Here is a 57,671-nt window from a genome sequence, read left to right as displayed (position 1 = left end):
CATCCCAACCCGCTGAATCTGCACCTCCGAACAAATCCAGGAAACCTTGCGGCCGCTCCAGGATGTCCAGCCGTCCGGTTATGCCCGCCCGTGCAAGAAACGCCGCCTCGACGGCATTGCGGGCTGCAAGACCGGCATGAAGCGGTTTCACGGACGTACCAAACTGAGCTTTCGGACCGGAGGCAAGGCTGACCGCGATACTCATCGCTTGCGAAACACGCACGTTATCAAGCCCAAGGAGGATGGCCACCCCTGCCGCCGTACCAATGCAACCCACTGTAGAGGTACCATGCCAACCGCGGTTGTAGTGGGATGGATTTACGCCAAAACCAACGGCGGCCTGCGCTTCGAGACCGGCAAGGTAAGCGCAAAGAAGCTGATCACCGGAAACCGAACCGTTTGCCGACGCGATTGCCAGCAGAGCAGGCACCAGGACGGCAGAAGCATGCGCGCGGGCCGGATGGAAATTGTCATCGAAATCCAGACAATGCGCGGCGGTGCCGTTGATCAAGGCTGCAATAGAAGGTGAAGACCGCCCGCCGGCGAACACCATCGAGACGCCCATTACGCCGATCTCGCCAGAAAATGCAGCCGAAACCGAACGGGTTGCCGGGTCACCAGTACCAGCAATCATGCAGCCGATCGTGTCAACGAACGCCTGTTGTGCCCGCGCTTTGGCGAGGGATGAGTATCTGGCTCTCGATGCGACATGCGTTGCGATCTGTTCCAATACTGTTGCCATTACCGTGCACCCTTCCAAGTCATAGCTCCAGGTTACACATTGGAAGGCCTCGCCAAACTGTGCAATCTTATGCCATTTACGGGTGGTGCTATCCGCTTTCAGGAGAGAGAATGTCGCAGCAAGCCAGCGAGATCACAATCAGCATCAAGCACATCCATGCCTATGATGCGATTGCCGCAACCGGCTCCACGATAGCCGCCGCTGCCGATCTGGGTATTTCCCAGTCGAACGCCAGCCGACTGCTGCACCAGCTTGAGCTTTATCTTGGCGTGAGGCTGTTCGAACGGGACAAGAACAGGCTCTCCATGACGCGTGAAGGCTTGGCGCTTGGCCCGGAAATCAGGGCGATTTCCGATCGGCTGACCGCATTGAAAGTAACGGCACAAGAGCTTGAAAACGGCCGCTCGGTGGAAATTCCATTGCGTCTTGCGTTCCCGGCCAGCCTTTCGGTCACGTTGGTGCCGCGTTTAATCAAACGGTTTCTGACGGAAAACGGGTCGGTTCGGATAGAAGTCGCATCAGATAACTATCTGGCAATCGAACGCATGATTGCCGATGGCCAGGCAGACATCGGCTTCACCCGTCTGCCGTCACCAACGCCGGGGCTGCGCGAGGAATATGTGCTGCCCTCCCGCAATATCTGCGTCATGCATCCGGACCATGTGCTTGCGACGTACAAAACACTGAGTGTCCCCGACCTCAAATCGCATGACCTGATCCTGTTGAACCGGGAGCGGCCGGTACGCCATGAACTGGAAGCGCTTCTCTATAAACAGGGGCTGCGGCAGCGCCCGGCCATAGAGGCGCACTCCGTCGGTTGCGCCTGCGCGCTCGCTGGGGAAGGACTGGGCATCGCAATTGTCAGCGAGCTGCTGGCGCGTGAATATAGCAGAATGCCGCTTGTTTTTGTGCCGTTTGAACCCGCGCTTGTCGTCGAATATGCAATCGTCAGTTCCGGTCGGACGCCGCTGCCGAAATCGGCTGCACCATTCCTGGGATATCTCCGGGAATGGTATGAGACGCAGGATTTTGCTGCACGACAGAACGGATGACAGGGCCATCACAGATGATTAATTTCAGACAGCTGGAAGTTCTGAAAACTCTTCTCGCAACGGGATCAACGATTGCAACTGCCAAAAGCATGGGTCTCAGCCAGTCCGGCGTCAGTCGTCTTTTGCAGCAACTCGAGTCCGGCCTTTCGTTGAGGCTTTTCGACCGCGACAAAGGCCGCCTCATTCCAACGCCGGAAGCCACTATTCTCGCGCGTGATGCGGAAACCATTCTCCTTGGGCTGAATCGTTTCTCCGGTCTGGCGGAGGATTTGCGCAGCGGTGCCGCCGGGCCGGAACTGGTGCGCATCGGTCTTCCCAGCTCCATGTGGGAAAATTTTGCACCCGCCATGCTGCTCGAATATTCAAATGAATATCCAACCGTGCGTATCGAAACTTTTTTTGAGACCACATCCAGCATAGCAAGGCTGGTGGAGCAGAAGGTGATCGATTTCGGATTCCTTCGTTATGAGGATCAGATCGGACCGGGTATCGAAATGGAACGGGTGGCGACCGGATCGAGCGTTTGCGTTATTCCCGAAAACCATCCGCTTGCAGCGTTGAGCGAAATCACGCCAAGGGAACTGCGCGGCGTACCTCTCGTTTTGATCGGTCGCCAGAGGCCTAACCGTATGTTGCTTGATCAGGCTTTCAAGCGTGCGGGCGTAAAACAGAACGTCAAGATCGAAACTCACACCAACAGCTCTGCATGCTCCTACGCTGCGCATGGGCTCGGCATTGCTATCCTGAGTAGCTTTTTTGCCAATCTTTATCGGCATCTGCCAATCGTTCAACGCCCTTTCATTCCCATGTCACGGCAAGAGTTCGGATTGGCGACACCGTCTGGCACATCGTCTTCCCTTGCTGCCAGAGCGCTGATGGACGCACTCAAACGGCAGATCGTCATTTCTCAAAAAGACGAAATCTAACAACGTGTTAAAGAAGATTTTTTGTGCCGGAGCGCCTGGCATCGTCCGCAGTATATGCATAAACCTATGACAGAAACGCATAATATTGCGCAAAAACATCTCATCGCTCATAGTCCTTTCATAAACAGCCGGTGACTTTGCAGATCCGGCCCCGCCAATCGTGTTCAGGGGAACCGATGATCAGATTTATATTCAACCGCCTGCTCATGGCGCTGCCAACCATGGTTATTGTCGCCGTGACGGTGTTCGCGCTCATCCGTTTTATTCCGGGAGATCCTGCCGCGCTGATGCTGGGCGACATGGCCACTCCCGATCAGATCGCCACGATGCATACCGAACTGGGTCTCGATCGCTCAATGCCGGAACAATTTTTTGTCTGGAGCGGCAATGTGCTGACCGGGGACTTCGGGCGTTCCATCGTCAACGACGAGGCCGTCCTGCCGCTCGTCGTATCGCGTTTCATGGTCTCTGCGGAAATCGTCATCATTGCCGTCATTCTTGCCAGCCTTATTGCGGTTCCCGCAGGCGTGATTGCCGCATGGCGCCAGAACAGCATCACCGATCTGGCGCTGGTCGGCGCTGCAACGATCCTCCTGTCCATACCGACCTTCTGGCTCGGTCTGCTGCTGCTTTTGTTCTTTGGTCTGAAGCTCGGCTGGCTGCCGGTACTCGGATACATATCGATCAGCGACAATCTGGCCGGAGGCCTGCTCTATCTGGTTCTGCCGATCATGACACTGGTGATCCATGAGGCGGGTGTTCTGATCCGCATGGCACGCGCTTCGACACTTGAGGTCCTCAGACTGGATTACATTACCCATGCCCGCGCAAAAGGCCTGTCCGAAAGCGCCGTTCTCTGGAAGCACGCCTTCAAGAACGCATTTGGTCCGACCTGGACGATGATTGGCCTTATCCTGGGTAATCTTCTGGGTGGTATCGCTGTCATCGAAACGGTTTTCACCATTCCTGGTCTCGGACGGTTGATGGTCGACAGCATCTTTCAGCGCGACTATCCGGTCATTCAGGGATGCCTGCTGTTCGTCGCCTTCTCCTACGTCGTAGTCAATCTGATCGTCGATCTCCTCTATCCTCTGTTTGATCCGCGCGTGGTGGCAGAATGAAACATTTTACTCTCAATGGCCTGATCGGCGGATTGCTTGTTGCCATTCTTCTCATTGTCGCAGCTGTCAGTCTGTTATGGACACCATTCGATCCGATGAAGCTCAGCTTTACCGCCCGTCTCGCGGCACCAGGGGCACAACATCTGCTCGGTACCGACGAATTCGGCCGGGACGTTGTCAGCCGGCTTATGATCGGTGCACGGGCCAGCGTCTGGATCGGATGCCTGACTGTCGGCTTTGCGACGATCGCCGGTACGGTGATCGGGCTGATCAGCGGTTATTCCCGCGGCTGGATCGACGGCGTCATCATGGCGGTCAACAACGCACTGCTCGCTTTTCCCGGTATCCTGCTTGCACTCGGTCTGCTCGCAGTGTTCGGGGCCAATCAGTATGGCATCATCTTCGCGCTCGGTATTGCCTACACGCCATCCATGGCGCGTGTGGTGCGCGGTGCCGTTCTGTCGCTGCGTGAGCGTGAATTTATCGAAGCCTCCAAGGTGATGGGCAACAGCGAGATTTTTACCATGCTACGGCACATTCTTCCCAATTGTCTGGCGCCGATCACCGTCCTCGCCACATCCATGTTCGGCTGGGCCATCCTGTCTGAAAGTGCCCTGAGTTTCCTTGGGCTCGGCGTTCCGCCACCGGCGCCCACCTGGGGCAATATGCTCGCGGCTGGTCGTCCCTTCATCGAACAAGCCGTCTGGCTGGGTCTTTTCCCCGGTCTCTGCATCGCATTGACGCTGCTCGGCATCAATCTGCTCGGAGATGCTCTGCGCGACAAACTCGATCCCCGCATGAGAGGTTTGAAATGACACAGGAAAAACTTCTCAGCGTGCGTAATCTCTCGCTGGAGATTACCAGCCGCGGCGTCGAAGTCGTGAAGAGGGTCAGCTTCGATCTCGAGCCTGGCGAAATTTTCGGCATCGTCGGCGAAAGCGGCTCGGGCAAATCGCTGGCAACGCGTGCTCTGATTTCATTGCTGCCACCTGCCATTCATAAAACCGGCGGGCAGGTAATTTACAAAGGGCGTGATGTCACATCGATGAGCGAAGCGGATCTGCGCAGGTTACGCGGCGCAGAAATCGGGCTGGTTTTCCAGGAGCCAATGACCTCCCTCAATCCGTCCATGACCATCGGTCGCCAGCTGGAAGAAGGCCTCACCCTTCACACCAGATACACGCCGGCAGAACGTCGTGTCAAAATACTCGCCATGCTCCAGCAAGTCGGCATCCGTGACCCTGAAGCAGCGCTCACATCTTATCCTCATGAGTTTTCCGGCGGCATGCGCCAGAGGATCATGCTGGCCTCGGTCATGCTCCTCAAACCCGCTTTGCTGATTGCCGACGAACCGACCACTGCGCTCGATGCTGTCATCCAGCGCGATGTCATGGAGCTGATGGTGGAGCTGACAAAGGCTGAAGGAACAGCCGTTCTTCTGATCAGTCACGATTTGCCGATGGTGGCCCGCTATACCAGCCGCATCGTGGTGATGGAAAAAGGGTCGATCGTCGAGGCTGGAACCACAGAACAGATCCTCGAGGCACCACAGCATCCCTATACCCGCAAGCTTTTGTCGTCTTTGCCTGTCCGCGGCGCAGTTCGCACAATCAATACCGCAGCTGCACCGATGGTGTCCGCCAGGAACGTAGTGGTCGATTATCCAGGCCGCAGATCGCTGTTGAAGAAAGGTACTGCCAAGCGTGCTTTGCACGGCGTCTCCGTCGATATCCATGAGGGCGAGGTGGTAGCGCTGGTGGGTGGGTCCGGGTCGGGGAAAACCACGCTTGGCCGGACCATCGCCGGGCTGGTCAGCGAAACGGAAGGAGACATCCTGTTTCAAGGCCGCAAGCGCGATGCTGACTGGCGGGATTACCGCCTCAATTGCCAGATGGTGTTTCAGGATCCCTATTCTTCGCTCGATCCGCGCATGACAATTCTCGCGCTTGTAGAGGAAGCATTACGGCTCGTGCCGGGTATCGATCGCACCGCCAAGAAAAAGCGCGCCTATGAAACGCTGGAGGAAGTTGGTCTCGGTGCGGAATATGCCCTGCGTTATCCTCACGAACTTTCTGGCGGTCAGCGCCAGCGCGTGGCGATTGCCCGTGCCATTGCGCGCAGACCGCGTTTCCTGATCGCCGACGAACCTGTGTCCGCACTCGACGTGACCGTGCGTGCGCAGGTGCTGACGCTCTTTTCAGATCTGCAAAAGCGCTACGGCTTTTCCTGCCTGTTCATCAGCCATGATCTCGGTGTGGTCGAACAGGTGGCGGACCGCGTCGTCGTAATGCAGGACGGACGCATCATCGAAGAAGGTGATCGCGACACAATCTTTGACATGCCCAAAGAGGCCTACACGCGACGCCTGCTTTCGGCCATTCCCGCACTCGATCTGAACGAGACCGGCGGCGTCCAGCTAAAATGGCGTCTGGAGAACTGAACATGACAAACACCAATGCGATTCAAAAGACTTCCGGCAATGTGCAGGAACGCCTCAACGCCATCTGTGACGCGCAGAATTTTGTCACTCGCTTCAGCATCCGCAACCTGCTGACAGGCGAGAGTTTCGACAGACGCGCAGATGAGGAAACACCTTCAGCCAGCACCCGCAAGACATCGATCATGATGGCGGCGCTGAAAGCCGTCCATGAGGGCAGACTCGATCTCGATGAGCCGATCACCTACGAGGCACGCTTTGCCGAAGAGGTGGCCAGCGGCATGCTTCGCCACATGACGCCCGGCCTGGTTATCTCCCTGCGCGACGCCATCACCGGCATGATGGTGTTGAGCGACAATGTCTGCACCAAAATGGTGTTCGAACGGCTGACTCTGGAAGAGGTCGACAGCTATTGCAAGTCTATTGGCATGAGCGGCACGCATCACCGCTTTCTCATTCCGCCACTGGCTTTGTCGCCCGATCATGCGCTGAAGTCCGTTACGACGACGACAGCGCGTGACCAGCTGTTTCTGCTCCAGACCATCCTCGATGCGCAGACATCGCCGCAAGCCGCCGCCAAACTGGGCTCTTCGCAGGAGCTATGCGCCTACGCGCTCCAGACGCTGAAGAACCAGATCCTGCGTTACGCCATTCCGTCACGGCTTCCATTCGGCACCGTGGTCGCCCACAAGGGCGGCACCGGAAAACGCGGGCGCATGAATGCGGGCATCGTCTATCGCGATGGTTCGCCGTTCTACATCATCACAGCTTTTACCGATCAGGTGCCGCAGGAAATGCCGGATGGCACGCCGGGCTACACCCTGTCGCTCGAAACCATCGGCAGGCTGTCCCGCGTCTGCTGGGACGCATTTTAAGCCTGAGAACAACCATAGACGCCAACAAAAAGAGGGTAACATGAAAAGCATTCTTCTCGCCGGTACGATCCTGATGTCGCTGACCGGCGTTTCAGCCGCACGTGACATCGTCATTGCCCAAAGCTCCGATCTGCGCAGCAACAATCCCGGCGTAAACCGCGACGGCAATACTGATGGCGTCATTCTGCACATCGTCGAAGGCCTTGTCGGCTATGCCAACAACGGCGAGGTCAAACCTCTGCTGGCGCAGTCGGTCAACATGTCCGGCGATGGCCTGACCTATACGTTCAAGCTGCGCCCGGACGTAAAATTCCACAATGGCAAGATACTGACAGCCGAAGACGTGGTGTGGAATTGGAACCGTTATATGGATCCGGTGACAAAATGGACCTGCATCAAGGACTTTGACGGTAGCGGCACCGTGAAGGTCACGGGCATTGAGGCAGTCGATGCACAGACCATGACGATGACGCTTGAAAAGCCGTCAGCCGTTTTCCTCGGTCTGATGTCGCGGCCGGAATGCGGCTACACAGGCATCATTTCACCAGACTCGGTTGGTGCCGACGGCTCGTTCGACAAACCGATCGGCACCGGCCCGTTCAAGTGGGACCAGTGGAAAAAGGGCGAATATATTCACCTTACGAAATTCGACGGCTACGTTTCACCCCCCAATAGCGGCGAGCCGGACGGCATGGTCGGTTCGAAGCGGCCATTGGTCGATGGCATCAAGTTCATGGTCATTCCGGACGCCTCGACGGTGAAGGCCGGGCTGCAGTCCGGTGTGCTGGATACGGCGGAAATTTCTCCCGACCTGATCCCCGAATTCGAAAAGAGCGAGAGAGCCAAGGTCATCGTCTCCCAGAACAACGGCAAGAACCTGTTCTACATTCAGACGCGCGATCCGATCATGAGCAAGCCCGGCGTTCGCCGCGCCATTGCCATGGCACTTGATCTGGATGAACTGGTTGCCGCTGCATCCAACGGCACCGGCAAGGCAAACGGTTCCATGGTCGCCTCCGATTCCGTCTACTTCAGCGAAACGCAGAAGACGCGCCTGCCCTATGATCTTGAAGCAGCCAAGAAAGAACTGGCGGATTCGGGCTACAAGGGTGAGCCAATCAGCATCATCGCCAATAAGCGCGGCAACGTCCCCAGTTTCCCGGCAGCCGTTATCGCGCAGGCCATGCTTCAGCAGATCGGTCTCAACGTGCAGATCGAAGTGCTGGACTACGCCACACAGGTGGATCGTCGCCGTTCAGGCAACTACCAGATAATCTCGCAATCTGTCGCACCACGTCTCGATCCGGCTTTGATGTACAGCTTCTATGTCGGCGACAAGGACAAGAATGCATCGCTGATGTGGGACAACCCCAAGGCAATCGCATTGATGAAGGCGGCCTACGCCGAAATCGACACGGCGAAACGCCAGGCCATCTTTGACGAGTTCCACACGCTGATGCTCGATGAGATGCCAGGGATTTTCCTCTATGACATGATCGATGTCTGGGGTGCGACGAAAGCCCTGAAGGGCCAACCCGTCTGGCAGTCAAACGCCCGTCTTTGGGAAGTTTCCCTCGATAAGTAAGACGTGATGATCGCCCGGTGCCGCGATGAACCGCGGCGCCGGCTGAACCTGCAGCATGGCTGCTCCGCTCTGCAAACCTGATGCAGAACTTCCCAGCATTTCCCCGAGGATAAAAAATGCCCGACACTGCCGCCCTCCGCTCGCTTATTGAGATCATTGACGCGATGGCGCCCGATTTCACCGATCTCAGTGACAGGATCTGGGAGTTCGCGGAACTGAAATTTCAGGAAGTTCGATCATCGGATCTGCTCGTTGAAACGCTGAAACAGAATGGATTTTCCGTTCGACGAGATATTGCGGGGATGAAGACGGCATTCATCGGCGAGTATGGTCGCGGCAAACCGGTCATCGCATTTCTTGGCGAATACGACGCGCTGGCGGGCATGAGCCAGCGCTCGGGCGTGGATCGGCCAATGGCCATGGAGCCGGACGGAAGCGGCCACGGCTGCGGCCATAATCTTCTCGGCAGCGGTTCACTGCTGGCGGCAATTTCGCTGGCAAAACACCTGGAAGCCAATGACCTCCCCGGAACCGTGCGTTACTACGGCTGCCCCGGCGAGGAAGGCGGCTCCGGCAAGACATTCATGGTGCGCGCCGGCGTGTTTGCCGATGTGGATGCGGCACTGACCTGGCATCCTGCACCGTTTAACGGTGTCCGTTCGACCAACAATCTCGCCGTTCTGGAATATTATTACCGCTTCAAGGGCGTTGCGGCCCATGCAGCAAATGCCGCACATCTCGGCCGCTCAGCGCTGGACGCGGTCGAGCTGATGAATGTAGGCGTCAATTTTCTGCGCGAGCACATGCCGCAGGACTGCCGTGTCCACTACGCCATTACCGATGCCGGTGGACGTGCGGCCAATGTCGTACAGGCAAAGGCCGAAGTCCTCTATCTCGTGCGGGCACCGGAAATGTCCCAGGCATTGGCACTGGCAGAGCGTGTCGATCAGGTTGCGCGAGGCGCGGCCATGATGACCGGAACGGACGTCGAGATCATTTTTGACACGGCGGCCACCAATCTGCTGCCCAATCTGACGCTGGAAAATGCAATTCACAACAATCTGGTCTCAATTGGCCCCGTGCCATTTGATGACGCTGATATGGACTTCGCCCGCAAGATACAGGCGACCTTTACCGACGAAGCGATCAAAAGCAGCGTCCGCCTTTATCAAATCAAGAAGGACGTTTTCTCAAACGAGAAGATTGATGGCTCGACACCACTGCATCTCGGCCTACGCGACTTCGAAGGACAGTCGCATTTCCGTGCAGGCTCAACCGACGTCGGCGACGTAAGCCGGGTCACCCCAACGGCACAATGCTGGGCGCCGGCTTGGGCGATAGGTACCAATCCCCATACATGGCAGGTGGTGGCACAAGGACGCAGCACCGGCGCTCACAAGGCGATGATCCACGCGGCAAAAGCGCTGGCAGCAACCGGACTTGACCTTGTAACCTCCCCCCAATTGTTAGCGCATGCTAAAGCGGAATGGGTGGAAAAAATACAGGAAGAGCCATATGTCTGCCCGATACCGGATCATATCTCACCCGCTGCCCAATAATTATCGATGTCGGAGAACATCAGCTGGATTTCGGGATGCGTGCTCAGAATATCAACACCAGGGTCGTGGTTCCGGCCTCCTGACCGCCGCCGAACATTTCATCGAGTTCGGCGACGCCGGACTTGCTCCTCAATTGCCGCTTCGATGGCTTTTCGGGCTGCATGCAATTGCGGGCGCTGCTGGGTCGTAGATAGGCCTGAGACAAGAACGCTCCAGATTAGCGATGTCACCGACATAATCGACACGCTCTTTTCCGACATAAACGGGGCTGACGCCGCCTTGCCACTTTCGCGATTGCACCCGTGCGCATGAACCGGACTGCGGTTTCCGCATCAACTCACAATTTATTGTGGTTGCCCTTCGCAGCAATATGGCCTTGTCTGTAGACTCACACTCTTCACGGGAGGGAAAACGATGTCGATAAAAACAACAACTCGCGCCACTCTGCTGGTAGGATCGCTTCTGATTGGCGCCAGTTCTGCACTTGCAGAAACAGTTCTTCACCGCGGCAATTCCGGAGAGCCGCAGACGCTCGATCAGGCACAGACCTCGATCAACATCGAAGCCTTTATCCTGAAAGACCTTTATGAAGGTCTCACCATTTACGATGCTGCCGGCAAGATCGTTCCCGGTACGGCGGAAAGCTGGACCCTGTCTGAGGATGGCACCGTCTACACGTTCAAGCTGCGTGCAGACGCGAAGTGGTCGGACGGCACTCCGGTAGTGGCTGGAGATTTTGTTTTCTCCTACCAGCGCGTCGAAGACCCAAAGACCGCAGCAAAATATGCGAATATTCTTTACCCGATCAAGAATGCCGAAAAGATAAACAAGGGCGAAACTTCGGTTGAGCAGCTTGGCGTGAAGGCGGTGGACGACAAAACCCTTGAGATCACGCTTGAGCGCCCGACACCTTTCTTCCTTGAGCTCCTTGCACATCAGACGGCTCTGCCAGTCTCGAAGGCAAGCTTTGAGAAGAACGGCACCAACTTCGTAAAGCCGGGTGTCATGGTCTCGAACGGAGCTTACAAGCTCGAAGCGCATGTTCCCAATGACAGCCTGACGGTCGTCAAGAACACCAGTTTCTGGGACGCGCCGAACACCAAAATCGACAAGGTCATCTTCTACCCGATCGACGACCAGGCCGCATCCGTTCGTCGTTTCGAAGCAAAGGAAATGGATCTCGCCTACAACTTTTCTGCGGATCAGATCGACCGTCTGCGCAAGACCTATGGCGAACAGGTTCACGTATCGCCGACGCTCGCAACCTACTACTATACTTTCGACACGCGCGAAGCGCCGTATAACGACGTCCGCGTTCGTCAAGCCCTGTCCATGGCAGTCGACCGCGATTTCCTCGCCAAGGAAATCTACAGCGGTTCACAGGTTCCCGCCTACTCCATGGTTCCTCCGGGCATGGACTCCTACGGCGAGCCTGCAAAAGCCGATTTTGCGACGCTGTCGCAACTCGATCGTGAAGACGAAGCCGTCAAACTCATGAAGGAGGCCGGTTACGGCGAGGGCGGCAAGCCGCTTTCCGTCGAGATTCGCTACAACACAAACCCGAACCATGAGCGCGTTGCCACCGCCATTGCGGATATGTGGAAGAATACCTTTGGCGCCAATGTGTCGCTGGTGAACCTGGACGTCGCCTCGCATTATGGCTACCTCCAGGAAGGCGGCAAATTCAACGTGGCGCGTGCCGGGTGGGTTGCCGATTATGCGGATGCGGAAAACTTCCTCGCCCTTTCGGTATCCTCCAACAAGACCTTCAACTACTCGAAATTCAATAACGCCGAATATGATGCGCTGATGCAGAAATCCTATGCCGAACAGGATCCTGCCTCTCGCTCCAAGCTGCTGCATGAGGCAGAAACCATCCTCATGAAAGAACAGCCGGTTGCGCCGCTTCTGACGCAGGCAGACCTGTGGCTGGTTTCCAACCGCGTGAAAGGTTGGGAAGACAATGCTGCTAACGAACACCTCAGCCGCTTCCTGAGCGTTTCCGAATAAGCAGTGCTGGCACGGTGGCCGAAACCACCGTGCCATGCCGGAGCCCGAAAAACCATGATTTCATTTATCCTGCGCCGTCTGGCGAGCGCCGTACCGACATTGTTTATCGTCGTCACGATTTCTTTTTTCCTGATGCGTTTCGCACCGGGCGGTCCGTTCAACCTCGAACGCCCCTTGCCTCCCCAGACCATGGAAAACCTGATGAGAACCTATCATCTGGATGAGCCATTGTGGCGCCAGTATCTCATCTATCTCGGCAATGCCGTCACCGGCGATTTCGGCCCGAGCTACATTTACAAGGACAACACCGTCGCCCAGTTGATCGGCAAGGGTCTGCCTTATTCGCTGGAGCTTGGTTGTTACGCTCTTTTGCTGGCGCTGGTCGGCGGCATTCTTGCCGGCACCTTTGCCGCGCTGAGGCAGAACAGCGCCTTCGATTTCTCAATCATGTCCATCTCGACCATCGGTATTACCGTGCCGAACTTCGTTGTCGCACCTGTCCTCACGCTTATCTTCGCTGTGTTGCTTGGACTTCTGCCCGCAGGTAGCTGGGGTGATGGATCGCTACGATATCTCATTCTTCCGATGATCGCGCTCGCTCTGCCGCAGCTTGCGGTCATCGCACGTCTGACGCGTGGTGCGATGATCGAGGCTCTGCGCATGGATCATATCCGCACCGCCAGGGCCTACGGCCTCCCGGCTCGCAGCGTCGTGGTGTTTCACGCGATGCGGGCGGCGATGCTGCCCGTCGTTTCCTATCTGGCGCCTTGCGCCGCAGCGCTGCTGACGGGGTCTGCGGTCATCGAGACGATCTTTACCATTCCGGGGGTCGGCCGCTACTTCGTTCTTGGCGCCATCAACCGTGACTACACGCTGGTCATGGGAACCGTCGTTCTCATCGCCATTTTCGTCATCCTGTTCAATCTCGTGGTCGATATTCTCTACGGCCTGCTCGATCCGAGGGTCAGACATGACTGATATCTCCGGCAATATCGCCCCTCAACCGTCGGTGAAAAGCCGAAGCCTGTTCCAGCTTGCCGCCCTGCGTTTCAGACGAAACAAGGCCGCCATGGCTGGCTCCATCATGCTCGTGCTGATCACACTTTTCTCGTTTATCGGCCCGCATTTCCTTCCACACACCTATGATCAGGTGTTTTCGTCCTATGTCTCCGTCGCGCCAAGCCTCGAGCCACGCCCGGACGTAAACAACCTTCAGGACGTCATGGAAGGTGTGGCAGGCCGTGCACGCGTCGAACTGAAGGAATTTTCCGTCGAAGGGCAGACCTTCACGGCAACGGTTACCTCCAGCGGCCCGATTGACCCGCGTACGACACGCTATTTCGACCGCGCCAACGAATTCGAAAACACGAAGGTCGTTGCAACGGAAGATGATGGACGAACGCTGAAGCTGGAAGGCGATGTAAATCGCGAGTACTTCTTCTTCGGCACGGATTCCAACGGTCGCGATATGCTGGCTCGTGTAATGCTGGGCGGTCAGATCTCCATTGCCGTCGGCGTTCTCGCCAGTCTCGTTTCGCTCGGCATCGGCGTTCTTTACGGCGCAACCGCAGGATACATCGGGGGGCGTGTCGACAATATGATGATGCGTTTCGTCGAAATCCTCTATTCGCTGCCCTTCGTCTTCCTGGTCGTGGTTCTGGTGGTTTTCTTCGGGCGTAGCTTCATCCTGATCTTCCTCGTCATTGGCGCGGTGGAATGGCTGGATATGGCGCGTATCGTGCGTGGCCAGACGCTTGCCCTGAAACGGCGGGAATTTGTGGGGGCAGCCCAGGCTTTGGGTTTGAGCGACTGGCAGATCATCCGCCGTCACATCATCCCCAACACCATCGGTCCTGTGGTCGTCTTCGTGACGGTCGTCGTACCGAAGGTCATTCTTCTGGAAAGCTTTCTCTCCTTCCTGGGTCTCGGCGTTCAGGCGCCACTCACCAGCTGGGGTGCGCTCATTTCCGAAGGCGCCAACAATATTCAGTCGGCCCCTTGGCTGCTGATATTCCCGGCAATCTTCTTCGTGCTGACGCTTTTTTCGCTGAATTTCGTAGGCGATGGGTTGCGCGACGCACTCGATCCCAAGGATCGTTGACATGAACACGACATCTGAAAACATTCTCACCGTCCGCAGTCTCAAGGTCGATTTCACCACGCCAGACGGCACGGTCAGCGCCGTCAAAGGCATCGATCTCCACGTCAGGCAGGGAGAAACACTTGCTGTCGTTGGAGAATCCGGCTCCGGCAAAAGCCAGACCATGATGGGCATCATGGGCCTCTTGGCTTCCAACGGTGTCATCCAGGGTTCGGCTCAATATCGTGGACGCGAATTGATAGGCCTGCCGGTCAAAGAGCTGAACAATATCCGGGGCGCGAAAATCACCATGATTTTCCAGGAGCCGATGACCTCGCTCGATCCTCTCTACAGGATCGGCGCGCAGATCGCCGAACCAATCCTCCATCACCGGGGAGGAAGCAGGAAGCAAGCGAGGGCACGCGTTCTCGAACTTCTGAAGCTTGTCGGTATACCCGACCCGGAACGGCGGATCGACAGCTACCCACATGAGCTTTCCGGCGGCCAGCGCCAGCGCGTCATGATCGCCATGGCGCTGGCAAACGAGCCGGATATTCTGATCGCGGATGAGCCAACCACCGCGCTCGATGTGACAATCCAGGCGCAGATCCTCGATCTTCTGAAGTCGTTGCAGCAGCGCTTCGGCATGGCCGTGGTGCTGATCACGCACGATCTCGGTGTGGTCAGGCATTTTGCTGATCGTGTTGCGGTTATGCGCCGCGGCGAAATCGTTGAATCCGGTGCGACGGAAGACATCTTCGAGCGCCCGCAGGCGGACTATACGAGGATGCTTCTCGATGCCGAACCCAGCGGGCGCAAGCTGCCTGTCGGTGAAGAGGCACCGGTTGTTCTCTCCGGCCAGGACGTGACGATTGATTATGTGATACCGGGCGGCTTCCTGTCGAAGTCGCGGGAGTTCCGGGCCGTGGACAGCGTAAGTGTCAATCTTCATCAAGGGCAGACCATCGGCATCGTGGGTGAATCCGGATCGGGCAAGTCCACGCTTGGCCGCGCGCTTCTGCGTCTTATCTCTGCGAAGGGCCGCATTTTCTTCGGCAAGACGGAAATCAGCGGACTTGGCAGGAAGGCAATGAGGCCATTGCGACGACAGTTGCAGCTTGTCTTCCAGGATCCCTATGGTTCGCTTTCGCCAAGACAGACTGTCGGGGAGATTATCACTGAGGGTCTCTTTGTACACGAGCCACAGCTCAGCCGCGCGGAGAGAGACAAGCGGGCAATCGAAGCACTGAAAGAAGTCGGTCTCGATCCCGCCGCCCGCAACCGTTACCCGCACGAGTTTTCAGGCGGGCAACGCCAGCGTATCGCAATCGCCCGCGCGATCATCCTCAAGCCGGACGTCGTCATTCTCGACGAACCTACATCTGCGCTGGACCGATCCATTCAAGGACAGGTTATCGACCTGCTGCGTAATCTGCAGAAAACGCACGGCCTTTCCTACATTTTCATCAGCCATGATCTCTCTGTCATCAAGGCCATTTCGGATTACGTCATCGTAATGAGAAACGGGAAGATTGAAGAGGAAGGAGAAACGGATGCGATATTCAACCGGCCGGCGGCTGAATATACGAAAACACTGATCAAATCTGCGTTTTCGGCGGAGGTAGTACCGTAGAGTATAGCCGGGCCGTGCCAGGCGAATCCGGGCCAGAATTTCCTCAGCCCACCAGTATTTCTACCATGCTATCGATGCAGATTGGGTCTGCCAGCCAGGACCGAGCCCTCGCATGCAGGCTCTCCGAGTTTGCTGACCAGCGCACCCGTTTCTAAAGCGACCAGTTTTCCTGCTGCGAGATCGTAGTAGCTCAAGCCGTCCTCAAAGTGTGCACCGGCAGTGGCGCTGGCGATACGGCTCGGACATTATTTGTAGACATAAATTCCAATGTCGCAGCGTAGAGCCATCGACCTGAAATCGTTAAGCGCCACCAACGAAATCTTTCATGTATTTTTGGTCAGACGCTTTAATCCGATGCCTGTCTCTCCGCCCATCTGGAATTACCTCCATGTTGTCTCCTCCCCTTCGGCACGACCATGGGCGTGCCGCAGACCGGATCGGGAATGACGATGCAAGGTAAATCAAAGACGTCCTGCACCAGCTGCGCCGTGACAATGGTGTTCGGTGGACCTTCGGCGATAACCGCCCCATCCTTCATGACGATCAGCCGGGTCGCATAACGACAGGCATGGTTGATATCATGCAGTACGGCAACGACGGTGCGACCTTGTGCATTGAGATCGGCCACCAGATCGAGAAGCTCGATCTGGTGACCAATGTCGAGGAAGGTTGTTGGTTCGTCAAGCAACAGGATCGGTGTTTCCTGTGCCAACGCCATCGCGATCCAGACGCGCTGGCGTTGGCCGCCCGACAGTTCATCCACGTTGCGGCCGGAGAGGTTCGTGACATGGGTGGCCTGCATGGCCGCGACCACCGCGTCTTCGTCTGCCTTCGACCATTGCCTCAGGAACGACTGGTACGGGTAACGGCCTCGCGCCACAAGGTCCGCGACCGTAATGCCCTCAGGGGCGACGGCACTTTGCGATAAAAGCCCTATCTGCCGTGCCACACCTTTAGCTGAAAGATCACCAATATTACGGCCGTCAAGGATGACCTTTCCCGCAGCTGGGGTGAGCAATCGCGACAGGGCTCGCAGAAGTGTGGACTTCCCGCAGGCATTCGGGCCGACGATGACAGTAAAGGAGCCATCGGCAATTGACACAGACAGGCCTTGCGACACCGTTCGCTCATCGTAACGCAGTGTGACGCTGTCGGCATGCAGGCGGTTCGGAATGGTCTGGGACATGAGCTGCCGGTTCCCTTTCTCCTGGCTGGTTGGATGGGTAGCGTCGGCGATCATTTGCGTCCCTCCCTGACGAGCAGCCATATAAAGTAAAACCCACCGATGCTCACCGTCATGACGCCGACAGGAAGCTGGACACCCAGCGCATGCTGAGCTGCCCAGTCGGCAGCGATCAGCAATACCCCGCCAGTAAGGCCCGCAGGCACCAGTGCAACGCCGCCTGAACGGGTCAGTCGCCGTGCGATCTGGGGTGCGGCCAATGCAATGAAAGAGATTGGTCCGGCAGCAGCCGTGACGGTAGCCGTCAGCGCCACACCCAGTACCATTAGTGCAAGCCGCATGGCATTGGCCTTGATGCCCGACGCGCGTGCCGTATCATCACCCAATTCCAGCTGCCGCATCGGCCGTGACAGGAAAATGGCCATTGGAACGAGACAACATAGCACGATTGTCACGGGAACCAGCTGATCGAAACCGAGCCCGTTCAGGGAACCGGCTCCCCAGATGGAAGCCGACATCGCCACCTGCAAATCAGCCTGGCGTATCATCCAGCTATTGAAGGCACCGAGCATGGCAGCGACGCCAATGCCGATGATGATCAACCGGAACCCCTGCACGCCCCGACGCCATGCCAGCAGATAGACGGTCGCAGCCGACATGATGCCACCGGTAAGGGCACCGGCAGCCGTCTCGTAGTAACCGCCCGACATCATCAGGATCACCACCAGCGCACCCGTATAGGATCCGGCCGAGAAGCCGATGACATCTGGAGAACCGAGGGGATTGCGCGTCAGGGACTGGAAGATCGCCCCGCTCATGCCAAGCGCGCTGCCCAGAAGCAAAGCAAGCGCGACCCGTGGCAGCCGCCATTCGAAGACGATCATCCGCGCCATGTCATCGGCTCCACCTGACGATCCAGCATCTGCCACTCCGGCAAGAGCTCCGATCACCTCCATGACGGCCATGGGGTATTTACCGCTGTTCAGCGACAGGATCGCCATGAGGACTGCAAGCCCGCACAGAATGGCAATGATAATCATGCCTCTGGCGTCCAGGCGCCATGACAGGCGATCCCGAAAGGCTCTCAGCACCACAGTGCAACGACCGAAGTCGATGCTGGTTTGCCGTGAAACGATCATAAACTCTTGGCCTTTCTTCCACGGGCCAGAAGGATCAGCACAGGTGCGCCAAGAAAAGCCGTGACGATACCCGCCTCAAGTTCATTGGGGTAAAGGATCAGGCGACCCGTAATATCGGCAATCAGCAACAGGACCGGTGCAACGATCATGGTGAGAAGTACAATCCATCTCTGGTCAGTTCCGGTGAACCAGCGCACCATATGCGGTACCATCAGGCCCACAAAACCGATTGGGCCGACCGCGGCCGTAGCCGCACCGGCGAGCAGCGTGACGGCGATCACCACAAGAATGCGGGCACGCAGGATGCTGGCGCCCAGCGACCGCGCCAGATCATCTCCAAGTACCATGACATTGAGAGCATGCGATGCGGCCAGCGAGACGGCCAGTCCAACGAGGATGAACGGTGCGACCGTTTCCACCACGTACATGTCGCGACCCGCCACCGAACCGATCGACCACATGCGAATGGTGTCAAAGGCCTGCGGGTTCAGCAGCGTGATCGAGGAACCGATACCGCCCAGCACGGCCGACACGGCAACGCCCGACAGCACCAGCCGGACCGGTGTCGCGCCGTCGCGACCCGCTGCACCCAAAGCATAGACGAGGAGCGCCACAACCACCGCGCCGACAAAGGCGGCATAGACATATGAACCGATCGACTGCCATCCGAATAGACCCACGGTGATCGTCACGAAGAAGGCCGCACCTGCATTGACGCCAAGAATGCCCGGATCCGCCAAGGGATTGCGTGTTGTCGCCTGGATCAATGCCCCGGATACGCCAAAGGCTGCTCCAGACATAATACAGAGCAGAGTGCGGGGTAGGCGATAATCACGGATGATGATGTGGTCGGTAAGGCCTGCATCATAGGCACGCAGGGCATCCCATGCCATCGATGGTGATATTGAGCGCGCGCCGATCAGCAGGCTGAGGACACAAGTCGCAAAAAGCACAAGCAGGCTTGCCACGAGAACGGCAATGGAAAGACCTGAATATCGCTGCTGGATCGCGATCACACCCGTGCCTGCCCCTCGATCCAGTAACCGATGGCGTCGATACGGTTTTTGTCGAAACCAAGTGTGTCGCGGAAATGTTTGCGGCAAGCAGAAACAGCCTTCGCTTCGCCAGCGATGTAGATGTAGCCCGGTCCATCAGGCAACGCATGAATCGCGCCAGCGATGCGCGGTAGTTCGGTATAACCTTCCCGGTCAGGTCGCTGCCCGTGACACACGTGCCAGGACATCGACACATCCGCACGAGTTTCGATCTCCTGCCGATCCTCCTCGCAGGTTATTTCGACATGTACGACAGTCTTGAACCCGGGTGGAAGTTCCTCCAGCACGCGTCCCACGGCTGGAAGCCCGGTGATATCGGTCAACATGAAAAGCCACACACTGCGCTTTGGGATCCAGAAGCGACCTTCCGGATTGCAGACGCCGACCACATCGCCGACCCGCGCATGCATTGCCCATTCTGCCGCGACACCACCCTCATGCGCGACCAGGTCGATCGTCATCTCGCAGGTGTCGGAATCCCAGCGTCGGACCGTGTATGGACGATTGGGGCAATGCTGCGATCCATCCGGTCTACCCCACTTGCCGTTCTCCATAAGCACCGGCAGGGTTACGGGCGTCTCGCCGTCAGGCTTCAGCGCAAGCCTCACCCACTCGTCCGGATGCCCACTTGCCACAAGCCGCTCGCCACCATCTACCTTCAGAATTATCCGCACCATAGACGGTGTCAGTTGCTCCACGGACATGGTAGTCGCCAGAAAATAGTCCTCGATATAGGGATCGTGGTCATGATCATCATCCGCGTCGCGTTCATGCCCGCGATAGGCATCGGCCTGGCCGTCAGCGGTGCCCGAGACAGTCGGGTTCTGATTATTGTGCATCACGCTACTCCTGCGAGCGTCTTGCCGCCTCGGCGAGACGCGGTACGAATCTTGGAAAACCATACGGAATGGAAAGCACGCTAAGTGCGGATGTCGACCACACATCGACGGGGAGTTCGAGCGCAACATAGGATCCGCGTTTTACCGCTCCAAGCGCGCCGAACAACGGTTGCGCCTCGGCTGCATTGCGCGCTCCCTCGCCGTACCACATGATCAGGACGTCGGCATCGATTGAAGAAATTTCTTCGAGACTTAACGAGACGGAAGTTTCGCCGGGATGCTTTTTTTCAAGTTCAGCCACACCAGCGGATGAAACAAGTCCCATTTCCGTCAACGCCTTCACGCGCGGGTCAGAAGGGAGATAGATGACGACATTGTTGCCACCTGCAAAATACGTCCCGAAAGTGAAGCTTTTTCCGGCCATAACAGGGTAAGTGTTTCCGAGACTAGAAAACGCCGCTGTTGTCTCAAAAATCAGTGCCCTTGCTTGACCCAACTTTCCAACTGCGTCACCGACCAATTCAAGTTGCTCTTTCCAGTCAGCCTTCCATGGCCCCGATCGATATGCCACGGTCGGAGCTATCGCTGAAAGCCGTTGAAAGCTTAGTTGATCCATACCGGAATAGACGCCCAGAATGAGATCCGGGCGCAGCGCGGCGATTTCCTCGTAGTCCAGTTCACCGGACAAAAGGATGGGTGCAGATTTTCCGATTCGCGCCTCTGCCCAGGGAAACATCCCGCTTTCAAAAAAGCGGTAGCGGGTCATCGCCACAGGCTGGATACCAAGCGCAAGCAGCGCGTCTTCGCCGCTCCAGCCGAGTGTAACGACACGGACAGGTTCTTTCTCGACAATGGTCTCGCCAAACACATGTGAAACAGTGCGGGGAAAACTGTTTTCGCTCCAAGCCGGCGCCCAGCTCACGAGAACACTGATCGTCACAATGAGAATTCGTACTGCGCCACGAATATGTAGTGAAGTTGCAGAGCGCATGGACTTTGTTGCCGATCAAGTTCAGGGTTTTGCAGATGAACGTGTGGCTCCGCCATAATATGGCGGAGCCAGCCATTAAAACTTATAGCTTAGATTTGCAGCGATCGTTCTCGCCTGACCATAGAAGCAGGCGTTGAGGTAGCTGCATCCAGAAACATACGACTTGTCGAAAATGTTTGAGGCGGTCACATTCAGACTGAGCCCTTTGAGGTCCTCGTTTTTTACGCCAAAGTCATACGAGATCGCAGCGTCAAAAACTGTATAAGCCGGGTATTTGAACGAATTCGCGGCGTTGCCGTAACCGCTGCCCGAATACCTTACGCCGCCCCCTATACCCAGTCCCTCCAACGGACCGTCGGAGACGTTATATTTTACCCAAAGTGACGCGGCCACAGGCGGCATGAAGCGCACCTTGTTACCTTGGGTGCCATCGTTGGCCTTGGAGTAAACCGAGTCGGTGTAAGAGGCTGCCGCGATGACATCCAGACTGTCGAAAAATGTGGCCTTGGCTTCAAACTCCAAACCCTGAACGTGGATCTCACCCGTTTGAGACTCGACATTGGTGAACATGTCGTAGGTGGGCACATTCTGTTGCTTCAGGTCATAGGCAGAGAGAGTGAACATCGCATCGTAGCCAACCGGCTGATATTTGACGCCTGCCTCGTACTGTTGACCCGTTGTCGGCTTGAAGGGATTGGAATTACCGTCGAAACCGGAATAGGGCATGAAAGATGTCGCGTAGCCCACATACGGAGCAATACCGTTGTCGAAAAGATAGGTGAGGCCTGCCCGGCCCGTAAAGTCGTGGTCCGTCTTCTTTGATCGATGGGAACCAAGAATATCGTTATCGTCCTGCCACGCTGTGTCGTAACGCCCGCCTAACGTGAGAACCCAGTTGTCCCACTTTATCTGATCTTGCGCGTAAACGCCGAGCTGGCTGATCCTGTTATCCCACCGCGCTCCGAGTGTCGGCCTTCTGTAGTTGCCATAGATCGGATCAACGATGTCAATCGGCGTATTGCCGAATCCGTAATAGCCGGAATAATCATTCTTGAACCATTTGTAGTCCACGCCGACAATGGCGTTGTGCTCAATGGGTCCTGTTTCGAAGCTCGCCTGAAGGTTGGTGTCGGTGGCAAAAACAGAGTTTTTGCTGGCGTAATCATACGCATTTCGGTTGAGCTTCGTATAATCGGTTACGCCGCCGGTTGTGACGTAACCGTTGCTGAAGAACGTCCTGTAAGAATCGTCAACGTAAATATACCTTGCGTTATGATGGACGGAAAACACATCATTGAACTCATGGTCGAATTGGTAACCGACAACGGCCTGGGTGCGTTCATAGCGGTTATAGTCCGGCTCACCTGTGAAAAGGTCCCGATCAATCTTGCCAAGTGGGCTGGAAACAACAGTTCCCTCGTAAGGAAGCGGACGGTAGTCCGGGCGACCTTTGTCTTTTTGGAAATGTGTGATGATCGACAGTTCGGTACCGCCCTGCGGCTTCCAGGTGAATGACGGCGCGATCATCAGGCGCTTTTCATTTGTATAGTCTATATTTGTGTCCGTGCGGGTGGCGACGCCCGTCAATCGGTAGAAGTACTGATCACTGTCGGCGACAGGGCCGGAAACATCAAATGCACTATATGCTCTACCGTCGGTGCCCGTTCCTACTACGACTTCTCCAAGAGGTGCGCTTGTTGGCCGCTTGCTGACCATATTGACAATGCCACCCGGATAGTTCTGGCCATAGAGCACTGAAGAAGGCCCCCTCATTACCTCTACACGTTCAAGAAGATAGGGATCTATCTGTGGAGAGCCGCCACTATCACCCGTATAGGGAAGATAGGTTCCATCAAGATAGAGCGGTGCTGGCGCAAAGCCGCGGATTGACATGTTGTCGAATGAACGAATTGAGCTGTCCGAGCCACCGACGCCAACACCTGCGCTGTACTTGACTGCGTCCTTTACAGATTCAGTGCCGCGTTCGCGTATTTCGGTCGCAGAGATGACACTGATGGACTGCGGAACTTCGATGAGAGGGGTATCTGTTTTAGTACCTGTCGCAGACCGGGCGGCAACAATGCCGTCAACCGGACCGAAGGCACTCTCGCCCGCGACGGTGATTGTCTGCAGGACTGTAGAGCCATTTACCGAAACCGCCGCTCCGCTTGTGCCCAACGCTGCTGGATCAAACACCTGAACCGTCGTTGCATTGCTGAAACGATAGCTAAGACCTGTCCCCGACAGCAGCATCGTAAGCGCCTGCTCAGCAGTCAGCGAACCTTGCACGGGATTGGCGGACGCGATGATCGGGCGATTTTCACGAAAAACGACAGAAAGCCCGGTGACGCGACCAATCTCGTTGACGGCCTGGGGAACAGATTTCCGTGAAATGTTGAAGCTGAACTGGCGTTGTGTTGTTTGCTGCTGCGCCTGCGCGGCTCCAACCAGGCCTGCGCCTGTCGCAGCCATCAGCGCGGCAGCCACTGTATGGCGGACCCTGTGTTTTCTCTGCCCCGTCATGATCTTATGCCCTTCTCGCTTCGAATATGGGGCACGGCTGAAACGCAAAGCGGGGTTCTCCGTGCTCCCTACTACGTTCACGGATGAAGAGGCCGATCACTGAACCCGGAAATGGAATTTCTCTGAAAAAAATACGCAAGTCATTGATATCGTGTCTAAAAAATTCACGGTCCGATCACCGTCATGCGGCCGAACAGCGTATTCATACGGAAACCGACGCTGGCTTGCAGAGACGAAAGTGCGGCATCTGTGTCCGCCAGTGAAAAGCTTCCCGTCACCCGCTCCTCGCCAAGCGTCGACGTCGCGATCACGATGCGGCCCTTGCGATATCGTTGAATCTCGCGGACGACATCCCCAAGGCGGGCGCGGTAGAAGGTATAGCGTCCCCCTCGCCAGGCGAGCGCATCTTCAAGGTCAACATTTTGTACGGCTCCAACGCCGTTCGAACCGAAGCGAACCTGCTGTCCCGGCGCCAGTATCGTTGGTACCGTATCCTCACCAGTGCGTACCGAAACTCGACCATGCTCAAGCGTAACGACGACGCCCTCCTCGACAATGCGCACGTCAAAGCCTGTTCCCAGGACGCTGACCTCACCATTGGCGGCTTCGACAACAAATGGTGTTTGGGATGGTTTTACATCGAAAAAGGCGCCGCCGCGGAGAAGACTGACGCGTCGTTCGGTCGATGAGTGACTTTCCATCAAAGCGCTATCGGCATCGAGAAGAACCACTGAACCGTCAGCAAGCGTAATATGCTGGCGCTCGGCCCGCGCCGTAACGTAATCCGCAGAGAGATCCTCCAGCAGACCGGGGCGCTCCAGCCAGATGACACCACCCAGCAAGAATGCAAGAAATATGCTCAGAACGGAAAGGCGGCGTAGAGACTTCCTATCGCGTTTGTTCCGGTCAATGATCCGGACGTAACCGGCGAGTTCATCGGCTTCCTCCTGAGCAAGCCTCTGTCCGGGTTTTTCGGCGGCATGCCAAGCAGTCTCGACAACCTGATAAGCGTCAAAGTGCGCAGGGTCCGCACGGAGCCACTCTTCAAACTCCCTCTGCTTTGAAACACTCGGAGCCTGAAGCAAAGCTACAAACCACTGTTTCGCCTCGTCGCGTATCTGGGAACTCGAGCGATGCTGTGAAGAATGGTTTGTCGAGGTCATCTGTATTCTGTTGGTTGGACAGGATTAGGCAGAGTCAGGCTTTCAAGGACGCCTTTACTACGTTTTCCGACAAAGCGGAAATCGATCGTCTCTATACCGTTTCGACGCAAACAGCCACAGCACGCGCCATGTGCTTTGCAACGGCGCGCTGCGAAATACCCATGGCAACCGCTATCTCTGAGAAAGATTTCCCGTGTATACGATTGAGAAGAAAGATATGCCGCGTTCGTTTGGGAAGCGCCGCCAGAGCATTGTCAATGCCTCTGATTTGCTGCCTGGCCGAAACGATTTCATGTGGCGAAATGGGATCTGGCGCATATTGTTCAGGAAGCATGCCTGCAAAGAATTCACGACGGGAACGCTCCGACCGCATATGATCGACTGCTGCGTTTCTTGCACAGCGCGACAGGTAGGCGGCCTCATCACCCCGTCGATCCATTGCCCGCTCCCACAGGCGCAGGAAAATGTCATGGACGAGATCACAAGCGGTCGCCCGGCATCCGACCCGCCGGCAAATCTGGCGTTCCAGTCGGTCATGTTCGGCCACATAGAGTGCAGTTATCTTTTCCGTCTTTACGCTCATCGGAACACGAAGCTTGCTCTAGTTTACTTTTGCTGGTCGTTTGGAAGGCCTGCTTAAGGGACACAATTTGCTTGGGCAAGGCCACTGTCTGGCAGTCTGAAGCGGGCAAAGAAAAAACAAGATAAAAAAACTCATATTTTTCAACCTCCCTGGATTTTCTGGCCGAAATCGGGTTGCATAGGATCAAGTTATTTCAGTTTTTAGTTCGCGAGCGTTGCCGAATAACAACATGACACAAGGAGCTGGGGCGCGAAGGTGTGCTTCCGTCTAACAAAACGTCCTTGTTCAACGGCCTTCTCTCAACGCGATCTCGATGCTCGACGGATTGTATCTGGACAGGTTTGAAAGCCATACATTCAGTGCGATCAGCACAGACGCGTACCTACCCTCTTCGGCTGATGCCTGAGCTCAGCGAGGTGCAGTGATCAGACGAGAAGTCGCCCCCTGGACATGATGGACATGCGGCCAAACAGCCATCATAGTGCTGAAAAGAGCGACGCGCTCAATCAAAGCTCGTGGAACAACCGGCATACTCCCCGAAATACGGGCGAACGCCGCGCGTTTCCGGGAGCAGGGAAGAGTTCGGAAAAAACTGCCCGCGCCTGGGTCGATACGCGACCTGCCTGCTGGCCCAGTTGGATCCTCTGTTTACACCTGACCAGTGCCTCTCTGGAGGATAAGGCTAATGGAAATGAGATTTCTCAGTGAGGCCTTTCTCGCCTTAATACTATCCACCGCGATCGTCTCCGCCCAGCAGGCGTCCGACACGGTGGCGCCCGAGAAAGCGACTGATGTTGCGATTGCCAGACGTGTCGAGTCAAAGAGCTTCATGGTGGCGGCGGCCAATCCGCTGGCGGCCGAGGCGGGGCGTGACGTGATCGCCAGGGGTGGTAACGCCATCGATGCGATGGTGGCGGTGCAGGCCGTGCTCGGCCTCGTTGAACCACAGAGTTCCGGTCTCGGCGGCGGTGCCTTCCTAGTCTATTACCACGCGAAAAGCGGCAGACTTACGACGTTTGACGGCCGCGAGACGGCGCCGATGGAAACCACCCCAAAGCTCTTCCTGGATAACAATGGTCAACCGCTAAAATTCATGGACGCTGTGATCGGCGGCCGCTCCGTTGGCACGCCGGGATCGGTGCGACTTCTGGAGGAAGCCCACAAACGCTATGGAAAGGCGGAATGGGCAAGCCTGCTGAAGCCGGCGGAAACGCTGGCGACCGAGGGCTTCAAGGTGTCGCCGCGCCTTGCCTCCCTGATCGCGTCCGAGGGTGACCGGTTGAAGAAATATACAGAACCTCGGTCCTATTTCTTTGACGCCTCCGGGACCGCCCTGCAGGCTGGTGCTCCGTTGAAGAACCCGGCCTATGCCGAGACGCTTGCGGCAATCGCCAAAGGCGGCGCCGATGCCTTTTACAAGGGGCGAATTGCCGAGGCGATCGTCAAGACTGTGCGCGAGGCGGCCGACAATCCCGGCGTACTGTCGTTGACCGATCTTTCCAGCTATCGCGTCATCGAGCGCGAACCGGTCTGCTTTATCTATCGTGCTCTTGATGTTTGCGGCATGGGACCGCCATCGTCGGGCGGCATCGCCATCGGCCAGATGCTCGGTCTGGTGGAGAATTTTGATCTCAAGGCCCTGGGGCCGAAAAATATCGACAGCTGGCGCATTATCGGCGATGCGCAGCGTCTCGCCTTCGCCGACCGCGAACGTTACGTCGCTGACACCGATTTCGTGCCGCTACCGATCAAGGGTCTGTTGGACAAGTCCTATCTAGGTGAGAGGGCAAAGCTGCTCGACGGCGACAAGGCGCTGGCCAAGGATGCCGTCAAGGCCGGCGAGCCGGAATGGGATCACGCGCTGCTTTTTGGCCGGGACGCCGCGCTCGAGTTGCCCTCCACAAGCCATTTTGTCATTGTCGACAAGGACGGCAACGTGGTCTCGATGACAACGACGATCGAAAGCGGCTTCGGCTCACGCCTGATGACGAACGGCTTCCTGCTCAATAACGAGTTGACGGATTTTTCCTTCAAGACCCATGACGGCGGCCTGCCGGTCGCCAATCGCGTCGAGCCCGGCAAACGGCCGCGCTCCTCCATGGCCCCGACCATCGTGATGAAGGATGGCAAGCCGCTGCTCGCCATCGGTTCGCCGGGCGGCAGCCAGATCATCGGCTATGTGGCGCAGGCGCTGATCGCCTATATCGACTGGGGCATGCCGGTGGAGGCGATCGTCGCCCAGCCGCATCTCATCAACCGGTTCGGCACCTACGACATCGAGGCCGGCACCAGCGCGGAAGACCTGATCGGGCCATTGAAGGCGCTGGGTTACGAGGTGAAACCGGGCGAGATGAATTCCGGTTTGCATGCTATCGAGATGACCGCCAAAGGTTTGGCCGGCAGCGCTGATCCACGACGCGAGGGAGTGGCTGTAGGGGAGTGATGCGCTCCGCCTGCGGAAAGAGGGCGGCCTCAGGACCTCTGGGACTTGAAGGGATGTGAACTGTTGTCCCCGCACTCAAAGATCAGGCATCAGCAGTCCATTCGAAAACCTGTTCAACACAAACTCTGTTCATTCGATTGCCGATATAAATACCGGGATCTGCTGCTCGAAGAACTTCGAGAATGAGGCGATGCGCGGCGGAAGTGCCTGGTACGGAGGGTAGTACAGGGTCAACCACAGGTCCGGCGGCGACCAGTCTTGCAGGACGTGGACGAGCCGTCCGATGCGCAGATGCTCGGCCACATGGAACTTGGGCAGCATGGCGACGCCGACACCGTCAGCAGCCATGCTCGCCAGCAACTCCCCGCTATTGGCACTGAATGCGCGGCCTGCAGAAATCGTGGCACTGCCGTTGCCGTCTGACAGCGTCCAGGTCTCCCGTCTGCTCTCACCGCTATACGCCAGGCAATCGTCGGGAATGAGTTCGTTCGGGTGTTTCATGTCGCAAAACCGGCTGCCGGGTGCGGCGACGAGGATACGACGAACGACGCTAATCTTGCGCCAGATCGTGAATTTGTCCGAGGGGGCTGCGGAAATGCGGATCGCCAGATCATAATCGTCGTCGATGATATTCACGAGCCCGTCCGCAAGCGAAATCTCGAAGCTGATCTTCGGGTAGCGCTCCCTGAATGCGGAGAGGATGGGCGGCAGGACCTGCTGGCCGAACCAGGTTGGCGCGCTGATCCTCAGGCGGCCACGATCCGCCTTGTGGGTATTCATCACATCCTTGCGTGCATTGTCGAGTGCCTGCACCGCTGGCTGGATTTGGGCTGCGAAGATCGCGCCGTCGGTTGTGAGGGACACCTGGCGCGTGGTCCGCACGAAGAGTTGCACGCCAAGATCCTCTTCCAGGGCGGCGATCGCTCGCGTGACAGCTGCCGGGGTCATGTCGAGCTCGCGCGCGACCTGCGCGAAATTCCGCTTCTCGGCGGCCAGCAGAAAGGTTCGAAGCAACTTGTAGTCGTTCATTGATTATTTCATCCCTGACAATTCATTGACAATTATTATTGCAATTCCGACCGACAATCAACGGGCGTAGGTTTCAATCACACCAGACAAACCAACGCAGCCGCGGAAGGGCGAGCATCATGATCAAGGATATCAAGGGACTGCATCACATGACGTCGATGGCGTCGGATGCCCGCCGGAACAATGCGTTCTTCACGGACACGCTTGGCCTGCGTCGCGTCAAAAAGACCGTGAATTTCGACGACCCCAATGTCTACCACCTCTATTATGGCGACGAAGCCGGCACTCCAGGCTCCGTCATGACCTACTTCCCTTTCCCCGACGCGGCGCGCGGTCGTCCCGGCGTCGGAGAAGTCAGCGAAACACAGTTCGCAATTCCCAGGGGTTCGCTCTCCTTCTGGCAGGATCGCCTCTTGGCAAAGAGAGTCGACGGCCTTCTTACCGATACCGCCTTCGGTGCCGAGCGTCTTCTGTTCAGGGGACCGGACGGCGAGGGGTTTGCCCTTGTCGAAGCGGAAGACGACGGCCGTAAGGCCTGGGACGGTGCGGGCATGGACGAAAGCGTCGGTATCCGTGGTTTTGCCGGCGCGAAGTTCAGCCTGCATGACATCGCTGCGACGTCCGAGCTGCTCGGCTTCATGGGCTACCAGCGCGCCGAGACGGATGGAAACGTTGCCCGCTTCGTCGTCCCCGGCGGCAATGGCGCCGATACTATCGACCTCGAGACCGATCCGGAAAGGCCTTACGCAAGGCAAGGTGCGGGCTCGGTGCATCACATCGCTTTCGCCGTCGAGAACCGCGCAAAGCAGCTCGAAGTTCGCAAAGCCCTGATGGATACGGGATACCAGGTGACGCCTGTTATCGACCGCGATTATTTCTGGGCCATCTACTTCCGGACGCCCGGAGGCGTCCTGTTCGAAATCGCCACGAACGAACCCGGATTCGACCACGACGAGGACACGGCACACCTCGGCGAGGCATTGAAACTACCGGCCCGATACGAGCCCTATCGCGACCAGATCGAAGCCTGCCTCACGCCGCTTGGCGCCTGACGTCGCTTTCCAACAATAAGGCGGCATAACTTTCAAGACGGGCCGCCTTCCCTGCTCCATTACTTATCTCCAACCCGATCAAAGGAAGATACGAGATGTCCAACAAACTCCAGGTCCTCACCCCGCAGAACAGCCAGATCATCTTCATCGACCAGCAGCCGCAGATGGCCTTCGGCGTCCAGTCGATCGACCGCCAGGTCCTGAAGAATAATGTCGTCGGCCTCGCCAAGGCGGCCAGGATCTTCGATATCCCCACGACGATCACCACCGTCGAGACGGATAGTTTCTCGGGCAACACTTTCCCGGAACTGCTCGCGGTCGTCCCTGACAATGATATCCTCGAACGCACGTCGATGAACTCCTGGGATGACCAGAATGTCCGCGACGCGCTCGCCAAACATGCCGCAGAAGGCCGCAGGAAAGTCGTCGTCGCTGGCCTGTGGACCGAAGTTTGCAACACGACCTTCGCGCTCTCATGCATGAACGACACCGACTATGAGATCTACATGGTTGCGGATGCCTCCGGCGGCACCTCCGTTGATGCGCACAAATATGCGATGGACCGCATGGTGCAGGCAGGTGTTGTTCCGGTCACCTGGCAGCAGGTCCTTTTGGAATGGCAGCGCGACTGGGCCCGCAAGGAAACCTATGACGCGGTCACGTCGCTGGTGAAGGAGCATTCCGGCGCCTACGGCATGGGTGTCGACTATGCCGTCACCCATGTCCACGGCGGTGCCGAGCGCGTCAGCCATGGCAAACGGATCGGCCCGAACCCCGCGAAGTAAAAACCACCATCACTCCGGCAGACCGCCGTCTGCCGGAGTGAATTGCTTCCCCAAAGCGAAGGTTGTCCGCGATGAAAATCTATCTCCTGTCCCTCGGTGCCGGTCTGCTGGTGGGTGTGATCTACAGCCTGCTCAATGTCCGTTCGCCCGCCCCGCCTGTCGTCGCCCTTATCGGTCTGCTCGGAATCCTCGTCGGTGAGCAGCTGGTGCCCCTGGCAAAAAGCATATGGGACCGCGAGCCTGCCACAGTCTCCTGGCTTCACCAGATAAAACCGCACATGTTCGGACACCTCCCGAAGGGCGGAGCGAACGTGGTGGCGGTGAAACCACCTCGTGAAAACCGGACATCGGAGGAAAGCTGATGACCACGCGCCGAACATTCCTTGGCGCGGCATCGAGCCTTGCCTTTTCCAATCTGTTTTCAGCGGCCAACGCCGCCGATCCAGTCGAGACCGGAGCCGCTTCCATGTATGCAGACATCGTTTTCCACAACGGAATGATCACGACGCTCGATCGCGCAAATCCGAACGCTACCGCAGTCGCGGTCAAGGACGGCCTCTTTCTGGAGGTGGGAACCGATAGCGAAGTGATGGCGCTTGCGGGGCCGGAGACCAGGATCATCGACCTGCGAGGAAAGCGCATGCTGCCTGGCCTGATAGACAATCACACCCACGTCGTGCGCGGTGGCCTCAACTTCAACATGGAGCTTCGGTGGGATGGCATCCGGTCGCTGGCCGATGCGATGGACATGCTGAAGCGACAGGTAGCGATCACACCGGCTCCACAATGGGTCCGCGTAGTCGGTGGTTTCACGGAGCACCAGTTTGCGGAGAAGCGCCTGCCGACGATCGAAGAGATCAACGCGATCGCGCCAGATACCCCGGTCTTTCTCCTCCACCTCTACGACCGCGCGCTGCTAAACGGCGCCGCCCTTCGCGCCGTCGGCTATACCAGAGACACGCCGAACCCTCCGGGTGGCGAGATTACCCGAGATGCCAACGGCAATCCGACAGGTCTTCTGCTTGCCAAGCCGAATGCGGGCATTCTCTATTCGACCCTTTCCAGGGGGCCGAAGCTTCCGTTCGAATACCAGGTAAACTCTACCCGCCACTTCATGCGCGAACTCAACCGGCTGGGCGTCACCGGCGTGATCGACGCCGGCGGCGGTTTCCAGAACTATCCGGACGATTATGCGGTTATCCAGAAGCTTTCGGACGAGGATCAACTCACGGTCCGTCTCGCCTACAATCTGTTCACGCAGAAGCCGAAGGAAGAGAAACAGGACTTCCTTAAATGGACACAGTCGGTCAAATACAAGCAGGGTAACGATTATTTCCGGCACAATGGCGCCGGCGAGATGCTCGTCTTCTCGGCAGCTGACTTTGAGGACTTCCGCCAACCACGGCCCGAAATGGTGCCGGAGATGGAAGGCGAACTCGAGGAGGTGGTTCGCGTGCTCGCCGAAAACCGCTGGCCCTGGCGAATGCATGCCACGTATGACGAGACCATCTCCCGTTCGCTCGACGTCTTCGAAAAGGTGAACAAGGACATTCCTCTCGAAGGTCTCAACTGGTTCTTCGATCATGCGGAGACGATCTCCGATCGTTCGATCGACCGGATCGCCGCTCTTGGTGGCGGCATCGCCACTCAGCACCGTATGGCTTACCAGGGCGAATATTTTGTCGAACGCTATGGTCATGGTGTCGCTGAGGCCACGCCTCCGATAAAACGCATGCTTGAAAAGGGCGTCAACGTATCCGCAGGCACCGATGCGACACGCGTTGCATCGTACAATCCATGGGTTTCGCTCTCCTGGATGGTGACCGGAAAGACGGTCGGCGGCATGCAGCTCTATCCGCGCGCGAACTGCCTCGACCGCGAGACCGCGCTGCGCATGTGGACGGAGAAGGTCACCTGGTTCTCCAACGAAGAAGGCAAGAAGGGCCGGATCGAAAAAGGCCAGTTCGCCGATCTCGTGGTGCCGGACAAGGACTATTTCTCCTGCGCCGAAGATGAAATCTCGTTCCTGTCCTCACAGTTGACCATGGTCGGTGGAAAGATCGTGTATGGCGGGGGCGACTTCGCAGCACTCGACGAGAACGATGTGCCGCCCGCCATGCCGGACTGGTCTCCCGTTCGCACGTTTGGCGGCTATGCGGCATGGGGTGAACCGCAGGGAGCGGGCATGAAATCCTTGCGCCGCGCTGCGATCTCGAGCTGCGGCTGCGCGAGTTCCTGCAACGTCCACGGACATGACCACGCCGGCGCGTGGACATCCAGGCTGCCGATAGCCGATCTCAAGGGCTTCTTCGGTGCGCTCGGTTGCGCATGCTGGGCCGTGTAACCCGGTCCGCGCGTGCGGACGGAGCCGCATCCGGGCGAAGGCGCGGCTCTGATAATTGCAATTAAAGCAATTAAATCGAAACGATTAATGCAATTGTTGGCGATAGTTCCCGCTGTCAATATCGCTCCATCGGAACAATCTAGCTGGGTTGGACCAGCCAACCTGCAGGAGCAGTCATGACATTTCAATCGCAGCCTACACCGCAACGGACAACCGGCATCAAGAGGTTCGTGGTCCATCCGGTGACCCGGACAATCGCGCTCCTTGCACTGTGCTCGGCCTATATCCAGGGGCCGCTGACGAAGATCCTGGATTTCAACGGAGCACTGGCCGAAATGGAACACTTCGGTCTTCGTCCCACCGTGTTCTTTGCCGTGGTTGTCATCATCTTTGAACTGACTGCCTCGGCAATGGTGGTAACCGGCTTTCTCCGGTGGGCCGGCGCATTGGCACTCGCCAGCTTCACTATTCTAGCCACCTTCATCGCGCTCCGCTTCTGGGAAATGGCGCCCGGCATGGAGCGGACAATGGCAGCCAACGCATTCTTTGAGCACCTCGGCCTCGCAGGGGCATTCGTCATGGTCGCTGCAATCGACCTGACCAAGGGAGCACGCACATGAGTGCCGCAAAATCATCGGGCGGCAGCTTCGCGCCTCTTGCCCAACCGGTCTTCGCGGTTCTCTGGGCTGCCACTGTCCTCGGCAATACCGGCAGCTTCATGCGCGATGTTGCCAGCTCCTGGCTTATGACCGATTTATCCGCCTCGCCGGCCGCGGTCGCACTGGTCCAGGCGGCGGGCACTCTGCCGATTTTTCTCCTGGCTATACCTGCGGGCGTACTGACTGATATTCTTGATCGTCGCAAGTTTCTGATCGGTGTACAGGTCCTGCTCGCATCGGTCAGCGTAAGCCTGATGATCCTCGCAAACACCGGCATGCTTTCCGTCAGCGCCCTCATCGCCCTGACCTTCCTCGGCGGCGTCGGCGCAGCGTTGATGGGGCCGACCTGGCAGGCGATCGTGCCGGAACTGGTGAAGAGAGAGGACGTCAAGAGCGCCGTCGCGCTCAACTCGCTCGGTATCAACATCGCCCGATCGATCGGTCCAGCTGCCGGCGGCCTTCTACTTGCGGCCTTCGGAGCGGGTGTCACCTATGGAGCGGATGTAGCAAGCTATCTCGTCGTTATCGCGGCACTCATCTGGTGGCCGCGGGCGAAAAACGCCAACGATGCGTTGGCCGAGGGCTTTTTCGGTGCCTTTCGTGCGGGCCTGCGCTATACCCGCGCCAGCACGCCTTTGCATGTGGTGCTTTTGCGCGCGGCAATATTCTTCGCCTTCGCGAGCGCCATCTGGGCACTCCTGCCGCTCGTCGCCCGACAACTGCTTGGTGGTGACGCGGGATTCTACGGCATCCTGCTTGGCGCCGTGGGCGCGGGCGCGATCGGCGGCGCGTTGCTCATGCCCAAACTACGTGAACGTTTCAATGCCGATGGCATGCTTCTGGGCGCCGCTGTTATCACAGCACTCGTCATGGGGGCCCTGTCATTCGCACCGCCGAAGTGGGTCGCCATCATCGTCCTACTTTTCCTCGGAGGCGCCTGGATCACCGCCCTGACCACGCTGAACGGCGCAGCGCAGGCCGTGCTTCCCAATTGGGTCCGTGGCCGCGGGCTCGCCGTCTACCTCACCGTGTTCAATGGCGCGATGACGGCGGGCAGCCTTGGCTGGGGCGCCATCGGTGAAGCTGCCGGTGTGTCGGGAGCGTTGCTGATCGGCGCGGTAGGGCTGCTCGTCGCCGGCTTCATCATGCATCGCTTGAAATTGCCGGCCGGCGATGCCGATATGGTTCCGTCCAATCACTGGCCGGAACCATTGGTTGCCGAGCCGGTAGCCCATGACCGTGGACCCGTCCTGATCCTTATCGAATACCACGTCGAAAAACATCATCGCAGAGCTTTCCTGCATGCGCTTGATGAAATGTCCCAGGAGCGCCGGCGGGACGGCGCCTATGGGTGGGGGGTGACGGAAGACTCCGCTGATCCGCAAAAGGTCGTTGAATGGTTCATGGTCGAATCCTGGGCCGAGCATCTTCGCCAGCACAAGCGGGTTTCAAATGCCGACGCCGACCTGCAAGGTCAGGTCCTCGCCTATCACTCAGGAACCGAAAAGCCTGTCGTCCGACATTTCCTGACGATCAACCGTCCGGGAGCCGCCTAGCAAACGCAGGAGAGCGACTTCCGCGCCACCCTTACAATTATCGCACTCTGATCACGGCAGCCCACAATGACTGAGAATTATTCTTCCATGACCCGCCGCAGCGCGTTGCTTGCCGGAGCTGCTGCCACCGCGGCCATTGTACTTCCCATATCGTTTGGCCTTGCGGCCAACCCTGCTTCCACCACCACAATCGAAGGAGATAATACAATGGGTTACATCACCACCAAGGACGGCGTCGAGATCTTCTACAAGGACTGGGGTCCGAAGGACGCCCAGCCCATAATGTTCCATCACGGTTGGCCGCTCTCGTCCGATGACTGGGATGCGCAGATGCTCTTCTTCCTCTCCAAGGGCTATCGCGTCGTCGCTCATGATCGTCGTGGTCACGGCCGTTCGGCCCAGATTTCCGAAGGCCATGATATGGATCACTACGCTGCCGACGCCTTTGCCGTCGTTGAAGCGCTCGATTTGAAGAATGCAGTTCATATCGGCCATTCGACCGGTGGCGGTGAAGTCGCCCGTTATGTCGCGAAACATGGCCAGCCTTCCGGCCGCGTTGCCAAGGCTGTTCTGGTTTCCGCCGTTCCGCCGCTCATGCTCAAGACCGAGGCGAATCCGGGCGGCCTTCCAATGGAGGTCTTCGATGGCATTCGCAAGGGTGTTGCTGAAAACCGCGCGCAGCTTTTCATCGATTTTCCCACCGGTCCGTTCTACGGATTCAACCGCCCCGACGCCAAGGTCTATCCGGGCATCATCCAGAATTGGTGGCGCCAGGGCATGATGGGCAGCGCCAAGGCGCATTACGACGGCATCAAGGCCTTTTCGGAAACCGACCAGACCGAAGACCTGAAGTCGATCAGCGTTCCGACGCTGGTGCTGCACGGCGACGACGATCAGGTGGTGCCGATCGATAACGCCGGGCGACTGTCGGCCAAGCTGGTGCAGAATGGCACTTTAAAAGTCTACGAGGGCTACCCGCACGGAATGCTGACAACTCATGCCGATGTCCTCAACGCCGATCTCCTGGCATTCATCCAGGCCTGACTTGACGGCCCGGGTGGGGCAGAACTGCCGCACCCGAATCCGCCCGAACCACAAAAAGTGGTTACCACAACAGTTTTGGGCCTGTTCATCTGAAGCAGGCCCCAAAGCCCGACAACATTGCTCGGTTCTTTTAGTGCCGGTTCCGCGCGCGCCACTCCGCGGGAGGCGCTCCCAAAGCCCTTGTGAAGCTTGCGACGAATTCATTTTCATCCCGAAACCCACACGCGCCGGCGATCCAGGCAATGGTTTCACCGGTGCTGCTCAATTGCGATTTGGCTCTGCTTATTCGATATGCCGCAATCCATTCAGAAACCGGTTGTCCGGTTGTCTTCAAGAAACCGGAACAGAGGTCCTCGACTGAAAACCCGCAGGCTTCCGCGATCTTTCCAACCGTTGTCTGTCCCGATATGTTTGCCGCTATATATGCCTTGACGCGCTTTTCCTGCAACGGTGACAGCCGGCCGGTGCCTGAAAGGTATTGCGCGGGCGACCGTCCATAACGATGCGAAAGATGAGCACTCAACGCCAGTCCCACATGAGGAAGCAGTGTATCCCTGACCTCCTCCGGCATTTCGAACATCGGCATCAGCGCACCGCCGATATTTCGGACCACCTGATCGTCTATCCCACGACAGGTGGCAAGGTCATAAACGCGTGGTTCGCCTGCCTCCTCAGCGAGCTCGACAAAAAGCGTACTCGGGATGTGAAAAGCGAGCGCCTCAAAGCGCCCTTTAATCGAAATTCCCGCCCCGTTCGTCAGACTTATGAGGCACATGGATCCTTTGGCATAGGTCTTCGCCGGCATCCTGGTTCCGTCAAGCAGGACGTCGCAGTGATCGACATCGACGAGGTAGAGCATGACCAGAAAGGCGTCATCTGCCGGCAGGAAGACAGAATGCTCTCCGTCACAGGGTTGGTCGAGATGGACGACAGCGAGCCTGGATTCGCAAAGGGGCCGGATTACCAGCGCCCTTGCGGCGTCAATCCCAAAACAGGCCGCAATTCTCTCACTGACCGCCACTGCTTCACTCACATGTGTCTCGATTATCATCCTGACTGGGAACTATGTTGTCGTACCACCCGGATGACACGCTCCAAGGTTCCTACACGGCTTTCAAACGTCTATCTTGAACAAAAGGATCCTTGCCAGCCGATTTAACAAATTGCCGGAAATTGCGACCAGGATAATAAAGTGCCAACCCCGCAGAGCCCCTGTTCAAGCCTGTAAAAGTGAAAGAAGTGCGACGTGGTTCTTATTCATCCCCTCCAAAATCGAACTTCTGCTGCCCACTCGACCGACGGGTTCGGTTGCTCGCTGAAACAATTGTCGATCAACCAGAGCCTGACCGGATCGGACATCGACATCTTTCGCAAGGGCACCGTCAATAATAAGCTTGATCAGGTGGTGACCCCGGCAAGCGATCGGGGTTTCGTCGTCGGGGTTTCAGCGCTTGGCGGCCACACACGACGCATCTTCCACGAGCACCACGCGACGACCCACGACTTCACCGACAACTCGATCTATATTCGCGACCTCTCCCAAGCCTACAAGGCCGATCTTGGCGGCCCTTTCGATTTCGTGTTGTTTGAAATTTCTTCTGCCTCCCTCAGCAGAATAGCCGATGATGCCGAGATGTCTGGTGTGACATCGCTGTCAGCCGACACCGCGTCGAAAGACATAGTGCTTGCAAATCTAGCCCGGGCACTCATCCCCGCGCTCGAGAAACCGGAGGAAGCCAACGCGCTTTTCGTCGACCAGATGACGACCGCTATCGGAACTTATCTTGTCCAGCGCTACGGCGGACGGGCAGCGAGGACATCCGACAGGATGCGGAGGCTTTCGCGGGCGCATGAGGATCTGGCGAAAGATTTGCTCCTCGAGAACCTCGACGGCAACGTGTCGATTTCGGAAGTTGCACAAATGTGCAACTTATCGCGTGGCTACTTCATTCGCGCTTTTCGTGAGACAACCGGCATGACCCCATATCAATGGGTCCTTCGCAAGCGGGTAGACCGTGCCCGTGACCTGTTACGGGCTTCCAATACAACGCTCGCCGAAGTTGCGATCGCCTGCGGCTTCTCCGACCAAAGCCATTTCACGCGCGTCTTTGCAGATATTGTCGGCACGACACCCGGCAGTTGGCGGCGCAACTCATAATCCAGACGAGCCCTGCAAGGCCATTCTGATCTGGACCTTTGAGCGTCCTATCAATTTAAATCGCCGGCCATTCTCACTGAAAATTCCGGTTTTTCACCTTCAATGCATCGGATGCAGGTCCCGAATGAACGTTTCGTGTACCTGCCTCCTGATCCAGTCTGACACAGACTGGTCGACGATGCGGGCTCGCGTCAAACTTGCGGCCCCCATCGATCAGTCGAACTTGACCAGGTCCTTGAAGATCAGCTGGCCCCAGCTTTTCCCACGCGCCTGCACAAGCAGTCCGCCTTCGGAAAGCCCTCCAAGTTCAACAGGAGAAAAGCCGAGGTTCTCCACAAGCCTACCGATCTCGGCTGTTGCGCCTTCGTCGTCGCTCGCCAGAAACACGACCCTCCTGCCACCCTGTACGGCCGGATCCTGGGCAATGGAGGCCGCGCCAAGATGGTTGAAGCCCTTGACGAGCCTTCCGCCAGCGAATGCCTGCGCCATGAACTTTGAAGAAGGCTGACCTCCCAGGTCCTCAGGAGGCACACCGTAGGCATTGGTCACATCGACGATGGTCTTCCCATCCCACGCAGGAAGCGCCTTCGCGACCTCCGGATGCGCCTCGAAACGGACTGCCAGGAAGACGACGTCCGCCTTGAGGGCTTCAGCGAGTGTCCTGGGAATGATCGTGGGTCCGATCGCGGCCGCATCGGCTGCAAAGCTTTCCGGGTCGCGCGTGGTCGCGACGGATACCTCAATGCCCTTACGGGCGAATGCCTTGGCCAGTGCCTGGCCGATATTGCCGAACCCGATAATTGCGTAGCTCATAGATATTCTCCTTGGGTTTACCACGCCCTGCGGCGCTCCGAACGATCGGACGGAGCGCCGCAGGGCGTGGCGGGTCAGAGTTGTGCCAGGCCGCCGTCGACGGCGACTTCGCTGGCGGTCATGAAGCTGCTATCGTCGGACGCGAGAAACGCGGCGACCGCCCCAATCTCCAAGGGATCGGCCATGCGCTGAAGCGGTGTCATCGCCCCGTAGGCCTTCTGGCCCTCCTCGCCGAGCGCCTCTTTGGCGAGTTCCGTCGCCGTCGCTCCGGGCGACAGCACGTTGACCCGGATGCCGGTGCCCTTCAGGTCCTCCGCCCAGGTCCGCGCGAGGTTGCGGACTGCCGCCTTGCTGGCGCTGTAGGCCGTAAACCCTGGTGCGCCAGTAGTACCGGCGCTTGATCCAGTCAGGATGATCGAACCGCCCTTACCCATCAGCGGCAGCGCCTTCTGGACTGTGAAGATCGTACCCTTCACATTGGTCTCGAATGTTTCGTCGATATGCCTGGCGGTGATCTGGCCGAGTGGAAGCGGGCTTCCGGCCCCGGCATTGGCGAAAACGATGTCGAGCGTGCCGCGCTCGGCCTTAACTGTCGCGTAGAGCTGATCGAGGTCTGCCTCAGAGGAGACCGACCCCTTCACGGCGCGCGCATTGGGTCCGAGCTCGGCCACCGCGGCGTCGAGCGCGTCCTGCCGGCGTCCGTAGATAAAGACGAAGGCACCCTCCTCGACGAAGCGCTTTGCTGCCGCGCGTCCGATACCCGTAGCGCCGCCGGTGATCACGGCGGTCTTCCCATTCAGTCTGGTCATGTCATGCATCCTTCATCGCAGAGAGTAGGGTCAGTGCGCCGACCCAGGTTGTTTTGCGCTCTTCAGGTAGGCGGCCGTGGTCGGCGCTATCAGTATGGAAAGCTGCACAAGGGTGGTGCATAATCACACCGCCTGAACCCACATGATCTGTGGTACGGCACCGCCTCACGGCGTCAGCATTGCGATTTGGCGGGGAACACGATGGCGATCGACTGGGATGACGTCCGATATTTTCTCGCTGTGGCACGACATGGTTCCGTCCGCGCCGCCGCAGTCCAGCTCCAGGTCAATCACACGACGGTCCTGAGGCGCATCGCGCAGCTTGAGGCGCTGCTGCATTCACAGTTGTTCGAAAAACTGCCGACGGGCTATCGGCTCACCGAAGCGGGCGAACAGGTGCAGGAAATGGCGGAGCAGATGGAGGCTTCGTCCAATCTACTGGTGGGCCGCGTGTCCGGCCGTGATCAGGCCGTACGTGGTCCTCTGCGCGTCACCATGGCACCGACACTGGCAACACATCTGTTGATGCCCGACTTTGCCGCCTTCGCACGACGGAACCCAGAAATCGAATTGGAGATCCACTCCACACTGGAGAATCTCAACCTGACAAATCGCGAAGCTGACGTCGCTTTGAGGGTCGTCTTCAATCGCAACTCTCTGCCGCAGAACCTTCACGGCATGAAAGGACCGGACCTTTCGGTTGGTGTCTACATGTCACGCCATCTCCTCGCGGCCTGGAAAGCCGGAAACTCTGGGCCCATCAGATGGATATCGAAAAACATGGAAGGGGTGCCCGAGTGGGCGAAGGGCGACGTCGTGGAAATCACTGGAGCCCCATTCCGCGTGCCGGAAGATGCAGCCCATCTCGAGGCGATGCGCCAGGGCTTGGGGATATCCGCGCTCCCCAGCTTCGTCGGAGATGCCGAGCCGCTGTTCGTTCGAGTTCCTGGCACGCGCCTCGGACCCCATGGAACGCTGTGGGTGCTGACACAAGGAGAGACACGAAAGACAAAGCGCGTCCGCCTGTTCACGGAGTTTATATCGGAGAGGCTGCGTGCTCATGCCGGAGTGCTTGCAGGCGACACAGCTCGCCAGGATGACTCGACCAGATCCGACAGGCTAACCACGATTTCGTCTCAGAACGAATAAGGGCGAAGGCTCTTCCACAGCCAACCAGGCTTTTATCGAAGCAGGAACGACAGCTCTCGAAGGATCCCGTCAACCTCAAGTTCCTTTTCTCCTGTTGCGATACCTGTGTCTACGAGCCAAACCAGATCAACCTCCCTCAGGCTGCCTGGCATGTCGATGCCCGTTGCAGCGACCGGGACACGCGGTTGCCTGTCACAGCCCCGGTTTTCAAAAATGGACCCAGCCTGCAGCAATCGGCTGAATGCAATTCGTGACAGTCCCGCCCCAGCACCATTAATCCGACAGATCGTGAAGATCGGTGGTGAGAGCCTCACCGACCGAGAACTCCGAAAAACGAACCTCCAGCCCGGCGCGCTCAGGTGTACACGCAGTCAAGCCGACGAGATAACGCGAGGCGACAGGGAAAGGAGCGAGCCGCAACAACGGCCACACCCTTCCGTCAGACGAGGCCTGAATGCGCATCGCGCCACTACTCAACGTAATACGGATGTAGAAATCCTCGAGTTGCCTGAAAGGCTGGGAGACCGACCAGTCAGATTTCCCGTCAGTGATAACGGTGCTGAGGAAGCGTTCCCCGTCGGTGAACTCTACCCCCGTCTTGACCCATCTGTTTTCGTCGATGCGAACCATCAGACCTGCCTGATCATAAAGAGACCGGAATTCCCCCTGAACGCGGACCCTCGCCGTGAACCCATCACCTGTGGGTACACCGAAGAAATGCCCGCTGTCGCGCGTAAATCCATAATGCGTCTCACGCCAGAAATCGGTGTTCGCATCCGTCGTTAAAGTGAGGCCAGTTTCTGTGGCATCCCACACTGCTGGCTCGTTGAGCCAACTGGCTTCTTTGAGATTAACGTTCATGAAGCTGTCCTCCGAAAGCGCCCTTTACCCCATGTATGAGCCGAGGACCGATACCTATCATGGCCACCTGCGTGAAGAAAACGTCTCCGCATAAAGCCGGACCCGTCCAATGTCGTACACCTCACGGACAGGACAACGTTGGTGACAACCAGCGGCGCACCTTCCAGCTCCAGTTCTACGCTAACGGATATCTCTGATATCTCGATACCGAGATCATGGGCGCTCTTGTGGGAGGTATTGAGGATCTAACCAGTGAAAAGGCAGCATGTCTTTCTACCGAAACTACGATCTTAAAAATCGACTAATCTTGCTTCATTCCGGTTTTGAGATACCGTCATGAACAGAGGTTTTGTAACGGAGGGAAGATCGGATGTGCAATCACTGCGTGATAGAGGACGTGAAGAAGAACATGCTGTCGCGTCGCATGCTGTTCAAAGGTGCGGCCTTGGCAGGTGTGGCAATGGGCGTGGGAAACCTGGCGACACCGGTGCTTGCTCAGTCCGCTAGCAAAGTTGTCGATCTCACTCATGTGTACGATTCAACGTTTCCAACATTTGATGGCAAGCCCGGAATAGAGTTTGAATGGGCCGCCGATATCGCCAAAGACGGATATCAACTCCATAAACTGACGGTTTTTGAGCACACAGGAACCCATATCGACGCGCCTTTCCACTTCAGCGCCGATGGCGTCAGCGTCGATCAGCTGGAGCCACAAAAGCTGGTCGCGCCGTTGGTTATCATCGACATCACGGACCGTGCCAAAGAGGATGCCAATTCGACCATTGAGGCGGCGGATGTGGAACGATGGATCAGCACAAATGGCGAGATTCCCGCAGGTGCTGTCGTGGCTTTGCGCTCTGGCTGGGCGACAAAGGTAAAAAGTCCTTCATTCCGTAATGACGACGCTGGAAAATTCGCCTTCCCCGGTTTCAGCAAGTCGGCAACGGATTTACTGCTCAAGCTTGACACCGTGGCAATCGGCGTCGACACGCTTTCATTGGATCCGGGCAACTCTGCCGATTTTGCGGTGCACAATTCATGGCTTCCGGCAGGCCGCTACGGCATCGAAGGCCTGAACAATCTTGAAGCCCTGCCCCTCAAAGGAGCGACAATCGTCGTCGGCGCACCAACCCACCGAGGCGGGACCGGTGGCCCGGCTCGTATTCTGGCACTTGTTTAATCACAACCCTTCCCGTCGCGATGGACGACGACCTCCGGAGATGATGCCGCCGAGTAGGTCGAGCACGGGCGCGCGTGGGAAACGGACGAACAGGGCGCAGTAGACGCCCGTGCCTGCATCCGGTTCGTTGATACGGAGACCCCTGAGCACCGGCTGGCGGCATGCAGGCATCGCCGCTTTGGTAGACTTTCAGCTGGGCGCCCCAAAGCACCTCCTTGCGGCCCTCAATGATAACGATGAAGCCAGCGGCAGGCACGGAAACCTCCGAAATCGTCTCGCGGTGCCGGGAGACGAAGGCCGGGTATCGGCTTTGGCCGGGCTGTCATATCAAAGTCTCCGAACCAGACCCGACGCTCAAAGTTCCAAAGCATTTGAAGTTCGGCCCCGACGAACCGGACCCAATATTCGGACGGATCCGAAGGAATGTCGCCGTCGGGGGGAACCAACCGGACGTCTCCGATGTTCGTTTGAGATACAGACCATTTTCAGCAGGTACTCCAGGAGGTAACTCCCATGTCCCGGACCGCTGGTGTTTTATCGCCGCGCGTTTGCGTGCATGGGGCGCAATACGGAGACGACAATGCACATCATCATGGGCGGCACTGGACGTGTTGGTTCGGCGGTCGCCGCGAATCTGCTGGGCCGAGGTGAGGCGGTGGCAATCGTGACGCGTGATGCCGAACGGGCCGACGGGTGGCGCACGAAGGGCGCTGAGATCATCGAAGTGAATGTGGAGGACGTGCCATCGCTGCGTGCGGCGTTTCAGCGAGCCAAACGCGCATTCCTCCTCAACCCGCCGGCTGATACGACCAGGGACACGGACGTCGTCGAACGGCGCACAGTCGCCAGTATCCTCGCCGCTCTGGAGGAGTCGGGGCTGGAAAAGGTGGTCGCGGCGTCAACGGCCGGCGTACAGCCCGGAGAGCGCCTCGGGGATCTCAACGTCCTGTGGGAATTCGAGGAGGGCCTGCGCCAGCAGTCCATCCCGGCGGCGATCAACCGTGGTGTCTACTACATGAGCAACTGGGATGGTTTTCTCGATGTGATCCAGCGCGATGGCGTTCTGCCGACCATGTTTTCCGAGGATACGATCATTCCGATGGTTGCGCCCGCCGACCTCGGCCAGGCCGCCGCCGAGCGACTATTGTCTTCGAGCGAAGACGTCGGCGTCTGGTATGTCGAAGGGCCCGAGCGTTATTCGCCGCGCGATGTGGCGGATGCTTTCGCAGCGGCGCTTGGGCGGTCAGTGAAACTGGCGATCACGCCACGAACCAAGTGGAAGCAGGCGTTTCTGGATCTGGGCTTCTCCGAGCCGGCTGCAGCCTCCTACGTACGGATGACCGAGATCAGCGTCGATGGCGGCTTTGAGCTGGCTGACGACCCCTGGCGCGGCTCGACATCGCTGGAAAGCTACGTTCGTGATCTCGTCGCAAGGTCCGGAAAAGGCGATCGCGGCTAGGTGGCCTCTGAACATTAAAGGGGCACAGATATACGGCAGGTGGATCAAAGGGTGCACATTTGGCCGATTGGCGCGTACCGGCAAGGTCGCAATCGGGGTAGAAACCTGAAGCTGGCGGACCTTCTGTACGTTCCCACGGTGCCCCGCCCCGGGCGATCGGGCCTCGTGTCGGATAATGAATCGGCCGCCTAGAACCATTCAGTTCTTGGCATCATTGCCCCTACCTTGCAGCTTGCCGAGAAGTGCTTGCAGAGCAGAACGCAACACCTCCAGGTCGCTTTCGCCAAGGAGTCGCGCCCACACTTCTTCAACGCGCTTGCCGGTGGCCATTGCGAGCGGACGTATCTGCTTTCCGCGTTCCGTAAGAAAAACCAGGCGTGCACGCTTGTCGGCTGGATGCGGCCGCCGCTCGACATAGCCTAGTTTCTCCAACTCCTCCACGGCCTGCGCCATCGATTGCTTGCGCACGCCCGCCTTCACCGTCAGTTCGGACACCTGAATGCCTTCGGGCGGCACAAAGCTGAAGACATTCGCGTGATGTAGGCGGATGTCGCCGAAACCCGATTGGTCCAGCGCCTCATCGACGGCCGAGGAAAAATGCTGGTGAGCAAGCCGCAGCAGGACGCCGAGCGATTGCGGAGCGGGAACAGAGCCTATGGACATATTGACAGGTACCTGTCTAACTAGTTTAGATAGACAGGTACCTTACTAAATCCGACACAAGGAATAAAGCCATGCCTTCGCTGCAAGTTCTCAATTCCACGATGTTCTACCGCGAGTCCGGGACCGGCAACCCATTCGTGTTCCTACACGGCAACCCGACATCGTCCTATGTCTGGCGAAACGTCATTCCGCATATTGGATCGCCTGCCCGCAGCCTCGCTCCTGATCTCATCGGCATGGGCCAGTCCGGCAAGCCGGACATCACCTACCGCTTCTCCGATCATGCCGAATATCTCGACGCCTGGTTCGAAAAGTTGTCGCTCGACCAAGTGATCCTCATCGGCCACGATTGGGGCGGCGCGCTCGCCATGGACTGGGCGGCTCGGCATCCGCAACGCGTCCGGGGCGTAGTCCTCATGGAGACGATCCTTCGACCGATGACTTGGAATGATTTCCCTGGCCCGCATCGGCTTAGATACGAGACGATCCGCGCCACCGGCAGCGGCGAAACCAAGGTCCTCGATGAGAACTTCTTTATCGAGCAGGCGCTCACGGTTACGATTCAGTCCGGCCTGAGCGCCGAGGATCACGACATCTACCGGCAGCCTTATTCCACCCGAGAAAGCAGGCGCCCCCTGCTCGCGTGGCCGAGAGAAATGCCGATAGAGGGCGAACCTGCCGATACGGTGAGACGCATCGAAGCCTACGACACTTGGCTGGCGAATTCACCGGAAACCCCCAAACTGCTGCTGACCTTCGACAACTCGGGTGGCGCCCTCATGATCGGACCGGAAATGTCAGGTTGGGCGCAAGGGAACATCTCCTCCCTGGAGGTGGAGGCATGCGGACCGGCTGCCCACATTTGCCCGGAAGATCAGCCAGAGATCATCGGCAAGGCCGTCGCTGCGTGGGCGGACCGTCATAAGCTGCGTTGACGTACGTCAGGATGCGGCCATCGCATTGGTGGGGGCCGCCGATATCATCGGGGCGGGAACGTCGGCAATGCACTCATTTTGCACCACAGCGCACTGGAACCGAATTTCCGGAACGGGTAGAGAGCGGCCGCTTGAGAAGGCGGGAAGCTCTCTGCCCGCATGACTCAGATTCCGCGCTTGTAACGGGCGAGCAATTTTTGACCATCGGCTCGCAATTCGCGTTTTGGAGCCAACAAATCGGTAGAGCGTCTGTGCGGGCAAGAATTCCTTTAAATAACCTTCAGCCCGGGACGGTAAAAGCGAAGCACGGGCATCCGCGGAAATTTCATGTCGACCAGGACAGGATCGACGCCGGGTTCGGGACCCGCCGGGATGAACGACCGATTTCATTCATGGTGGATGAGATGACGTGGCCGCCAAAGCATACGGGGATGTCGGTATCCCTTTCGGCCGCGGGACCTACCGCAGTCTCTACGATCAAATCCAGAAACAATTTTCGTTCCCGTTTGGATCCAACGATTCATCACCCTCGCTCCAAACAGATTTCCCTCTGCGCACGCCGCTATAAGGTTTCGGCGGAAACTTACAACTTGACAGTAAATCTAGCGCCTCCACGGTCTATCTCTGAGACGTCTCATCCGCACCTGGCTCCTACGACCCGACCGGACACAGGATCGGTCTCGATAGTGACCCGATCCTCTCTGAAGTCCTGGGTCACCATCTGGCCTGGCTCGATCTGGCGAACGATTTTCGAGTTCGTGATCCGCATGGCCTCCGCATCTGTCGGCTTTAACTTGCCAACGAGGCTTTGAACAGCGTCAGCGTTGCAGGGCCCTTTTGCCGGCGTTGTCGACGCATTATCGGCGGCGCATGAGGCCAACACTGCAATTGTGCTTACAACAAGAGCCTTGACGGACTTGGGCATGCGATATCTCCTTCAGGTTCATCTGTGATCATGACACGCTGTGCCGAATGCGACGCGACCAACAAAATTAGCGTTTGCCCCAAGACCAGGGACAGCAGAACAGCCAGCTTCCACTATGATCAGGACAAGCCCTCATCCAACGTTGACTCTCGTGAGGATGAATCAATTCTCCGAGAACCACAATGGTCGATCGCAGGGTCTCCAGGCGCGGCATTCAAGCTGGTTGGCATAAGTGTCCGGCACCGGTATCATTAGCTAATCCACCGCGCTGCCGGTTTCGCGATTGCGCCCACGCGCATGAACCAGGCTGCATGTTCAATCGGTTGTCAAAAGCGGCGCTTTGGCCGCCGACCGCGTTGAACGCTGACAAAGCCTTGTTGCTGAAAGCCGTGACAGAACACCTGCCTCAGCGGGCCACACGGCAACAAGATCGTTCACAAAAAGAACTATTGAGATTTGCACATCTTGACGGGATCCGGTGTGGGCAGCCTGCCGTCGGCAGTTCCTCCACGAAATACAGTCATCGTTTGGCTGATGGTATAGACTGATCGTAAAAAGAGGCCCGTCGCCCCGCCAAGCGACAGGCCCCGATGCCGCGGCCTGTTTCAGGGGACGCGCGACGGGCGTCGTCTTAAAACCGTAGAAACCAGCCTACAACCCCAAAATTACCCGCCAATTTCAGAGGGCCTGGTTTTCAGGAACATTTCGATGATCAACTTCTCGCGATCAAAAAATAGAGGCCCGCAGACCTAGGGTGCTGCGGGCCTCTGTTAGGCCGCTTGGCGGAGCGACCACGCGCAAGGTGGCCTCTGGCGCATGAACGTCAGATGAATAAGCGTCTCCCACGGACGGCAATAAACAACCCGTAAAAATCAGGGGAACATTATAGCGATCGCCTGACACACAGCGGCTAAGCATGGGAGCGAGCTGAGCAGGTTCACGTCTCAACGGTTCAATTTCGTTCAGTGAGGCCGGGAGTTGAGTAATTTCATAACGCCCGGTCGGCATCGGTCATAACTCGGTGGTACAGGCAGTTCCGGAAATGACGGATTGGTGCTCTCGGACGGCAATGACCCCCAGCGGCTCCTCGCGGGTGTCATTGAGCGATGTTACGGAGAGCTGCAAGCCGCGCGACCGTTGACTGCAACACGAAACCTAAAGGCTACGACGGCCTGCTCTGGGTCCTCCGATCGAAATGGAGCATGCTGCGGCTAATAATCCATTCCGTCGGGCCTGGGCAGTAAAGCTTGAGGGGGGCCTGCCATGATCTGCGCAGCGCGTGATACTCGGCGCCCGATTTACCTTTCCATGGAGACGAAAATGACATCACGAATTCGTGTTGTGGGCCGACCGTAACATCGGGGCGGCCCAAACGGATAGATATATACGCAGCCGATCACCGGTCTGCGAATGTCAAAGAGGAGATCATCCATGAACCGCTCCACGCTTACCCTCGCCCTCGCTGGCTCCCTCGCGTCGGCAATTGCATCCGTTTCCTTCGCAGCGCCGCTTGCGCCGGAGAAGATGGTCGGCAACGAGAAGTGCTATGGCATTGCACTGAAGGGTCAGAACGATTGCGCCGCCGGCGCCGGCACCACCTGCGCAGGCACTTCGACCATGGACTACCAGGGCAATGCCTGGAAGGCCGTCCCGGCCGGCACCTGCACCTCGATGAATGTCGACGGCCACAAGGGCATGCTGGAACCTATGAAGGGCTGAACGTCTATCGGAGGCCCGGCTTTCCGGGTCTCCACCCCTTCAGTCAAAACCGGGAGAACAGCAATGACCGCGTCAGAAAGACATGCCATCGCCTTGCCGCAACGTGCTGGGCTCGGCCTGAAGCCGGAGCACTACGAAATCATTCTCGCAACCAGGCCGGACGTCGGCTTCTTCGAAGTCCATGCTGAAAACTATATGGGCGCTGGCGGCCCGCCGCACCGTTATCTTGAGGCCGTTGCGGATCTTTACCCGCTATCGCTTCATGGCGTCGGCCTGTCGATTGGCGCGGCACGCGATCTCGACAAGGAACATCTGAAACGGCTCCGCATCCTCATTAATCGCTACAGGCCGCAGAGCTTCTCGGAACACCTGGCCTGGTCGACCCACGAGACCGGCTTCCTCAACGACCTTCTGCCGCTGCCCTATACGGCCGAAACGCTGGAGCGCGTCATCGACCACGTCGACGAGACCCAGCAATGGCTTGGCCGGAAAATCCTGCTCGAAAATCCATCGACCTATCTGCTATTCACCGAAAGCACGATCGACGAGGTGGATTTCCTGATCGAAATCGCCAGCCGAACCGGATGCGGACTACTGCTCGACGTCAACAACGTCATGGTTTCGGCAGTGAACCACCGTCTCGATCCGGTCGCCTATATCGACCGCTTTCCGGTCGAGCTGGTGGGTGAGATCCACCTTGCCGGTTATGACGAGACCCTTGATTGCGTCGGAGACCGGTTACTGATCGATGCCCACGGCAGCGCAGTCAGCCTGGATGTGGTGGAGCTCTTCCGCCATACGCTGTCGCGCAGCGGTGCCTTGCCGACATTGATTGAATGGGACAACAACGTCCCGGACTTTGCCACTCTTCAAGCGGAGGCCACTCGCGTCGATGCCATGTTGAACGAAGCGGCCGAGAAAAGCTGCGCCAACCGGGCGGCGTAACCATGGGTATCACCGAAACCCAGAACGCCTTTGCTGCGGCCCTGCTTCATCCGGACCGGCCGCTTCCGAACGACATCACCACCGCGCGTGGCGCCGCCGATCCATCGCGTTTTGCCGTCTATCGCAACAATGTCCATGTCGGGCTGACAACAGCACTGGGGCAGCGTTTTCCAGTGACAAAACGGTTGGTCGGCTCAGATTTCTTTACTGGAATGGCACGTGCTTACGCCACCGATCACAAACCCCTCTCACCGCTCATGATGCAGTATGGCGATGATTTCCCGGACTTCATCGCAGTCTTTCCGCCTGCAGCGTCTCTCGTTTATCTGGCCGACGTGGCGCGGATCGAGGTTGCATGGACTGAGGCCTATCATGCTGCAGACGGTGTGCCGTTGGAAGTCACCCAGCTCTTCGCCGTTCCCCCTGACCATATCGCAAACGTGTCGCTCGTCCCGCATCCCTCGGCAAGGCTTGTTGTGTCGGACTTTCCGGCCGCCTCCATCTGGAGCGCCCATCAGGGAGAGGCAGTGACATCGGTCACTGATTGGCGACCCGAGACGGCGCTTGTCGTGCGGCCGGCCACGCATGTCGAGATCACGGTTTTACCCTCAGTGGACGCCGTCTTCGCGGCCCGTCTTTTTGAGGGAGCGCGCCTTGGTGAAGCCGCGCTGACGGCACTTGCCACGGCGCCCGGGTTTGATTTCGGATCGGCCATGATCGGCCTGATTGGCCTTGGCGCATTCAGCGCCTTTGAACCTGTTGAAGGGGAAATTCTATGACCATCGAACGCGCTTCTTCCAGCAGTCGCGACGCAGCTCTTGTCTGGCTTCATCGCCGCGCCGAAGGCCTGCTTGCGTCCATCCCACAGTCGCTGCCATTGCTGGCGTTGCGCCTTGGCCTCGCAATTCCGTTCTTCAAATCCGGGCTGACAAAGTGGGACGGATTTCTGACCCTTTCGACCGGAGCCAGATATCTGTTCGAACAGGAATTCAAGTTGCATATATTCGGTAACCAGATCCCTTACCCTATGCCGTTGACCATGGCAGCGGCGGCCGGAATTGGCGAACTCGTGCTGCCTATCCTGCTGGTACTCGGCCTTTTCACCCGCTATGCAGCTCTTGGCCTGCTCGTGATGACGGCAGTAATCCAGCTCACCATTCCGGATGGATGGGCCAATTTCCACCTGCCCTGGGCCGCCATGGCGCTGACACTTGTGGTCCTTGGCAGCGGTAGAATTGCTCTTGATCCCCTCGTGAACCTGAAGCACGACAACGGCACGACCATATGATTCGTAAAAGCCTCCAGATGAAGCATGACCCGCCTGCCGACACCGCCCAATAGCCGATCCGGAAGCTCGCCATTCAGATGCTCCAGCTCTGCACAGTGCGCATGTGCCTGGTCAGTGTTTTGGGACGGTCTGTGGGAATTTTGCGAATTCATCTGGCGTCAGCACACCCTTCCATATTCGGCAAGGAAGTCTAGCAACGCCCTGACGCGCGAGGGCAGCGGGCCGCCCTGGCCGACATAGACGGCGTGGAATGCTTCCCTGTCTCCGGCATCGAGATGCCCAAACAACGATACGAGTCGACCGGCAGCAACATCCTCGCGCACGGTGAAGGCGGCGAGGCGGGCAAGGCCGACCCCAGCCAGGGCAAGATGGCGCAGCCCCTCACCATCGCTCGCCTGCACGCGGCCCGTGACAGGCACAACGCTGGTTTCATCGTTTTCCCGCAGCGTCCAACCATCAACGGCACGCACATAGCCGAAGCTGAGGCAATTATGTCGTTCCAGATCGGCAATCGTGCGCGGCTCGCCGCAGCGGTCGAGATAGGACGGAGCGGCAACGATGGTCAGCGCCGTCTCACCGAGCTTGCGCGCCACGAGGCTGGAGCTTTTCAGCGGTCCCGCCCGGATCGCAACATCCATACGCTCGGCCAGAAGATCGACCACGGCGTCGGTCTGAATGATGTCGAGCGTGACGCCCGGATGAAGGGCGAGGAACTTCGGCAGTGCCGGCGCCAGGACATGGGCGGCATAGGAGGCGCTGGTATTGATGCGAACGCGGCCAACTGGCTGTTCGCCCAGGCTCGCCGCGCGCTCGGCGTCTTCCAGATCGGCGAGGATGCGCGTCGCCCGCTCGTAGAAGGCGCATCCTTCGGGCGTGAGCTGGAGCTGCCGTGTCGAGCGGTTGAGAAGCCTTGCACCAAGCCGCGCTTCCAGCCGTGCAATGAGCTTGCTGACCGCCGAAGGCGTCATGCGGGACGCGCGCGCGGCAGGCGAGAAGCCACCGAGTTCGACCACGCGCACGAACACGTCCATCTCCCCCGATCGGTTGACCTCAAGTCGCGCCATGATGAGTTCATCTCACAAGTGATATTCTTTTGCGCATTCTATCTCATCAAATACGAAAGGTCTATCTTTCTGTAAATTGCTGCGAAAGAAGATCGGGACTGCATCATGCCTCTGGCGCTCTACACCCTGACGGCCGGAGCCTTCGGCATCGGCGTCACCGAATTTGTCATCACGGGCCTCCTGCCGGAGGTCAGCCGTGAACTGACCGTCACCAGAGAAAGCGTCGCTTTCGATGCCATCGTGGATTTCGACGCGGTGCTCCGCGATCCCGCACGCCCCGCACACCCCGCACGCCTTACGCCGATATTCGATTCCGGCGACCACCTTCACCCCGGCGACGAGGGCAATCAGGCGATGGCGGAAGCCATTGATCTCGATGCACTCCTTGGTCGCTGATCCAGCCTCGAACAAACGACAGGAACATATCATGGATTATCGACCGCTCGGCAAATCAGGCCTCAAAGTGCCGGTTCTCAGCTTCGGCGCAGGCACCTTCGGTGGCTCCGGCCCGCTGTTCAGCAATTGGGGCACTTCGGACGCTACGGAAGCAAGACGCCTCGTGGACATCTGCCTGGAGGCCGGCGTCAACCTGTTCGACACAGCAGACGTCTATTCTGACGGCGCTTCGGAGGAAGTGCTTGGCGAGGCGATCAAGGGGCGGCGCGGCGCGGTGCTGATCTCGACCAAGACCAGTCTGCCGATGGGCGACGGGCCGAACGACGCGGGTTCATCGCGCTTCCGGTTGATCCGGGCCGTCGAGGATGCGTTGCGCCGCCTCCAGACGGACTACATCGATGTCCTGCAACTTCACGCCTTCGATGCCGGCACACCAGTCGAGGAAGTGCTTTCTACGCTCGACACGCTCGTTCGCGCCGGCAAGGTTCGCTATACTGGCGTGTCCAACTTCTCCGGCTGGCAGATCATGAAGTCGCTGGCCGTCGCCGACCGCTACGGCTGGCCGCGCTATGTCGTCAATCAGGTTTATTACTCGCTGGTCGGGCGCGACTACGAATGGGACCTCATGCCGTTTGGTGAGGATCAAGGCGTTGGCGCAATGGTGTGGAGCCCGCTCGGCTGGGGACGCCTGACCGGAAAAATCCGACGCGGCATGCCGCTGCCCGAAGGCAGCCGTCTACACGAAACCGCCAGCTTCGGTCCGCCAGTAGAGGACGAACATCTTTATCGTGTTGTCGATGCGCTCGATGCCGTGGCAGAAGAAACCGGCAAGACGGTCCCCCAGGTCGCGCTCAACTGGCTGCTGCAACGCCCGACCGTTTCGTCTGTCATCGTCGGCGCACGCAACGAGGAACAGCTTCGCCAGAATCTCGATGCTGTCGGCTGGAACCTGACGCCCGAACAGGTAGCAAAGCTGGATGAGGCCAGCGCCGTCACCGCACCGTATCCTCACTTCCCTTACCGGAGGCAAGAGGGCTTCGCGCGGCTCAGTCCGCCGATAGCGGGCTAAGGTCGATGGCAAGCGTTGCCTGGAGCCGTGCGGAAAGCAGAAAACGACAAATGTACGTGAGGCTCCCCATCAACCATGGAGCCGCCGACTGACGATCGCAGGCACCGGATTGCGCGGCTGCAATATGCGGCGCGCCGGTTACGATGGTTATTGCGCGTGCAGACCATAGGCTGGCATCGACTGGACGAATGTCTGAAGAACAGCAGAGAAACGTCCTGCGAGGGACATGACGGAAGACATGCGGTGACCACTCATGTAAAACTGGTTGTATAAGCTTGTGGCACGGAAAATGCGCAAGAGCCGGACCCTGGACATATCACATTGAAAGATACGCTCGTCATCATGCGCCGAATGTCTTTTGCTCTCTCTTGCGGGATGATCGTTACGCTCGCAGCTGTCGTTGCTCCCGTTAAATTCGATCCCTCCTCCTCTGGTATCGCTGTCTTTCTGGCTGAAGCGAATGCCAAGAATGGCGGTGGGGGCGGCGGCAATGGCGGTGGAAGCGGTGGCGGTAACGGCGGCGGAAACAGCGGTGGGAATGGGGGAGGCAACAGCGGAAAAGGCGGCGAGTCCCGTTCCAATGGCAAAGAAAACCAGCCGTCGGGAACCACGACAAAAAAGAACGCTATCGATGATGATCCCTCTCTTCCGGCAATCGGTGTCCGCCACAAACACGGGATTACGGAAACCGTCCTGGGGGGACGCTACATAATGAGGGACGGACGCGGTCGCACAATCGTCAACCGGGCGGCGACTGCCTCCGATCGGCGCAGGATCGAGGCACTGTTGCCGTAGCCTTCAGGTTTTACGTGCATCGCGCAGCGTCATCGCGGCTTCCGTGCGGTTGGTCACGCCGAGTTTGGTGAGGATTTGCGTCATATGATGCTTGACGGTCTTCTCCTGCAGATCGAGCTCGATTGCCACATGCTTGTTGCTCATGCCCACAGCAACCAGTTCCAGAACCTGCATTTCCCGCGGCGTCAGGTTTGCGATGAGCGCCGGCTTGCCGGGCGTCCTCTGGGTGCCTGCGGAAATCAGTCGTGCCGACAGGGTCGGCGCAACATAGCCTTCCCCCGCAGCAACCGTACGGATGGCATCGGCAAGTGTTCGTGCCCCCACTCCCTTCAGAACATAGCCCACGGCGCCGCGTTCGAGCGCCGTGACGACGTCTTCGCTCGTCTCCGAGACCGTCAGCATGACGATCTTCTGCAAAGGTGCGACGTTCAGAATGGCTGGGATGGCGTCGAGGCCACCGCCCGGCATTGAAATATCCATCAACAACACGTCCGGTCGCAGTGTTGCTGCAATGCGGACCGCATCTTCGCCGGAACTGCCTTCGGCTGCGATCTCGAATCCGTCGATTTCCGACAGGCTCTTTGTCACCCCATTCCGGAACAGAGGATGGTCGTCCACGACCGCGACCCGTATCTTCGTGCTCATCCTATTTCGTTTCCTCGATGCTGGTCGTCATGCGCAGGACAGTGCCGGTTTGCGACGAGATGATTTCGAACGTTCCGCCCAGACTCTCGACCCGTTCACGCAATCCTGCAAGACCGAGGCTGGCCGGGCCTACGCGTGAGGGGTCGAAGCCAGTCCCGCAGTCGGCCACTTCGATGATGATGAGGCCGCCCTCAGCACGTTGGGAAACCGCCTGTCCGGCGCCCCCGGCATGGCGGCAGGCATTGTTCAGGCCTTCCTGCACAAAGCGATAGATGCAGATCTTGGCGGCAGGCGAAAGATGTTCGGGCGGTGCCGACAGCGACAGCTCCACGGTCGTTCCAGTCCGCAATTGGTGGGCACGGATGCTCTGCTGGAGAATATCCGGCAGGCTTGCGCCCTCAATCTGTGGCAGGACGAGACCGCTGCAGATTGTCCGGATTTCCTGCATGGCTTCGTCGAGACTGGTTTTGATCGCGGCGATTTCGTTTTCCCGCGTCGCCTCAGGCGTGGATGATTTTCGCAGGGCCTCGCTGTCGAGACGCAACGCGGCATAAGCGAGAAGCTGGGCTGGGCCATCATGCAGATCTGCGCCGATCCGGCGCAGATATCCCTCATTTAGCGCCGTCGCGCGCCGTGTGGCGCGCTGTACGCGGCCCCGGAGCGCCTCGTTCTGCGATAACGATTCCGAAAGTTGCTCCACACGTTGCTTCTCGGCGTGACGCTGGCGTTCGATCGTCCTGCTGCCGCGAAGAACGATCGCGGACAACAGAATGAAGAAGGTGAATGTAAAGGCGGCAACGGCAAACCACGTGTGCAGCCTCGTTCGGAGGAGACTCTGCTGGAATTCACCGGCGGCCTCATGGAATTCCGAAACTGCCACAACCTGTCCGGACCACGGTTGCAGAACGGGATTATAAATTTTCAGAACAGGCTGCGCCGGCTCAGTTTGCCCGCTTTCGTCGCCCGTGGCCACGAACTGCGCAGCCATCTGGCCGGAGAAGGCCGTCTTGAGCATCTCGTTGAGGGGGTGTCTGGTTCCTGTGACGGCGTGATCGTTCGCATACAGGACCTTCCCGTCAGAGCGCCAGAGGCGGAACATCAGAAGGCGGTTGCCAAGCGCCCCTTGCCCCAGCGTCTCGTCCAGCGCGCGCGCCGAAGCATCGTCAAGCACTTCACTGCTCTGCATGTCCGGCAGTAGCGGCGCAACCACGCTGTCAACGTAGAGTGCCGTCGTCGCGGCCGCGTTGCTGGTTACAGTATCCTCGACGCGGTCTGAAACGAAGGCGCCGACCAGCGCCATTGCACACACCGAAACAGCGCCCCCAATGCTGACGAATTGCACGGCAAGCGATTGGGAGTTCCAGCGGAAGATGAGATTGCTGATGCGCACCGGAGACTCGAGTGGATTGCCGGAAGATGCGGCGAAATTATCCTTAGATTTTAGGGGAGTAGGACAGGCGTGGCAAGACGGCCCCCGTGTTTTAGCACGAAGCACCGGCACTTCCGGACCTTTGAACGGGCCAAACCTCGGACTTAGGTCCGTACAGAGGCGGAATCGGACGGGGGACGGTAGCGCCACAACCGGGCGGCGGCTAATTTCGCGGGAACGGTTCGTGCGCCCAGTGCGAGACGAGCCGGCGAGGAAATCAAGGAGATTCAAATGGCTATGAACAACACCATCGTCCGGAGCGTTCTGGCACTGAGCCTGGCGGTCATACCCGCAGCTGCCGGCATTGCCGGGTTTGCAGCCCCTGCTTTTGCGAAGGGTGGCGAAGGCAATGGCGGCGGTGGCGGTAATGGCGGCGGAGGAAATCATGGCGGTGACAACGGTAAATCCTCCTCCGGCAAATCCACGTCCGGCAAAGCGGAAGAGCGCGGCAGATCATCGCGGGAAGCCCCACGCGGGAAAGCCTCCAGCGCCAAGGCGTCTAAAGCGTCCGTCGACAAGACCAGGACGGTTTCACCCGGCCTGCGCTCTCTCAACCGCAACTATCGCGCCTACCTCAATACGAGTGATCCGCGCATGACGGCAGTTGCTGCGTATGCGCTGGCCTACGCTAAGTTCGAGGCGGAATACGGTGTCGATGCGGTCCCGACCGACCCGCAACTGAGTGACGAAGCTCTGCGGGAAGCGCTTGCAGGTTTCAGCAAAAGCGGTGTCGTGACGGATTCGACGCTCGACGAGGCAAAGTCCATCCTCGGCGTGGGAACCGAAGTCGGAAAGATCGATCAGATCCGCGAGTCGCTGCCGTCCGACGATACCGATCTCGAGTAAGCCATATTCGGCAGCCGCCGGCCGGCGGTTGTCGAAGCCGTTTAATGGGCGGTGGTGCATGCATGAGGCCGACGGCGCGACCGAAAAGCGCTCGGTGCAAGCCGGGCGTAAGCCA

At 58.2% G+C, this 57,671-nt stretch carries 52 protein-coding genes and 1 pseudogene (1 of these 53 running past the window's edge); 32 read left to right on the top strand and 21 right to left on the bottom strand.

Annotated elements, in window-relative coordinates; genetic code table 11:
* Window positions 1-742 carry the 5' portion of an MmgE/PrpD family protein gene (locus RS75_RS12125; RefSeq protein ID WP_045020721.1) on the bottom strand. It extends 629 nt beyond the left edge of the window, so the window shows 742 of its 1,371 coding nt (coding positions 1-742); its start codon is at window positions 740-742; its stop codon lies beyond the left edge, outside the window.
* A gap of 69 nt (window positions 743-811) precedes the next feature.
* Between RS75_RS12125 and RS75_RS12120 the strand changes: the two are divergent.
* The 8 genes and pseudogenes from RS75_RS12120 to RS75_RS12085 all read left to right on the top strand — a co-directional run bounded on the left by RS75_RS12120 (window position 812) and on the right by RS75_RS12085 (window position 10,297).
* Window positions 812-1,794, top strand: a pseudogene (locus tag RS75_RS12120) (LysR family transcriptional regulator).
* A gap of 17 nt (window positions 1,795-1,811) precedes the next feature.
* A complete protein-coding gene (locus tag RS75_RS12115; protein ID WP_045020877.1) occupies window positions 1,812-2,720 on the top strand; it encodes a LysR family transcriptional regulator in 909 nt (302 codons plus the stop codon).
* Window positions 2,721-2,896: 176 nt separating this feature from the next.
* On the top strand, window positions 2,897-3,841 hold the full coding sequence (locus RS75_RS12110; protein WP_045020718.1) for an ABC transporter permease: 945 nt from the start codon (window positions 2,897-2,899) through the stop codon (window positions 3,839-3,841).
* Window positions 3,838-4,656 carry an ABC transporter permease gene (locus RS75_RS12105; protein WP_045020716.1) on the top strand — a complete coding sequence of 273 codons (819 nt, stop codon included), beginning with the start codon at window positions 3,838-3,840 and terminating at the stop codon, window positions 4,654-4,656. Before RS75_RS12110 ends, RS75_RS12105 begins: the two co-directional genes overlap by 4 nt.
* Window positions 4,653-6,281, top strand: coding sequence for an ABC transporter ATP-binding protein (locus RS75_RS12100; RefSeq protein WP_045020714.1), 1,629 nt, complete (start codon window positions 4,653-4,655; stop codon window positions 6,279-6,281). The genes RS75_RS12105 and RS75_RS12100 overlap by 4 nt, the downstream gene beginning before the upstream one ends.
* 2 nt (window positions 6,282-6,283) lie before the next feature.
* Window positions 6,284-7,153 carry a serine hydrolase gene (locus RS75_RS12095; protein WP_045020711.1) on the top strand — a complete coding sequence of 290 codons (870 nt, stop codon included), beginning with the start codon at window positions 6,284-6,286 and terminating at the stop codon, window positions 7,151-7,153.
* Window positions 7,154-7,193: 40 nt separating this feature from the next.
* Complete coding sequence (locus tag RS75_RS12090) at window positions 7,194-8,738, top strand: ABC transporter substrate-binding protein (protein ID WP_045020710.1); 1,545 nt, start codon at window positions 7,194-7,196, stop codon at window positions 8,736-8,738.
* Between the two features lie 116 nt (window positions 8,739-8,854).
* The gene (locus RS75_RS12085) at window positions 8,855-10,297 is read left to right on the top strand and encodes a M20 family metallopeptidase (RefSeq protein ID WP_045020706.1); all 1,443 of its coding nucleotides are present in this window, start codon (window positions 8,855-8,857) and stop codon (window positions 10,295-10,297) included.
* A 43-nt stretch (window positions 10,298-10,340) separates the two neighbouring features.
* On the opposite strand, the gene RS75_RS26625 is transcribed toward RS75_RS12085, so the two are convergent.
* The gene (locus RS75_RS26625; protein WP_160297182.1) at window positions 10,341-10,502 is read right to left on the bottom strand and encodes a hypothetical protein; all 162 of its coding nucleotides are present in this window, start codon (window positions 10,500-10,502) and stop codon (window positions 10,341-10,343) included.
* 209 nt (window positions 10,503-10,711) lie between these two features.
* On the opposite strand from RS75_RS26625, the gene RS75_RS12080 reads away from it, so the two are divergent.
* Genes RS75_RS12080 through RS75_RS12065 form a run of 4 tightly spaced genes read left to right on the top strand, consistent with a single transcriptional unit; the run spans window position 10,712 to window position 16,020 of the window.
* Window positions 10,712-12,307: a peptide ABC transporter substrate-binding protein gene (locus tag RS75_RS12080; protein ID WP_045020705.1), complete on the top strand. Its 1,596-nt coding sequence runs from the start codon at window positions 10,712-10,714 to the stop codon at window positions 12,305-12,307.
* Window positions 12,308-12,361: 54 nt separating this feature from the next.
* Entirely contained in the window at window positions 12,362-13,285 is a 924-nt protein-coding gene (oppB, locus tag RS75_RS12075; protein WP_045020703.1) for an oligopeptide ABC transporter permease OppB, read from the top strand.
* Window positions 13,278-14,408, top strand: coding sequence for an ABC transporter permease (locus tag RS75_RS12070; protein WP_045020701.1), 1,131 nt, complete (start codon window positions 13,278-13,280; stop codon window positions 14,406-14,408). Before oppB ends, RS75_RS12070 begins: the two co-directional genes overlap by 8 nt.
* 1 nt (window position 14,409) lies before the next feature.
* Complete coding sequence (locus RS75_RS12065; protein ID WP_045020699.1) at window positions 14,410-16,020, top strand: ABC transporter ATP-binding protein; 1,611 nt, start codon at window positions 14,410-14,412, stop codon at window positions 16,018-16,020.
* A gap of 346 nt (window positions 16,021-16,366) precedes the next feature.
* Here the strand turns inward: RS75_RS12065 and RS75_RS12060 are convergent, their stop codons facing one another.
* The 8 genes from RS75_RS12060 to RS75_RS12025 form a co-directional block, all read right to left on the bottom strand.
* Window positions 16,367-17,206 (bottom strand): ABC transporter ATP-binding protein, encoded by an 840-nt coding sequence (locus tag RS75_RS12060; RefSeq protein WP_045020875.1) that lies wholly within the window; start codon window positions 17,204-17,206, stop codon window positions 16,367-16,369.
* A gap of 50 nt (window positions 17,207-17,256) precedes the next feature.
* Window positions 17,257-18,243 (bottom strand): FecCD family ABC transporter permease, encoded by a 987-nt coding sequence (locus tag RS75_RS12055; protein WP_234704262.1) that lies wholly within the window; start codon window positions 18,241-18,243, stop codon window positions 17,257-17,259.
* A 95-nt stretch (window positions 18,244-18,338) separates the two neighbouring features.
* Entirely contained in the window at window positions 18,339-19,358 is a 1,020-nt protein-coding gene (locus RS75_RS12050; protein WP_234704261.1) for a FecCD family ABC transporter permease, read from the bottom strand.
* A complete protein-coding gene (locus RS75_RS12045; protein ID WP_084686818.1) occupies window positions 19,355-20,236 on the bottom strand; it encodes a siderophore-interacting protein in 882 nt (293 codons plus the stop codon). Before RS75_RS12045 ends, RS75_RS12050 begins: the two co-directional genes overlap by 4 nt.
* A gap of 4 nt (window positions 20,237-20,240) precedes the next feature.
* Window positions 20,241-21,227 (bottom strand): iron-siderophore ABC transporter substrate-binding protein, encoded by a 987-nt coding sequence (locus RS75_RS12040; protein ID WP_045020694.1) that lies wholly within the window; start codon window positions 21,225-21,227, stop codon window positions 20,241-20,243.
* 75 nt (window positions 21,228-21,302) lie between these two features.
* Window positions 21,303-23,750, bottom strand: coding sequence for a TonB-dependent siderophore receptor (locus tag RS75_RS12035; RefSeq protein WP_045020868.1), 2,448 nt, complete (start codon window positions 23,748-23,750; stop codon window positions 21,303-21,305).
* Window positions 23,751-23,914: 164 nt separating this feature from the next.
* Window positions 23,915-24,913: a FecR family protein gene (locus tag RS75_RS12030; protein ID WP_045020691.1), complete on the bottom strand. Its 999-nt coding sequence runs from the start codon at window positions 24,911-24,913 to the stop codon at window positions 23,915-23,917.
* Between the two features lie 91 nt (window positions 24,914-25,004).
* Entirely contained in the window at window positions 25,005-25,496 is a 492-nt protein-coding gene (locus RS75_RS12025) for an RNA polymerase sigma factor (RefSeq protein WP_045020688.1), read from the bottom strand.
* 685 nt (window positions 25,497-26,181) lie between these two features.
* Between RS75_RS12025 and ggt the strand changes: the two genes are divergently transcribed.
* Window positions 26,182-27,939: a gamma-glutamyltransferase gene (ggt, locus tag RS75_RS12020; protein ID WP_045020687.1), complete on the top strand. Its 1,758-nt coding sequence runs from the start codon at window positions 26,182-26,184 to the stop codon at window positions 27,937-27,939.
* Between the two features lie 129 nt (window positions 27,940-28,068).
* Here the strand turns inward: ggt and RS75_RS12015 are convergent, their stop codons facing one another.
* Window positions 28,069-28,968: a LysR family transcriptional regulator gene (locus tag RS75_RS12015; protein ID WP_045020685.1), complete on the bottom strand. Its 900-nt coding sequence runs from the start codon at window positions 28,966-28,968 to the stop codon at window positions 28,069-28,071.
* A gap of 119 nt (window positions 28,969-29,087) precedes the next feature.
* On the opposite strand from RS75_RS12015, the gene RS75_RS12010 reads away from it, so the two are divergent.
* The 7 genes from RS75_RS12010 (at window position 29,088) to RS75_RS11980 (ending at window position 36,408) form a co-directional block, all read left to right on the top strand.
* The gene (locus RS75_RS12010) at window positions 29,088-30,020 is read left to right on the top strand and encodes a ring-cleaving dioxygenase (protein ID WP_045020684.1); all 933 of its coding nucleotides are present in this window, start codon (window positions 29,088-29,090) and stop codon (window positions 30,018-30,020) included.
* A 95-nt stretch (window positions 30,021-30,115) separates the two neighbouring features.
* Complete coding sequence (locus RS75_RS12005; RefSeq protein WP_045020682.1) at window positions 30,116-30,805, top strand: hydrolase; 690 nt, start codon at window positions 30,116-30,118, stop codon at window positions 30,803-30,805.
* A gap of 71 nt (window positions 30,806-30,876) precedes the next feature.
* Complete coding sequence (locus tag RS75_RS12000) at window positions 30,877-31,167, top strand: XapX domain-containing protein (RefSeq protein ID WP_045020679.1); 291 nt, start codon at window positions 30,877-30,879, stop codon at window positions 31,165-31,167.
* Window positions 31,167-33,149 carry an amidohydrolase gene (locus RS75_RS11995; RefSeq protein ID WP_045020677.1) on the top strand — a complete coding sequence of 661 codons (1,983 nt, stop codon included), beginning with the start codon at window positions 31,167-31,169 and terminating at the stop codon, window positions 33,147-33,149. Before RS75_RS12000 ends, RS75_RS11995 begins: the two co-directional genes overlap by 1 nt.
* 176 nt (window positions 33,150-33,325) lie before the next feature.
* On the top strand, window positions 33,326-33,769 hold the full coding sequence (locus RS75_RS11990) for a DoxX family protein (RefSeq protein ID WP_045020675.1): 444 nt from the start codon (window positions 33,326-33,328) through the stop codon (window positions 33,767-33,769).
* Window positions 33,766-35,364, top strand: coding sequence for an MFS transporter (locus RS75_RS11985; RefSeq protein WP_045020673.1), 1,599 nt, complete (start codon window positions 33,766-33,768; stop codon window positions 35,362-35,364). Before RS75_RS11990 ends, RS75_RS11985 begins: the two co-directional genes overlap by 4 nt.
* 207 nt (window positions 35,365-35,571) lie before the next feature.
* Window positions 35,572-36,408, top strand: coding sequence for an alpha/beta fold hydrolase (locus RS75_RS11980; RefSeq protein ID WP_084686838.1), 837 nt, complete (start codon window positions 35,572-35,574; stop codon window positions 36,406-36,408).
* Between the two features lie 130 nt (window positions 36,409-36,538).
* Here RS75_RS11980 and RS75_RS11975 read toward each other — a convergent pair whose 3' ends face one another.
* Window positions 36,539-37,441, bottom strand: coding sequence for a helix-turn-helix domain-containing protein (locus RS75_RS11975; protein WP_234704260.1), 903 nt, complete (start codon window positions 37,439-37,441; stop codon window positions 36,539-36,541).
* 291 nt (window positions 37,442-37,732) lie between these two features.
* Here RS75_RS11975 and RS75_RS11970 point away from each other — a divergent pair, with 291 nt between their 5' ends.
* Window positions 37,733-38,566, top strand: coding sequence for an AraC family transcriptional regulator (locus RS75_RS11970; protein ID WP_045020669.1), 834 nt, complete (start codon window positions 37,733-37,735; stop codon window positions 38,564-38,566).
* A gap of 213 nt (window positions 38,567-38,779) precedes the next feature.
* On the opposite strand, the gene RS75_RS11965 is transcribed toward RS75_RS11970, so the two are convergent.
* Window positions 38,780-39,379, bottom strand: a complete 600-nt coding sequence (locus RS75_RS11965; protein ID WP_045020667.1) for an NADPH-dependent F420 reductase — start codon at window positions 39,377-39,379, stop codon at window positions 38,780-38,782.
* Window positions 39,380-39,453: 74 nt separating this feature from the next.
* Window positions 39,454-40,188, bottom strand: coding sequence for an SDR family NAD(P)-dependent oxidoreductase (locus RS75_RS11960; RefSeq protein WP_045020665.1), 735 nt, complete (start codon window positions 40,186-40,188; stop codon window positions 39,454-39,456).
* A gap of 201 nt (window positions 40,189-40,389) precedes the next feature.
* Here RS75_RS11960 and RS75_RS11955 point away from each other — a divergent pair, with 201 nt between their 5' ends.
* Window positions 40,390-41,337 carry a LysR family transcriptional regulator gene (locus RS75_RS11955; protein ID WP_045020663.1) on the top strand — a complete coding sequence of 316 codons (948 nt, stop codon included), beginning with the start codon at window positions 40,390-40,392 and terminating at the stop codon, window positions 41,335-41,337.
* 273 nt (window positions 41,338-41,610) lie between these two features.
* On the opposite strand, the gene RS75_RS11950 is transcribed toward RS75_RS11955, so the two are convergent.
* Window positions 41,611-42,198: a DUF1349 domain-containing protein gene (locus RS75_RS11950; RefSeq protein WP_045020660.1), complete on the bottom strand. Its 588-nt coding sequence runs from the start codon at window positions 42,196-42,198 to the stop codon at window positions 41,611-41,613.
* Between the two features lie 370 nt (window positions 42,199-42,568).
* Here RS75_RS11950 and RS75_RS11945 point away from each other — a divergent pair, with 370 nt between their 5' ends.
* The gene (locus RS75_RS11945; protein ID WP_045020658.1) at window positions 42,569-43,378 is read left to right on the top strand and encodes a cyclase family protein; all 810 of its coding nucleotides are present in this window, start codon (window positions 42,569-42,571) and stop codon (window positions 43,376-43,378) included.
* A gap of 556 nt (window positions 43,379-43,934) precedes the next feature.
* The gene (locus RS75_RS11940) at window positions 43,935-44,837 is read left to right on the top strand and encodes an NmrA family NAD(P)-binding protein (RefSeq protein ID WP_234704259.1); all 903 of its coding nucleotides are present in this window, start codon (window positions 43,935-43,937) and stop codon (window positions 44,835-44,837) included.
* Between the two features lie 198 nt (window positions 44,838-45,035).
* On the opposite strand, the gene RS75_RS11935 is transcribed toward RS75_RS11940, so the two are convergent.
* Window positions 45,036-45,500, bottom strand: a complete 465-nt coding sequence (locus tag RS75_RS11935) for a MarR family winged helix-turn-helix transcriptional regulator (protein ID WP_045020655.1) — start codon at window positions 45,498-45,500, stop codon at window positions 45,036-45,038.
* Window positions 45,501-45,529: 29 nt separating this feature from the next.
* Between RS75_RS11935 and RS75_RS11930 the strand changes: the two genes are divergently transcribed.
* Window positions 45,530-46,435, top strand: coding sequence for a haloalkane dehalogenase (locus RS75_RS11930; RefSeq protein ID WP_267884616.1), 906 nt, complete (start codon window positions 45,530-45,532; stop codon window positions 46,433-46,435).
* 634 nt (window positions 46,436-47,069) lie between these two features.
* Here RS75_RS11930 and RS75_RS11925 read toward each other — a convergent pair.
* A complete protein-coding gene (locus tag RS75_RS11925) occupies window positions 47,070-47,360 on the bottom strand; it encodes an I78 family peptidase inhibitor (RefSeq protein ID WP_052679676.1) in 291 nt (96 codons plus the stop codon).
* A gap of 1,431 nt (window positions 47,361-48,791) precedes the next feature.
* Between RS75_RS11925 and RS75_RS11920 the strand changes: the two genes are divergently transcribed.
* The 4 genes from RS75_RS11920 to RS75_RS11905 all read left to right on the top strand — a co-directional run bounded on the left by RS75_RS11920 (window position 48,792) and on the right by RS75_RS11905 (window position 51,312).
* A complete protein-coding gene (locus RS75_RS11920) occupies window positions 48,792-49,079 on the top strand; it encodes a BufA1 family periplasmic bufferin-type metallophore (protein ID WP_045020650.1) in 288 nt (95 codons plus the stop codon).
* 63 nt (window positions 49,080-49,142) lie between these two features.
* On the top strand, window positions 49,143-50,024 hold the full coding sequence (gene bufB, locus RS75_RS11915; protein WP_045020648.1) for an MNIO family bufferin maturase: 882 nt from the start codon (window positions 49,143-49,145) through the stop codon (window positions 50,022-50,024).
* 2 nt (window positions 50,025-50,026) lie between these two features.
* Complete coding sequence (locus RS75_RS11910; protein ID WP_045020646.1) at window positions 50,027-50,803, top strand: HvfC/BufC N-terminal domain-containing protein; 777 nt, start codon at window positions 50,027-50,029, stop codon at window positions 50,801-50,803.
* Entirely contained in the window at window positions 50,800-51,312 is a 513-nt protein-coding gene (locus tag RS75_RS11905) for a DoxX family protein (RefSeq protein ID WP_045020643.1), read from the top strand. The genes RS75_RS11910 and RS75_RS11905 overlap by 4 nt, the downstream gene beginning before the upstream one ends.
* A gap of 158 nt (window positions 51,313-51,470) precedes the next feature.
* Here RS75_RS11905 and RS75_RS11900 read toward each other — a convergent pair whose 3' ends face one another.
* A complete protein-coding gene (locus RS75_RS11900) occupies window positions 51,471-52,376 on the bottom strand; it encodes a LysR family transcriptional regulator (protein ID WP_045020642.1) in 906 nt (301 codons plus the stop codon).
* Between the two features lie 105 nt (window positions 52,377-52,481).
* Between RS75_RS11900 and RS75_RS27090 the strand changes: the two genes are divergently transcribed.
* The gene (locus tag RS75_RS27090) at window positions 52,482-52,772 is read left to right on the top strand and encodes an SGNH/GDSL hydrolase family protein (RefSeq protein WP_045020640.1); all 291 of its coding nucleotides are present in this window, start codon (window positions 52,482-52,484) and stop codon (window positions 52,770-52,772) included.
* Window positions 52,773-52,803: 31 nt separating this feature from the next.
* Window positions 52,804-53,841 carry an aldo/keto reductase gene (locus tag RS75_RS11890; RefSeq protein WP_045020638.1) on the top strand — a complete coding sequence of 346 codons (1,038 nt, stop codon included), beginning with the start codon at window positions 52,804-52,806 and terminating at the stop codon, window positions 53,839-53,841.
* 147 nt (window positions 53,842-53,988) lie between these two features.
* Here the strand turns inward: RS75_RS11890 and RS75_RS26620 are convergent, their stop codons facing one another.
* The 3 genes from RS75_RS26620 to RS75_RS11875 all read right to left on the bottom strand — a co-directional run bounded on the left by RS75_RS26620 (window position 53,989) and on the right by RS75_RS11875 (window position 56,671).
* Window positions 53,989-54,516 carry a hypothetical protein gene (locus RS75_RS26620; RefSeq protein WP_160297181.1) on the bottom strand — a complete coding sequence of 176 codons (528 nt, stop codon included), beginning with the start codon at window positions 54,514-54,516 and terminating at the stop codon, window positions 53,989-53,991.
* Between the two features lie 123 nt (window positions 54,517-54,639).
* Window positions 54,640-55,281, bottom strand: coding sequence for a response regulator (locus RS75_RS11880; RefSeq protein WP_045020636.1), 642 nt, complete (start codon window positions 55,279-55,281; stop codon window positions 54,640-54,642).
* A gap of 1 nt (window position 55,282) precedes the next feature.
* On the bottom strand, window positions 55,283-56,671 hold the full coding sequence (locus RS75_RS11875) for a sensor histidine kinase (RefSeq protein WP_045020634.1): 1,389 nt from the start codon (window positions 56,669-56,671) through the stop codon (window positions 55,283-55,285).
* A 270-nt stretch (window positions 56,672-56,941) separates the two neighbouring features.
* Between RS75_RS11875 and RS75_RS11870 the strand changes: the two genes are divergently transcribed.
* The gene (locus RS75_RS11870) at window positions 56,942-57,556 is read left to right on the top strand and encodes a hypothetical protein (RefSeq protein WP_045020632.1); all 615 of its coding nucleotides are present in this window, start codon (window positions 56,942-56,944) and stop codon (window positions 57,554-57,556) included.
* The last annotated feature ends 115 nt before the right edge of the window (window positions 57,557-57,671 follow it).

Source organism: Rhizobium nepotum 39/7 (genome assembly GCF_000949865.1).
Taxonomy (GTDB): Bacteria; Pseudomonadota; Alphaproteobacteria; order Rhizobiales; family Rhizobiaceae; genus Agrobacterium; species Agrobacterium nepotum.
This window is presented reverse-complemented; position numbering and strand designations above follow the sequence as displayed.

Bases quoted from the DNA above. Each gene is read 5' to 3' on its own strand.
- RS75_RS11925 (WP_052679676.1), bottom strand. From the start codon at position 47,360: ATGCCCAAGTCCGTCAAGGCTCTTGTTGTAAGCACAATTGCAGTGTTG.
- RS75_RS12095 (WP_045020711.1), top strand. From the start codon at position 6,284: ATGACAAACACCAATGCGATTCAAAAGACTTCCGGCAATGTGCAGGAA.
- RS75_RS11985 (WP_045020673.1), top strand. From the start codon at position 33,766: ATGAGTGCCGCAAAATCATCGGGCGGCAGCTTCGCGCCTCTTGCCCAA.
- RS75_RS11910 (WP_045020646.1), top strand. From the start codon at position 50,027: ATGGGTATCACCGAAACCCAGAACGCCTTTGCTGCGGCCCTGCTTCAT.
- RS75_RS12005 (WP_045020682.1), top strand. From the start codon at position 30,116: ATGTCCAACAAACTCCAGGTCCTCACCCCGCAGAACAGCCAGATCATC.
- RS75_RS12105 (WP_045020716.1), top strand. From the start codon at position 3,838: ATGAAACATTTTACTCTCAATGGCCTGATCGGCGGATTGCTTGTTGCC.
- RS75_RS12045 (WP_084686818.1), bottom strand. From the start codon at position 20,236: ATGCACAATAATCAGAACCCGACTGTCTCGGGCACCGCTGACGGCCAG.
- oppB (WP_045020703.1), top strand. From the start codon at position 12,362: ATGATTTCATTTATCCTGCGCCGTCTGGCGAGCGCCGTACCGACATTG.
- RS75_RS11935 (WP_045020655.1), bottom strand. From the start codon at position 45,500: ATGTCCATAGGCTCTGTTCCCGCTCCGCAATCGCTCGGCGTCCTGCTG.
- RS75_RS11955 (WP_045020663.1), top strand. From the start codon at position 40,390: ATGGCGATCGACTGGGATGACGTCCGATATTTTCTCGCTGTGGCACGA.
- RS75_RS12025 (WP_045020688.1), bottom strand. From the start codon at position 25,496: ATGAGCGTAAAGACGGAAAAGATAACTGCACTCTATGTGGCCGAACAT.
- RS75_RS11995 (WP_045020677.1), top strand. From the start codon at position 31,167: ATGACCACGCGCCGAACATTCCTTGGCGCGGCATCGAGCCTTGCCTTT.
- bufB (WP_045020648.1), top strand. From the start codon at position 49,143: ATGACCGCGTCAGAAAGACATGCCATCGCCTTGCCGCAACGTGCTGGG.
- RS75_RS11940 (WP_234704259.1), top strand. From the start codon at position 43,935: ATGGGGCGCAATACGGAGACGACAATGCACATCATCATGGGCGGCACT.
- RS75_RS12110 (WP_045020718.1), top strand. From the start codon at position 2,897: ATGATCAGATTTATATTCAACCGCCTGCTCATGGCGCTGCCAACCATG.
- RS75_RS11880 (WP_045020636.1), bottom strand. From the start codon at position 55,281: ATGAGCACGAAGATACGGGTCGCGGTCGTGGACGACCATCCTCTGTTC.
- RS75_RS11870 (WP_045020632.1), top strand. From the start codon at position 56,942: ATGGCTATGAACAACACCATCGTCCGGAGCGTTCTGGCACTGAGCCTG.
- RS75_RS11890 (WP_045020638.1), top strand. From the start codon at position 52,804: ATGGATTATCGACCGCTCGGCAAATCAGGCCTCAAAGTGCCGGTTCTC.
- RS75_RS12085 (WP_045020706.1), top strand. From the start codon at position 8,855: ATGCCCGACACTGCCGCCCTCCGCTCGCTTATTGAGATCATTGACGCG.
- RS75_RS12035 (WP_045020868.1), bottom strand. From the start codon at position 23,750: ATGACGGGGCAGAGAAAACACAGGGTCCGCCATACAGTGGCTGCCGCG.
- RS75_RS12070 (WP_045020701.1), top strand. From the start codon at position 13,278: ATGACTGATATCTCCGGCAATATCGCCCCTCAACCGTCGGTGAAAAGC.
- ggt (WP_045020687.1), top strand. From the start codon at position 26,182: ATGGAAATGAGATTTCTCAGTGAGGCCTTTCTCGCCTTAATACTATCC.
- RS75_RS11945 (WP_045020658.1), top strand. From the start codon at position 42,569: ATGTGCAATCACTGCGTGATAGAGGACGTGAAGAAGAACATGCTGTCG.
- RS75_RS11980 (WP_084686838.1), top strand. From the start codon at position 35,572: ATGGGTTACATCACCACCAAGGACGGCGTCGAGATCTTCTACAAGGAC.
- RS75_RS12040 (WP_045020694.1), bottom strand. From the start codon at position 21,227: ATGCGCTCTGCAACTTCACTACATATTCGTGGCGCAGTACGAATTCTC.
- RS75_RS12065 (WP_045020699.1), top strand. From the start codon at position 14,410: ATGAACACGACATCTGAAAACATTCTCACCGTCCGCAGTCTCAAGGTC.
- RS75_RS12015 (WP_045020685.1), bottom strand. From the start codon at position 28,968: ATGAACGACTACAAGTTGCTTCGAACCTTTCTGCTGGCCGCCGAGAAG.
- RS75_RS12030 (WP_045020691.1), bottom strand. From the start codon at position 24,913: ATGACCTCGACAAACCATTCTTCACAGCATCGCTCGAGTTCCCAGATA.
- RS75_RS11920 (WP_045020650.1), top strand. From the start codon at position 48,792: ATGAACCGCTCCACGCTTACCCTCGCCCTCGCTGGCTCCCTCGCGTCG.
- RS75_RS11905 (WP_045020643.1), top strand. From the start codon at position 50,800: ATGACCATCGAACGCGCTTCTTCCAGCAGTCGCGACGCAGCTCTTGTC.
- RS75_RS12080 (WP_045020705.1), top strand. From the start codon at position 10,712: ATGTCGATAAAAACAACAACTCGCGCCACTCTGCTGGTAGGATCGCTT.
- RS75_RS11990 (WP_045020675.1), top strand. From the start codon at position 33,326: ATGACATTTCAATCGCAGCCTACACCGCAACGGACAACCGGCATCAAG.
- RS75_RS11965 (WP_045020667.1), bottom strand. From the start codon at position 39,379: ATGAGCTACGCAATTATCGGGTTCGGCAATATCGGCCAGGCACTGGCC.
- RS75_RS11960 (WP_045020665.1), bottom strand. From the start codon at position 40,188: ATGACCAGACTGAATGGGAAGACCGCCGTGATCACCGGCGGCGCTACG.
- RS75_RS11950 (WP_045020660.1), bottom strand. From the start codon at position 42,198: ATGAACGTTAATCTCAAAGAAGCCAGTTGGCTCAACGAGCCAGCAGTG.
- RS75_RS12010 (WP_045020684.1), top strand. From the start codon at position 29,088: ATGATCAAGGATATCAAGGGACTGCATCACATGACGTCGATGGCGTCG.
- RS75_RS12100 (WP_045020714.1), top strand. From the start codon at position 4,653: ATGACACAGGAAAAACTTCTCAGCGTGCGTAATCTCTCGCTGGAGATT.
- RS75_RS11900 (WP_045020642.1), bottom strand. From the start codon at position 52,376: ATGGCGCGACTTGAGGTCAACCGATCGGGGGAGATGGACGTGTTCGTG.
- RS75_RS27090 (WP_045020640.1), top strand. From the start codon at position 52,482: ATGCCTCTGGCGCTCTACACCCTGACGGCCGGAGCCTTCGGCATCGGC.
- RS75_RS12055 (WP_234704262.1), bottom strand. From the start codon at position 18,243: ATGATTATCATTGCCATTCTGTGCGGGCTTGCAGTCCTCATGGCGATC.
- RS75_RS12000 (WP_045020679.1), top strand. From the start codon at position 30,877: ATGAAAATCTATCTCCTGTCCCTCGGTGCCGGTCTGCTGGTGGGTGTG.
- RS75_RS12090 (WP_045020710.1), top strand. From the start codon at position 7,194: ATGAAAAGCATTCTTCTCGCCGGTACGATCCTGATGTCGCTGACCGGC.
- RS75_RS12060 (WP_045020875.1), bottom strand. From the start codon at position 17,206: ATGTCCCAGACCATTCCGAACCGCCTGCATGCCGACAGCGTCACACTG.